Annotated in this window: 38 protein-coding genes, 1 tRNA gene and 1 CRISPR repeat array; of the genes, 24 read left to right on the forward strand and 15 right to left on the reverse strand. The window is 42.0% G+C overall.

Annotation, left to right across the window (positions count from 1 at the left end):
- Positions 1-165: 165 nt before the first annotated feature.
- From rplM to MSI_RS08265, 10 genes are all read left to right on the forward strand, one after another.
- Positions 166-594 (forward strand): 50S ribosomal protein L13, encoded by a 429-nt coding sequence (gene rplM, locus MSI_RS08220; RefSeq protein WP_009105730.1) that lies wholly within the window; start codon positions 166-168, stop codon positions 592-594.
- A 15-nt stretch (positions 595-609) separates the two neighbouring features.
- A complete protein-coding gene (rpsI, locus tag MSI_RS08225; RefSeq protein WP_009105733.1) occupies positions 610-1,002 on the forward strand; it encodes a 30S ribosomal protein S9 in 393 nt (130 codons plus the stop codon).
- Between the two features lie 93 nt (positions 1,003-1,095).
- A complete protein-coding gene (locus MSI_RS08230; RefSeq protein ID WP_009105736.1) occupies positions 1,096-2,535 on the forward strand; it encodes a flagellar motor switch protein FliG in 1,440 nt (479 codons plus the stop codon).
- A 19-nt stretch (positions 2,536-2,554) separates the two neighbouring features.
- The gene (locus MSI_RS08235; RefSeq protein WP_009105738.1) at positions 2,555-5,569 is read left to right on the forward strand and encodes an insulinase family protein; all 3,015 of its coding nucleotides are present in this window, start codon (positions 2,555-2,557) and stop codon (positions 5,567-5,569) included.
- 51 nt (positions 5,570-5,620) lie between these two features.
- Positions 5,621-5,839: a hypothetical protein gene (locus tag MSI_RS08240; RefSeq protein WP_009105739.1), complete on the forward strand. Its 219-nt coding sequence runs from the start codon at positions 5,621-5,623 to the stop codon at positions 5,837-5,839.
- A 101-nt stretch (positions 5,840-5,940) separates the two neighbouring features.
- Complete coding sequence (locus tag MSI_RS08245; protein ID WP_009105741.1) at positions 5,941-7,113, forward strand: hypothetical protein; 1,173 nt, start codon at positions 5,941-5,943, stop codon at positions 7,111-7,113.
- Between the two features lie 85 nt (positions 7,114-7,198).
- Positions 7,199-9,787 carry an ATP-dependent chaperone ClpB gene (gene clpB / locus MSI_RS08250; protein WP_009105742.1) on the forward strand — a complete coding sequence of 863 codons (2,589 nt, stop codon included), beginning with the start codon at positions 7,199-7,201 and terminating at the stop codon, positions 9,785-9,787.
- A 51-nt stretch (positions 9,788-9,838) separates the two neighbouring features.
- Complete coding sequence (gene murI / locus MSI_RS08255) at positions 9,839-10,696, forward strand: glutamate racemase (RefSeq protein WP_081481373.1); 858 nt, start codon at positions 9,839-9,841, stop codon at positions 10,694-10,696.
- A gap of 18 nt (positions 10,697-10,714) precedes the next feature.
- The gene (locus MSI_RS08260; protein WP_009105744.1) at positions 10,715-11,560 is read left to right on the forward strand and encodes a phosphoribosylaminoimidazolesuccinocarboxamide synthase; all 846 of its coding nucleotides are present in this window, start codon (positions 10,715-10,717) and stop codon (positions 11,558-11,560) included.
- 128 nt (positions 11,561-11,688) lie between these two features.
- Complete coding sequence (locus MSI_RS08265; RefSeq protein ID WP_009105745.1) at positions 11,689-12,399, forward strand: 1-acyl-sn-glycerol-3-phosphate acyltransferase; 711 nt, start codon at positions 11,689-11,691, stop codon at positions 12,397-12,399.
- A gap of 160 nt (positions 12,400-12,559) precedes the next feature.
- On the opposite strand, the gene MSI_RS08270 is transcribed toward MSI_RS08265, so the two are convergent.
- From MSI_RS08270 to hisH, 4 genes are all read right to left on the reverse strand, one after another.
- A complete protein-coding gene (locus MSI_RS08270) occupies positions 12,560-13,768 on the reverse strand; it encodes an NADP-dependent isocitrate dehydrogenase (protein ID WP_009105746.1) in 1,209 nt (402 codons plus the stop codon).
- A 67-nt stretch (positions 13,769-13,835) separates the two neighbouring features.
- Entirely contained in the window at positions 13,836-14,807 is a 972-nt protein-coding gene (locus tag MSI_RS08275; RefSeq protein ID WP_009105747.1) for a YabN family protein, read from the reverse strand.
- 2 nt (positions 14,808-14,809) lie between these two features.
- Positions 14,810-15,574, reverse strand: coding sequence for an imidazole glycerol phosphate synthase subunit HisF (hisF, locus tag MSI_RS08280; protein WP_009105748.1), 765 nt, complete (start codon positions 15,572-15,574; stop codon positions 14,810-14,812).
- 99 nt (positions 15,575-15,673) lie between these two features.
- Positions 15,674-16,357, reverse strand: coding sequence for an imidazole glycerol phosphate synthase subunit HisH (gene hisH, locus MSI_RS08285; RefSeq protein WP_009105749.1), 684 nt, complete (start codon positions 16,355-16,357; stop codon positions 15,674-15,676).
- A gap of 132 nt (positions 16,358-16,489) precedes the next feature.
- Here hisH and MSI_RS08290 point away from each other — a divergent pair, with 132 nt between their 5' ends.
- A complete protein-coding gene (locus tag MSI_RS08290) occupies positions 16,490-17,755 on the forward strand; it encodes an argininosuccinate synthase (protein ID WP_009105750.1) in 1,266 nt (421 codons plus the stop codon).
- 172 nt (positions 17,756-17,927) lie between these two features.
- Positions 17,928-18,713 (forward strand): ZIP family metal transporter, encoded by a 786-nt coding sequence (locus tag MSI_RS08295; RefSeq protein ID WP_009105751.1) that lies wholly within the window; start codon positions 17,928-17,930, stop codon positions 18,711-18,713.
- A 7-nt stretch (positions 18,714-18,720) separates the two neighbouring features.
- Here the strand turns inward: MSI_RS08295 and MSI_RS08300 are convergent, their stop codons facing one another.
- Both MSI_RS08300 and MSI_RS08305 read right to left on the reverse strand, forming a co-directional pair.
- Complete coding sequence (locus MSI_RS08300; RefSeq protein ID WP_009105752.1) at positions 18,721-19,905, reverse strand: iron-containing alcohol dehydrogenase; 1,185 nt, start codon at positions 19,903-19,905, stop codon at positions 18,721-18,723.
- A 58-nt stretch (positions 19,906-19,963) separates the two neighbouring features.
- Positions 19,964-20,869: a LysR family transcriptional regulator gene (locus MSI_RS08305; protein ID WP_039924603.1), complete on the reverse strand. Its 906-nt coding sequence runs from the start codon at positions 20,867-20,869 to the stop codon at positions 19,964-19,966.
- Between the two features lie 123 nt (positions 20,870-20,992).
- Between MSI_RS08305 and metE the strand changes: the two genes are divergently transcribed.
- Complete coding sequence (gene metE, locus MSI_RS08310) at positions 20,993-23,281, forward strand: 5-methyltetrahydropteroyltriglutamate--homocysteine S-methyltransferase (protein WP_009105754.1); 2,289 nt, start codon at positions 20,993-20,995, stop codon at positions 23,279-23,281.
- A 12-nt stretch (positions 23,282-23,293) separates the two neighbouring features.
- On the opposite strand, the gene MSI_RS08315 is transcribed toward metE, so the two are convergent.
- From MSI_RS08315 to hflK, 6 genes are all read right to left on the reverse strand, one after another.
- Complete coding sequence (locus MSI_RS08315; RefSeq protein WP_009105755.1) at positions 23,294-24,175, reverse strand: DMT family transporter; 882 nt, start codon at positions 24,173-24,175, stop codon at positions 23,294-23,296.
- Positions 24,176-24,375: 200 nt separating this feature from the next.
- Complete coding sequence (locus MSI_RS08320; RefSeq protein ID WP_009105756.1) at positions 24,376-25,866, reverse strand: acyl-CoA carboxylase subunit beta; 1,491 nt, start codon at positions 25,864-25,866, stop codon at positions 24,376-24,378.
- 313 nt (positions 25,867-26,179) lie between these two features.
- The gene (locus tag MSI_RS14015) at positions 26,180-27,619 is read right to left on the reverse strand and encodes a GGDEF domain-containing protein (protein WP_009105757.1); all 1,440 of its coding nucleotides are present in this window, start codon (positions 27,617-27,619) and stop codon (positions 26,180-26,182) included.
- Positions 27,620-27,671: 52 nt separating this feature from the next.
- Positions 27,672-29,345 carry a hypothetical protein gene (locus MSI_RS08330; RefSeq protein ID WP_009105758.1) on the reverse strand — a complete coding sequence of 558 codons (1,674 nt, stop codon included), beginning with the start codon at positions 29,343-29,345 and terminating at the stop codon, positions 27,672-27,674.
- Between the two features lie 11 nt (positions 29,346-29,356).
- Positions 29,357-30,346, reverse strand: coding sequence for a protease modulator HflC (gene hflC, locus MSI_RS08335; protein ID WP_009105759.1), 990 nt, complete (start codon positions 30,344-30,346; stop codon positions 29,357-29,359).
- A gap of 22 nt (positions 30,347-30,368) precedes the next feature.
- Positions 30,369-31,337, reverse strand: coding sequence for an FtsH protease activity modulator HflK (gene hflK / locus MSI_RS08340; RefSeq protein WP_009105760.1), 969 nt, complete (start codon positions 31,335-31,337; stop codon positions 30,369-30,371).
- 103 nt (positions 31,338-31,440) lie between these two features.
- Here hflK and MSI_RS08345 point away from each other — a divergent pair, with 103 nt between their 5' ends.
- The 3 genes from MSI_RS08345 to MSI_RS08355 all read left to right on the forward strand — a co-directional run bounded on the left by MSI_RS08345 (position 31,441) and on the right by MSI_RS08355 (position 35,786).
- On the forward strand, positions 31,441-32,130 hold the full coding sequence (locus MSI_RS08345; protein ID WP_009105761.1) for a DUF4230 domain-containing protein: 690 nt from the start codon (positions 31,441-31,443) through the stop codon (positions 32,128-32,130).
- Between the two features lie 19 nt (positions 32,131-32,149).
- Positions 32,150-33,883, forward strand: coding sequence for an ABC transporter ATP-binding protein (locus MSI_RS08350; protein ID WP_039924607.1), 1,734 nt, complete (start codon positions 32,150-32,152; stop codon positions 33,881-33,883).
- Between the two features lie 151 nt (positions 33,884-34,034).
- Entirely contained in the window at positions 34,035-35,786 is a 1,752-nt protein-coding gene (locus MSI_RS08355) for an ABC transporter ATP-binding protein (protein ID WP_009105763.1), read from the forward strand.
- Positions 35,787-35,789: 3 nt separating this feature from the next.
- Here the strand turns inward: MSI_RS08355 and MSI_RS08360 are convergent, their stop codons facing one another.
- From MSI_RS08360 to MSI_RS08370, 3 genes are all read right to left on the reverse strand, one after another.
- Positions 35,790-36,929, reverse strand: coding sequence for a hypothetical protein (locus tag MSI_RS08360; RefSeq protein ID WP_009105764.1), 1,140 nt, complete (start codon positions 36,927-36,929; stop codon positions 35,790-35,792).
- Between the two features lie 68 nt (positions 36,930-36,997).
- On the reverse strand, positions 36,998-38,593 hold the full coding sequence (locus tag MSI_RS08365) for a motility associated factor glycosyltransferase family protein (RefSeq protein ID WP_009105765.1): 1,596 nt from the start codon (positions 38,591-38,593) through the stop codon (positions 36,998-37,000).
- On the reverse strand, positions 38,574-40,451 hold the full coding sequence (locus MSI_RS08370) for a penicillin-binding protein (RefSeq protein WP_009105766.1): 1,878 nt from the start codon (positions 40,449-40,451) through the stop codon (positions 38,574-38,576). Before MSI_RS08370 ends, MSI_RS08365 begins: the two co-directional genes overlap by 20 nt.
- A 96-nt stretch (positions 40,452-40,547) precedes the next feature.
- Here MSI_RS08370 and MSI_RS14020 point away from each other — a divergent pair, with 96 nt between their 5' ends.
- The 8 genes from MSI_RS14020 (at position 40,548) to MSI_RS08405 (ending at position 49,451) form a co-directional block, all read left to right on the forward strand.
- Complete coding sequence (locus MSI_RS14020; protein WP_009105767.1) at positions 40,548-41,798, forward strand: peptidoglycan DD-metalloendopeptidase family protein; 1,251 nt, start codon at positions 40,548-40,550, stop codon at positions 41,796-41,798.
- Between the two features lie 18 nt (positions 41,799-41,816).
- A complete protein-coding gene (locus MSI_RS08380) occupies positions 41,817-42,059 on the forward strand; it encodes a hypothetical protein (protein WP_009105768.1) in 243 nt (80 codons plus the stop codon).
- The gene (locus MSI_RS08385; RefSeq protein ID WP_009105769.1) at positions 42,056-44,263 is read left to right on the forward strand and encodes a polysaccharide deacetylase family protein; all 2,208 of its coding nucleotides are present in this window, start codon (positions 42,056-42,058) and stop codon (positions 44,261-44,263) included. The genes MSI_RS08380 and MSI_RS08385 overlap by 4 nt, the downstream gene beginning before the upstream one ends.
- Before the next feature lie 68 nt (positions 44,264-44,331).
- Positions 44,332-46,380, forward strand: coding sequence for an elongation factor G (fusA, locus tag MSI_RS08390; RefSeq protein ID WP_009105770.1), 2,049 nt, complete (start codon positions 44,332-44,334; stop codon positions 46,378-46,380).
- A 189-nt stretch (positions 46,381-46,569) separates the two neighbouring features.
- A tRNA-Leu gene (locus MSI_RS08395) sits at positions 46,570-46,651 on the forward strand.
- Positions 46,652-46,704: 53 nt separating this feature from the next.
- Complete coding sequence (locus tag MSI_RS08400) at positions 46,705-47,658, forward strand: DNA/RNA non-specific endonuclease (protein ID WP_009105771.1); 954 nt, start codon at positions 46,705-46,707, stop codon at positions 47,656-47,658.
- Positions 47,659-47,943: 285 nt separating this feature from the next.
- On the forward strand, positions 47,944-48,087 hold the full coding sequence (locus tag MSI_RS14520) for a hypothetical protein (RefSeq protein ID WP_009105773.1): 144 nt from the start codon (positions 47,944-47,946) through the stop codon (positions 48,085-48,087).
- Positions 48,088-49,181: 1,094 nt separating this feature from the next.
- A complete protein-coding gene (locus MSI_RS08405) occupies positions 49,182-49,451 on the forward strand; it encodes a hypothetical protein (RefSeq protein WP_009105775.1) in 270 nt (89 codons plus the stop codon).
- 52 nt (positions 49,452-49,503) lie between these two features.
- Positions 49,504-49,804: direct repeats of the CRISPR family, unit length 36 nt; unit sequence GTTGCAGGTTGACCGGAAGAATTAATCAGTTATAAT.
- The last annotated feature ends 5 nt before the right edge of the window (positions 49,805-49,809 follow it).

Below are 49,809 nucleotides of genomic sequence, written 5' to 3' on the forward strand. Positions count from 1 at the left end.
GTAGGGAAAGGCTTTTCCCTCCTATTGATTAAAAATCTTAAATTTGTTATATTATCTTACCCCGTATGAAAATCGGAACTGCTCATTCTGGTTTTCGCAGGTTTAGAACACGATGCAAAGGTTCTGAAACTGCAAGATAAACTTTATTATTTTCAAGGTATTATCATGAATACAATTTTCGTTAAGGAAAGTGAACAGGCTCGCAAATGGTATGTTATTGATGCAGCCGGAAAACCACTTGGTCGCGTTGCTGCAAAAGCTGCTGCAATTGCTCGTGGAAAGAACAAAGTAACATTTACAAAGAACCAGAATATGGGAGATTACGTAGTAATCATCAATGCTGACAAAGTTGCTGTAACTGGCGGTAAAGAACAGAAAAAGATTTACTACCACCACACAGGTTTTGTTGGCGGACTTCGCGCTCATACATTTGAAAAATTGATGGAAAAACATCCTACAGACCCAATCGCTTTGGCAGTTGCTGGTATGCTTCCACATAATCGTCTTGGCCGTAAACTTATGGACAATGTAAAAATCTACGCTGGTGCAGAGCATCCACATGCAGCTCAGAAACCAGAAGCAATCGAACTTTAAGGCTAGGAGATAATCATGGTTAAGAATATTGCAATCGGTACAGGAAGAAGAAAGACAGCTGTTGCACGCGTATTTGTTCGTGACGGTTCTGGAAAAATTGTAGTAAACGGTAAAGACGTTAAAGAATATTTTGATTCATTGGAACAGCTTCAGGTTGTTCGCCAGCCATTGCTGGTAACTTCAAATGACGGTAAATACGACATCCTTATCAACGTACAGGGTGGCGGTATGAACGGTCAGGCAGCAGCTTGCTTGCACGGAATCTCTCGCGCATTGGTTCAGATTGATCCAGATGCTCGTACAGCTCTTAAAGCTAACGGATACCTTACTCGCGATTCTCGTATGGTTGAACGCAAGAAGTACGGTCAGAAGGGAGCTCGTCGCAGATTCCAGTTCTCAAAACGTTAGTCTATACTTTCGTTTGGATTTGGTGCCCTTTATCGGGCACTTACAAAACGCGGTCGCCTTGCGGTCGCGTTTTTTTTATTGTAAAATGATTTTATGAACATGAATGATTTACGGGCTATGGCTTACGGAAAAAAAGAAAATCTTGGAAAAGTTGAAAACGATGCAAAAAACGTTCAGCCTTTTATTCCAAAAACTTTTATTAAATCGGAAGCTGAAAAGTCTGAAAGTCAGCCTAAGAATGTAAAATCATTTGTGCCTCCTAAAATTAAAAGCGCAAAAGATGATGAGCCTGTAAGGACTCCAAACGTAAAAGCTTTTACGCCGGCTTCTTTTGTAAAAACTCCTGCAGGAATTTCACCCGCTAAAGAAAGGACTCCTGCATCTGAAACTGTAATTTCCCCTCAGTCTGCACCTGTCTTTGAAAGCAGACCTCTTACCGGGAAAAAACTTTCTGCTTCTGAAAATTCTAAAATACTTGATGATGCAGCTGCCTATCTTAAAAAGGGCGGACTTATAAAGGTTCCCGGCGAGCCAAAGGACGGCCAGAAAGATTCTGTTTACCGCCGGGTTGCAAAGTTTCTTCTTTTAATTGGGGAAGATGAAGCTGCAAAAATCCTTCCTCATCTTAATGAAAAGCAGATTGAGCGGATTATTCCGGAAATTGCTTCTATCCGCACTGTAAACAAGGATGAGGCTTCTGTAATTCTTGCGGAATTCAATGAGCTTCTGACTCAGGCAAAATCAAGTGGTGGAATTGAAACTGCCCGTGAAATGCTGGAACGTGCTTACGGTAAGGAAAAAGCAGATCAGATGCTGCAGAATGCCGTTCAGTTTGACGGAGAAAAACCTTTTGAATATCTGAATGATTTTGATGAGCAGCGTCTTTACCTTTTGATTAAGGATGAAAACGTCGGCGTTCAGTCTATGGTGCTTTCTTTCCTGGCTCCTGAAAAATCTGCAAAGGTTATTAATCAGATGACGGCGGAGGAAAAGCGCGAAGTTGTTATGCGGCTTGCAAAAATGCAGGCAGTTAGTCCTGATATTATCCGCCGGGTAAGTCAGGCTCTTCACGAAAAGGCAGAAAATCAGGTTGTAGAGCGGGCTGAAACAATCGACGGACGTGCAGCCCTTGCCCAGATTCTCAAAAAGATGGATTTACAGACCGAAAGCGAGATTTTGGGAGAACTTTCTGAAAATGATCCGGATCTTGGAGAGGACTTGAAGCAGAGACTTTTCACCTACGAAGACGTTATAAATGCCGACGACAAGTTTGTTCAGCAGGAGCTTAGAAATCTTACTGAAGTTGACATTGCCTATCTTATTGCGGGCAAAGATAATGATTTTTGTGAAAAAATCCTTTCCAATATTTCTGCCGGCCGCCGAAATGAGGTTCGTGCCCAGAGTGAAATTTTAAAACCTATGCGTAAGAGTGATGTTGACCGCATTACAAATCTCTTTGTTGCCCGCCTGCGTAATGAATTTGAAACAGGAAACTTAATCATAAAAGACCGTAACGAAGATAAATTTATTTAATTGATGGAAATTACTTACTATGAAATTCTACGAAAAATACAAGGTCGGAGCCGAGTATAAAAATTTTACTGTTGTAAGCATTGATGATTTACATGATTTTAAGGCTGTGGGACTTTACCTGCGCCACAAAACTACAGGACTGGAAGTTTACCATATCATAAATGATGATGAAGAAAATCTTTTTTCTTTTAATTTCCGTACCCTTGCAAAAAATTCTTATGGCGCCGCCCACATTATGGAACATTCTGTTCTCTGCGGTTCAGAAAAGTTTCCGCTGAAAGAGCCTTTTACAACTCTTGAAAATCAGAGCGTCAAATCCTTTTTGAATGCAATGACCTATCCTGATAAAACAAGCTATCCGGCTGCTTCTTTAATTCAGTCTGATTATTTTAATCTTATGGATGTTTATGCTGATGCCGTTTTCTTTCCAAAATTAAGCCGTCAGACTTTTGAGCAGGAAGGCTGGCGTGTGGAAATGGATGAAAATGACAGGCTTTCGGTTCAGGGCATTGTTTATAATGAAATGAAGGCCCGTTTTTCTGATTTTAATCAGGTATGCATTGACCGCATGATAGATACAATGTATCCCGATTCAATTTACTGCTACGAAAGCGGCGGTGATCCTCTGGAAATCCCAAATCTTACTTATGAAAACTGGCTGGAATTCCACAAAAAGTTTTATTCTCCTTCTAACTGCCTTTTGTTTTTATACGGAAATATTCCAACAGAAGTTCAACTGGATTTTATTGCAGAAAAATATATCCCGCGCCTTGAAGCCTCATATCCCCCTGCAAATATCCCGGACCTTCGCGCAGCAAGGCCTTTTATAAATGACGAAATCCGAGCCATTCAGAAAACCCCGCCGCTTACAGAATCTGTCTGCAAAACTTATACGGCCCCGGACAATGGTGCTACCGGCTCAATGGTCTGTACTGCCTGGTATACCGGCGAGTCTGACATAGAAAAAACATATCTTGCCGAAGTGCTTTCCGGAAACGACAGTTCTCCGCTTTCTAAAATCCTGCAGGAATCTGATCTTGGTGATGATCTGGCTCCCGTCTGCGGAAATTTCGGCTATGTTCACCAGAATAATTTTATGGCATACGGCCTTAGCGGAGTTAAAAAGGGAAATGAAAATAAGGTCTTTGATCTCATAAAATCTGCCCTTGAGACAATTTACGAAAATGGAGTTTCAGAGGCTGATGTTAATTCTGCCATTATGGGAATTGATTTTAATCTTCGTGAAGTTGGCCGCCACTTTGGCCCTTATTCCATCGTGCTTATGAGTAAGGCCCTTTCCGGCTGGACAAACGGATTTGAGCCAAAGCTTCATCTTTCGCCTATAAGCGATTTTGAAAAAATCAAAAAGCAGATTGCCTCAGACCCTTCTTACACAAAGAATCTGATAAAAAAATATTTTATAGATAATTCCCTTCATGCGGATGTGATTGTTGAACCTTCTAAAGAATATTTTGAAGAGCGTAATGGACGGGAAGCCCAGCTTCTTGAAAAATTTGAAAAGACACTTGATAAGGCTTCCTTAAAGACTGAGCTTGAAAAACTTCATGCCTATCAGTCTCGGGTTGAAAGTCCTGAAGAACTTTCCTGCATTCCTCACTTAAAGGTTTCTGAACTTAAGGCGGATTTGAATCACATTCAGACACGAGTTTCAGAAGTGGAGGGGCTGGACGGCTCTATTCCTGTAGTTTTCAGTGATGAAAATACAAACGGAATTGTCTATGTGGATGTGGCTTTTCCTATTGATAATATTGCCCCTTCTGATTTTAAAGACCTTCCTCTTATGATTGATTCCCTTACCGACCTTGGCTGGAACGGTAAAAAGTGGGACGAGTGTACGGCCCAGATGGCCTGCATTATGGGAGACGTTGGAACCCGTACGATTATCGGGGAACTGCCTGATTCTGAGGACAGCCGTAAAAATGCAGCAAGCTACAAGAATAAAAATATCGCCGGCCGCAGCTGGATCAGTATTTCTGCCAAGTTTTTGTCTCATAAAACAAAGGAAAGTCTTGAGCTTTTGAGCGAGATTGTTTCAAAAATGTCTTTTGATGACGCAAAACGCCTTAAGACAATTCTCAGTGAAAATCAGCTTGATAAAAAATCTAACTTTGTTCATCACGCAAATCACTATCTTTCTTTGCGGGGAAGAAGTTTCTTTAATAAAGCTTCTGCCATGAACGAGCTTTTTTACGGTGTGAGCCAGTATTTCCATATAAATTCCTACACCAAAAAACAGGTTCCTGACCTTTTGAAAAAATACAAGGCGCTATATGAATCAATTTTGGATCAGGGCAGCGTACTTCACGTTACTGCTGATACAGAATCTCTTTCTGAAGTTGAAAAACTGCTGCCTGCCTTTGCAAAAAATACAGGGCTGAAAAAACTTAAGCCTAGTGCCGGCTATGAACTTAAGGATTATTTTCCATATATTTATCAGTGCCAGCCGGAAGAAAAAACTGAAGTAATTAAGGTAAAAACTCAGTCAGGATTTTCTGCAATGTATTTTCCATGTACAATCTGGCTTACAAAAGAAGCCGCTGCTGAAGATATTCTTTCAACCTGGCTTAACGGACATCTTCTCTGGGAAAAAATCCGCATGACAGGCGGTGCCTACGGAGGTTCCTGTGCGCCGGATGCTTCTGATAAGATTTTTGCCATGATGAGCTGGCGGGATCCTACTCCTTTTAAATCTCTGGAGCTCTTTATTGAATCGCTTGAAGAGGCTTGTAAAAAAGAATTTTCAGAAGAAGAAGTTGAATGCTGTATAATTTCAAGTTACAGTGATGAAATTGTTCCGGACAGTCCGAGTCAGAGGGGAGTGAGGGGCTTTAACCGCTTCTTGTTTGGAACTACAGCGGATATGATTCAAAAACGCCTGGAGCAGACTCTTTCAGTTACCCCTGAAGACGTTCATAAGGCTGCAGAAAGGCTTTTGGAATACAGTAAAAACTGCCGAAAGTTTGTAATTTGCGATAAATCAAAAGATTTTTGTGGAAAAGTAATTCAAATATAGGTATAATGTTTTAGGTAAAAGTGATAACGATTTTTTATTGTGAGGCAATATATGGATAAAAAGGTTTTGGAATGTGTAAAAATGCTCAGAGGTTTGGTTTCTGATGTGCAGGGTGCTCCTTTCCCTGGAGAAGATATAAAGACAGAACTTTATCAGATCTGGTATGAGCATGCTCAGAAGGCTGCTGTTCAGTGCTTTGAATATTTGAATGATAACTTCCCTAAAGAGCAGGAAGAATTGAACAAGGCTATCGGAAGAATGATTCCGTAAGTTTTCTAACTGATTTTTATACAATTTCTTTTTTTTACTTTATAAAAATCCTTATTTTACCGAAAATTAATTGAGTAAGTAGAATAAGGATTGTTTTTTAAATGGCCAATAACGTTAAAACAATAAATTACATCAAAAGGGGTTTTAAGAATCCTAAAAAAAGAACAGGCATAAACTGGTGGCGCTTTATTTTTACAGCCATAGAAGAACATTCAGGTGTGGAGAAATCTTTTTTTATCGAATTCGAAGCTGTAAATCCTGCTTTGTCGCCTTCTAATCCTCTTCTGGGCTTTAAGCCTCGTGTAAAAATTTCTGAAGATGATTTACAGTATGTACTTGCCGGGACCGCTTCTGCCCATAATCTTGAAACTGAAGCAATTGTCCGGCCGTCATATTGTTCTGTCCGGGTCGGAATGGTTGGAAAAGAGTCAAAACAGCTTTGCCACTATCATTCCCAGCATGACTGCATTGTAAAAAGTAACCCCTTTCAGCTTCGTGTGGGAAAATGCTTTTTTGATGAAGGTCATATTTCCGGGGAAGTAGAGCTGACTGAAAGTGAAGTAAAAGAGCATCCTGAATATTTGTGTGCGGCAGGTTATTCTAAGTGGAATATTGAATATCAGTTGAAGACAAGCTTTATTGAAGGCTATAAAGGAAATAAATCTTTATGGTTTCCCTGCGGCTGTCTTGCAAAGTTTTCCGGCTCAATGATTTTTGACGGAATTACCTATATTATTGATGAAAAACATTCCTATGGTTATACAGACCGCTACATTGGAAAGAATTTTCCTGCCAGATGGTTCCATATTTCTTCCAGCAATCTTACCAGCAATATTTCCGGAAAACTTTTGTTTGATTCAAGTTTTTCGGTTCAGGGGGAATTTAATAACCGCGTAAGCTTTTTGGGAACTTTTGAAGGTAATGAAATCTGTCTGACTGCCGATTCGGGAAAAAATAAATATTCCTGCGTTTGGGACTGTATTCAGAGTCCTGAAGGCAGCGAGGATGAAGATAAACTTCACTGGTCTGTGAGCGTTCATAATAAAACTTACGTAATTGATGTTGATATTTATTGTGATGTAAAGGATTTGTATAACAGGCTTCTGGAACTTCCTGAAGGGGAACGAAAAGTTATGAATCTTATAGAAGGTTTTTCTGGCACCGGTGAAATAAAACTTTACAAAAAGAATAAAAAAACACTTGAACAGATTGAGTTTGCAAAGATTGCAAAAGCAGTATGTGAATTCGGTCAGAGTGAAGATGGCGAAATCTAATTAAGCAAGAAAAAACTTGCCGAAAATAAGCCTCCGTTATTATTTTAATTGTGATAATTAAAAATGATAACGGAGGTTTTTGTTTATGGATTACGAAAAATTTACAATAAAATCTCAGGAGGCTTTGCAGGAAGCTTCCAGCATCGCTTTAAAAAACGACAGTTCAGAAATCACAGGTCTTCATGTTCTGCTTGCCCTTATTGAACAGAAGGACGGACTTGTTGCTCCGATAATTGACAGAATCGGTATTCCTTCTTACGAGCTTGCAAAGAAACTTAAAGATACAATTTCCTCTGCTCCAAAGGTGAGCGGAGCTGCCCAGGTTTATCTTTCTAATGAAATGCAGAAAATACTTGCCAAGGCAGAAGGAGAGATGTCTGCCCTGAAAGATCAGTACCTTTCTACAGAGCATATTCTTCTTGCCATGAGCCAGAGTGATGGAGAGGCAGGTCTATTCCTTAAAAATAGTGGAATTACCCATAAGGCAATTATTGAAAGCCTTAAATCTGTCCGCGGAAATCAGACTGTTGATTCGCAGGATCCTGAAAGTAAAACCCGGTCTCTTGAAAAATACTGCCGCGACCTTACAGCTCTTGCCCGCCAGGATAAGATTGACCCGGTAATCGGTCGTGATGAAGAAATCCGTCGTGTAATGCAGGTGCTTTGCCGCCGAACAAAAAATAATCCGGTAATCATTGGTGAGCCTGGTGTCGGTAAAACTGCCATTGTAGAAGGCCTTGCCCGCCGAATTGCCAGCGAAGATGTGCCGGAATCCTTGAAAAACAAGCGTCTTCTTGCCCTTGATTTGGGAAGCCTTGTTGCAGGTGCAAAATTCCGCGGTGAGTTTGAAGAGCGACTTAAGGCTTTGATTACTGAAGTTCAGAAATCAGAAGGTCAGATAATTCTCTTTATTGATGAACTTCATACTCTGGTAGGAGCGGGTGCAAGCGAAGGAAGTATGGATGCATCTAACCTTTTGAAGCCGGCCCTTGCACGTGGTGAACTTCGTGCCATTGGTGCGACTACACTTGACGAATACCGCAAGTACATAGAAAAAGATGCCGCTCTGGAACGCCGTTTCCAGCAGGTTTACTGCGCCGAGCCAACAGTGGAAGATACAATCGCCATTTTGCGAGGTCTGCGCGACAAGTACGAAATTCATCACGGTGTCCGCATTGAAGATGAGGCTCTTGTTGCCGCTGCAACTCTTTCTAACCGCTATATCACATCCCGCTTTTTGCCTGATAAGGCAATTGACCTTGTTGATGAAGCTGCCAGCCGTCTTAAGATGGAAATTGAAAGCCAGCCGGTTGAGCTTGACCGCCTGGAGAGAAAGATTCTGCAGCTTCAGATTGAAAAACAGTCTCTAAGCAAGGAAGATGATGCCGCTTCTAAAGAGCGTCTTTCTAAACTGGAAAAAGAGCTTTCTGAAATCACTTCTGAACGCGATGCAATGAAGCTGCAGTGGCAGAATGAAAAAACTTCTATTAATAAGTCCCGCGACCTTAAAGAGCAGATTGAACAGGCAAAATTCAGTGAAGAAAAGTTTACCCGCGAAGGTAATCTTGAAAAGGCCGCTGAATACAAATACAGCATTATTCCGTCTCTGGAAAAACAGCTGGACGAAGCTTTGCAGGCTGAGGCAGCTCGAAAAGACAGCGGAAGTGACAGCCTGCTGCGCCAGAGCGTAACAGAAGAAGACATTGCAAAGGTTGTAAGCAGCTGGAGCGGAATCCCTGTTGCAAAGATGATGACAGGGGAAAAGCAGAAGTATCTGGAGCTTGAAAACGTACTTCACAAGCGCGTAATCGGTCAGAACGAGGCAGTGCAGGTGGTAAGTGACGCAATCCGCCGTAACCGCAGCGGTCTTAATGATCCTAACCGTCCTCTTGGAAGCTTTATGTTTATAGGACCAACAGGTGTTGGTAAAACTGAGCTTGCAAAAACTCTTGCTGACTTCCTCTTTAATGATGAAAAGGCTTTGACCCGAATTGATATGAGCGAGTACATGGAAAAATTCAGTGTGACCCGTCTTATTGGAGCGCCTCCGGGATACGTCGGCTATGATGAAGGTGGTCAGCTTACAGAGGCTGTCCGCCGCCGTCCTTACAGCGTAATCCTCTTTGATGAGGTAGAAAAGGCTCATCCAGATGTTTTCAACGTGCTTTTGCAGGTGCTTGATGATGGCCGTTTGACAGACGGACAGGGAAGAGTAGTAGACTTTAAAAACACTATCATCATCATGACAAGTAACTTGGGAAGTGATCTGATTCTTGAAGCAGACAGTCAGGAAAAGCTGAATGCTCTGAGACCTTCCATTGATATACTTTTGAAGAAAACTTTCCGACCAGAGTTTTTGAACCGAATTGATGAAATTGTAATGTTTGGTCAGCTTGGAAAAGAGCATATTACTGGTATTGTCCGCAATCAGCTGGAACGGGTTGCTGCCCGCCTTGCAGACCGCAGGATTACTTTAAGTTTTGATGACAGCGCTGTAAACTTCCTGGCAGAAAAAGGCTACGATCCAAGTATGGGTGCCCGTCCTGTAAAGCGTGCCATTCAGACTTACGTTGAAAACCAGCTTGCAAAGGAACTGCTTGCCGGAAAGTTCAGCGAAGACTCTGCTATAAAGGTAAGTGCGGCTTCTGACGGAAATGGCCTGCAGTTTGCGTAAATCTCTGATTTTCGCTATTATACTAATATAATAGCGAAAAGTTCGGAGGTTATGATGTCTGTTGATTTTGCCTTTCTTGATTCAGGCACTGGCGGAATTCCTTATATGAATTTTTTGCGTGAAAAATGTCCGTCAGCGACCTGTATCTATGTTGCCGACACAAAGAATTTTCCATACGGACAGAAATCTTCTGAAGAGATTATCTCAAGTGTCCTTTCTATCTGCCAAAAAATAATTTCCAAATTTAATCCCAATACAATCGTTATTGCCTGTAACACTATGAGCGTTAATGCCCTTGATGCGGTAAGAAAGGCTTTTCCCGGCGTTAATTTTGTGGGCACTGTTCCTGCCATTAAGCTTGCGGCAAGCTTTTCTAAAAAACGCCGTATCGGGCTTCTGGCAACTAATTCAACTGTAAATCATCCATATAACCAGAAACTGAAGGCGGATTTTGCATCTGACTGCACTCTTATTTGCCGGGGCGATGCAGATTTGATTTCCTTTATTGAACACGAAAGCTTTACTGCCGGCAAAGGGCAGATTCTGGCTGCGGTCGCTCCAGCGGTTGATTTTTTCCGAAAGGAAGACTGTGACGTTATTATTTTAGGCTGTACTCATTTTTTAAATATTGCTTCTGAGATTCAGGAGGTTTGCGGCCCTTCCATTAAGGTTGTGGACTCAAAGGAAGGAGTTGTGAATCATGCGCTGGAGCTTTCCGGGGTTTTAGGGGCGGAGCCCCTAGGCGAAGGGGTAGCGGACAAGACCGCAGCGCAGCGAGGACTTGGGAGCGAGGGGAAGGCTTTCCCCACCCCTGAATTATTCATCACCGGTTTTACTGAAAAAAAAGATGAAAATGAGTATGATGTAATTTGTAAACGTTTTGGACTTGTGTTCAAAAATATTATATAACGAAAAAAGGAAGAAATTATGAAAAAAATTATTTCTGGTAAAGTTCGCGAAGTTTATGATCTGGAAGACGGACGCATGGTTATTGTTACTACTGACCGTCTTAGTGCATTTGATGTAATTCTGCCTACTTTGATTAAGGACAAGGGCAAGGTTTTGAATGCGCTTTCTAACTTCTGGTTTGAGTACACTGGTGACATTGTAAAAAATCACATGATTTCTTCTGATTTGAAGGATATGCCTGCTGAATTCCAGAAGCCTGAATATGAAGGACGCACTATTCTTGTAAAGAAGCTCAAGATGATTCCTTATGAAGTTATCGTTCGCGGTTATATGTTTGGTTCTATGTACGAGGCTTACAAGAAGGGCGAGCCTTTCCTTGGTCACAAGTTTGATAAAGAATATAAAGAGGCTGAAAAGCTTGCTGAACCTATCTGTACTCCTTCTACTAAGGCTAAGGAAGGTCACGATATTAACGTTACCTGCCAGTACATGAAGGACGACCTTGGCGAAGATCTTGGTTCTAAAATTGAAAAGACTGCAATTGCTGTTTACAAAAAATGCTACGAGCACGCTTACAAGAACGGAATCATCATTGCTGATACTAAGTTTGAGTTTGGTCTTGATGAAAATGGCGAGCTTGTTCTTGCTGACGAAGTTCTTACTCCTGACAGCAGCCGCTTCTGGGATTTGAGCAAATATGAAGTTGGTGGAAGCCCTGCAAGCTACGACAAGCAGTTTGTACGCGACTGGCTCAAGGCTAACAACCTGGCAGGCGACCCAAATATTAAGGAAATCCCTGCTGATGTGGCTGAAAAGACTAGCGCTATTTATAAGGAATGTGAAAAGAAAATCTGTCATAAGTAAAAATCAATTCGTGGGACGCAGGCGGAAATTAAGTGGGGACCGCGGACGGGGTGATACCTTGATTTTCGCCGTCGCTGGGACCCGCGAATTGATTTTTACATAAGTTGATTATATTTGGGAGTTTAATCTTGCTTCGACTGTGGTTCATCGTAATTGTTTCATTACCTTCAATTTTCAGTTTTATTTTCACCAGCTGGGTTATCCGCATTTTCCGCAGGGTTTTATCAGAAAAATTCTGCTATAAAATTGCCAAGAAGACTCTATTGAAGATTATGAAAAGGGGAAGAATTTCTACCGAGGTAATAGGGCGGGAAAATCTTCCCACTGAGGGTGGATACGTCATGTATTCTAACCATCAGGGCAAATACGATGCTGTGGGAATTATTTACGGGCATGAAGCTCCCTGCACAATTTTAATGGATAAAAAACGCTCAAAACTTCCGATTATGAAGGAATTTTTAAGCATTATCCGGGGAATTGGCATTGATCGTTCCAGCATTAAGACTCAAATTGCGGCTATTAACCGCGTTTCTGAGGAGGTTAAGGCCGGCCGCAAGTATATTGTTTTTCCTGAGGGCGGCTATAACCACAATCATAATACAATTTCTGAGTTTAAGCCGGGTGCTTTTAAGTGTGCAACAAAACCAAAGGCTCCGATTGTTCCAGTTGTTGTAATTGATTCTTATAAGCCTTTTGAAATTAATTCCCTGAGGCCGGTAAAAACTAAGGTTGTTTTCTTAAAGCCTTTTTACTATGAAGATTATAAGGGAATGACTTCCATTCAGCTTGCGCAGGTTGTGCAGGAACGTGTTATAGAAGGAATGGAAAGATATCGTTAAAAATAGCCACAGATGGGACGCAGATGAACACAGATGTTTTTTTATCTGTGTCCTATACGCATTTGTCAAGGCACGCTTTGCTTAAAGCCTTGACAAACGCGTTTGACGAGATGCTAAGAAATTATCCTCTCGTCATCTGTGTTTATCTGTGGCTATTCAATTAAAGAAGTTTTTCTAGTCGCTCACGTATAGCGGCTATATACTCCCAAGAGTTTAATACTTTCTTAGCAGCTGGCTCTGCGATGCGGGCGATGTCGCCTGTCATGTAGCCTTCTTCGATTGTTCCGAGTGTTGCTTTTTCAAGTTTCTTTGCAAAATCAACAAGCTCTGGAGTTCCGTCCATTTCGCCGCGTTTTGCAAGGGCTCCTGTCCAGGCAAAAATTGTCGCTACAGGGTTTGTAGAAGTTTTTTCTCCCTTAAGGTAGCGGTAGTAGTGCTTCTGAACAGTTCCGTGGCTTGCTTCGTATTCAAAGTTTCCGTCCGGGCTGACAAGAACTGATGTCATCATGGCAAGGGAACCGCAGGCAGAAGCAATCATGTCGGACATAACGTCGCCGTCGTAGTTCTTCGTTGCCCACATAAAGCCACCTTCGCTTCTCATAACACGGGCTACAGCGTCGTCAATCAATGTGTAGAAATATTCGATTCCGGCAGCTTCGAACTTAGCTTTGAATTCTTCTTCATAAACGCGGTTGAAGATTGCCTTGAAGTTTCCGTCGTAAGTTTTAGAGATTGTGTCTTTTGCTCCAAACCATACGCTGATTTTGCGGTCAAGGGCGTATGTAAGACAGCAGCGGGCAAAGCTTTCGATAGAGTCATCAAGGTTGTGGATTCCCTGAATGATTCCAGGGCCTGGCATATCTTTAATCAGCTTGCGGATTTCTTTTCCGTCTGCACCTGTAAATACAAGTTCAGCTTTTCCGGCGCATGGAGTTTTGATTTCTGTGTTTTTGTAAACGTCGCCGTATGCGTGGCGGCCAAGAACGATAGGCTTTTTCCAGCAGCTTACAGTTCCGTGAACGTTATTGACAAAAATCGGCTCGCGGAAAACAGTTCCGTCAAGTTCAGCGCGGATAATTCCGTTTGGAGACGGTGTGAGCTGTTTAAGATGATATTCTTCTACGCGTGCCTGATTAGAGGTGATTGTGGCACATTTTACGCCAACGTGAAGGCGTTTGATTGCGGCGGCAGCTTCGTAAGTAATTTTGTCGTCCGAATCATCGCGGCTTTTTAAGCCCAGGTCGTAGTATTCTGTCTTTAAGTCTACAAAGGGAGTAAGAAGTTCATCCTTAATCACTTTCCATAAAACACGAGTCATTTCGTCGCCATCGAGCTCTGCGATGGCATTTTTCATCTGAATTTTTGCCATGACGGCATTATACAAAAAAACAAAATTCTTTACAACTTAAGTAATACTGAAAATACTTAAGTTGTACTTAATTTTCTTTAGACTTGGCTTCGTTCCAGAATTCGTCTGCTTCTTTAAGATGCGCGTGATCCATAGGAATATTGTTTTCTGCCATCTTTTTTTCTACGTAGGTAAAACGGCGGTAGAACTTCTGATTTGTGCGGGTCAGGGCAGTTTCTGGATCTACGCCAAGTTTTCTTGCATAATTGATTACGGCAAAGAGTAAATCACCAATTTCTTCTTCAAGATGAAGTTGTGCTTTGTTCAGGCTTTCTGGAGCGCGCACTGTAAAGGCTTCAGGACTTTTCTGTGCAGAAGAAGATGAGCCTGCTGGATTTCCCTTTGCACCTGCGGCAGCCTGCTCTTTACGAAGGATTTCTTTTGCTTCTTTTACTTCGCCGTATTCTTCTTCAATCTTTTCTTCAACCAGTTCCGGAGTGTCCCAGTCAAAACCCTTTTTTGCAGCTTTTTTCTGAAGCTTGTAAGCACGCAAAATTGGAGGGAAGCCTTCTGGCACTTCGTCAAGGATTGAATCTCCCTTGCGGCCTTCAACATTCTGCTTGATTCTGTCCCACTGGTTCAAAACTTCATCAGATGATTTTACAGCTCCCTTTGCTTCACTTTTACCTTCACTCTGAGGAAAAACGTGAGGATGACGGCGGATAAGCTTGTCTGCAAGCTCTGTAAGAACTTCTGCAACCTTAAAGCTTCCTTCCTGCTCGTACATGTAGGAAATCATAGAAGCATTTAAGAATACGTCGCCAAGTTCTTCTTTTGCGTGTTCAGCGTCATTCTGGCTGATTGCGTCTACAGCCTCAAAGGTTTCTTCTATTAAATCACGACGCATAGAAAGGGGAGTCTGTTCCCTGTCCCAGGGGCAGCCGCCAGCCGCACGCAAAGTCTGAATTGTCTTAAAAAAATATGTGAATGCATCGGTAGTTGCCTTTGTGCTTTCGCAATCTACTCCAGCATTCAAAGCTGCATTTAATTTATCGTTCATAATTACTTTCTCACCGGAACGCCAAGTTTATCAAGTTCTTCCTTAATTCCGCTTACTGTGTAAGCGCCTGAATGAACCATAGTTGCAATAAGGGCAGCATCAGCCTTTCCTTCTTTTAGAACGTCTGCCATGTGCTGAGGTGTTCCGCCGCCACCGCTTGCGATAACCGGAACGGCAACGTTTTCTGCAATCAATCTTGTTAATTCAATATCGTAGCCGTTTTTTGTACCGTCCGCATCCATCGAGTTCAAAACGATTTCTCCGGCGCCAAGTTCAACACCTCTTTTTGCCCATTCAAGAGCATCAAGTCCTGTATCTACACGGCCGCCGTTTATGGTTGTCCCGAATCCGCTTGGTTTTGTAGGGTCGCGTCTAACATCCATTCCCAGTACAATGCACTGGTTTCCAAAAATGCGGGCACCCTCTGTAATCAGTTCAGGATGTTTTACCGCCTGCGAGTTCAAGCTTACTTTTTCTGCCCCTGCAAGAATTGTCGAACGGATATCTTCTATTGTACCAATGCCGCCGCCAACGCAGAAAGGAATAAAAACTTCCGAAGCAACGCGGGAAATCAAATCAAGAATCGGCCCTCGTCCCCGCGCAGAAGCAATAATGTCATAAAAAACAAGCTCGTCTACACCCTGACGGTAGTATTCTGCCGCCATTTCTACCGGGTCACCAATATCAATATTATTCTGAAACTTAACGCCCTTAGTTGTGCGTCCGTCCTTTACATCAAGACATACAATTATTCTTTTTTTTAACATTTCAATCTCCCAGGAGGGGGAAGTCTCCCCCTCGCTTCAGCCTGCTTCGCAGTCTTACGCTACCCCTTCAAGCGGGGGAAGCCCCCGCAACGCCCCCGTTTACATCGTACAGAAGTTTTTAAGTATCTTTAAACCTTCCTCTCCCGATTTTTCCGGGTGGAACTGACAGGCATAAATGTTTCCGCTCTGAATTACAGCCGGAACTTCTATTCCGTAGTCTGCACTTGCCTTGATTACATTTTCGTCTTCCGGACAGATTACGTATGAATGGACAAAATAAAAATCTGCGCCTTCTTTTACATCTTTTAGAATTGCAGAACCGCCGTGCTTTACAGAAAGATTGTTCCAGCCAATCTGCGGAATCTTAAAGCCTTGGTGCGAAAGCCCAGCCTTAATCGATTCAAAATATTTGATTTTTCCTTTGATAAGGCCAAGACAGTTGGTATCGCCCTCTTCGCTCCAGTCAAAAATAATCTGAGAGCCAAGGCAGATTCCCAGAAGAGGAATCCCGTCTTTACACTTTCGCTTCAAAAATTCATCAAAGCCGGTTTCTTTGAGCTGAGTCATGGCATAAGCCGCGTCACCAACTCCCGGGAAAATCAGCTTGTCGCAGTTTTCCAGCTCTTCAGGCTTTTTTGAAAGCACAAAATCAATTCCAAGACTTTTTAGCGCGCGTTCAACACTTGTAATGTTTCCAGCGTTGTAATCAACAATTCCAATCATGGTTGTAAGGGTACTTAAAAGAACCTCCAGTTGCAATATATAGTAAGCAATTTTTTGCATATTTTTAGGAAAAATATTGCAATTTTATGCAAAAAGTTCTATTCTTTTTGTATATTTATGCAGAAATAGTGCCGAAAGGTAAAGCAAAAATCACCGGCCACTCTGACCGGCGGGCCTACACAGGAGGATCGTATGGCAAAAGATAAAGTAGTTTTGGCTTATTCGGGCGGACTTGATACAACTGTTATCATCCCTTGGCTTAAAGAAAATTATGATTATGATGTAATCGCCGTTTGTATTGACGTTGGTCAGGGCGATGACTGGGCTGCAATCAAGGCTCGCGCACTTAAAACTGGTGCTTCTGCCTGCTACGTTGTTGATGCCCGCCAGGAATACATCGAAGAATATATCTGGCCTGCTGTAAAGGCTAATGCAGTTTACGAAGATGAATATCTTTTGGGAACTTCTACTGCACGTCCTCTTATCGGAAAAATCCTTGTTGAATATGCACGTCAGGAAAAAGCTGTTGCAATCTGTCACGGTGCTACAGGTAAGGGAAACGACCAGGTTCGTTTTGAACTTGCAATTAAGGCTTTTGCTCCTGATTTGAAAGTAATCGCTGCATGGCGTGATGACAAATGGAACATGGACAGCCGCGAAGCAGAAATCAAATATCTTGAAGACCGCGGACTTGAAGTTCCAATGAAAAAAGACCAGTCATACTCTCGTGATGAGAATATCTGGCACCTTTCTCACGAAGGTCTTGAACTTGAAAAGACAGAAAACGAGCCAAACTACAAGCACATGCTCAAAAATACAGTTGTGCCAGAAGAAGCTCCAGCTGACGGTGAATACGTAACAATCGAATTCGAAAAAGGAATCCCAGTTGCACTCAACGGCAAAAAGATGAATGCACTTGACCTTTTGAACGAACTTAACGTAATCGGCGGACGCAACGGTGTTGGCCTTGTTGATATCTGTGAAAACCGCTGTGTTGGTATGAAGAGCCGCGGCGTTTACGAAACACCGGGTGGAGCAATCCTTTACTTTGCTCACCGCATGATGGATCATATCTGTCTTGACCGCGATACTTACCATTACAAGCAGCAGATTGCAATCAAAATCGGCGAACTCATCTACGACGGAAAATGGTTCACAACTTTGTTCGACAGCCTTATGGCATTCGTAGACAAGACAGAAGAAACTGTTACCGGCTGGGCAAAAGTTAAGCTGATTAAGGGTGCTATCCGCGGTGCAGGCTCTGGTTCAAAATACAGCCTCTACAACGAATCAATTGCATCTTTCACAACTGGTGAACTTTACAATCACAAAGACGCAGAAGGCTTTATCACTTTGTTCGGACTTCCATTAAAAGTTCGCGCTATGATGGAGCAACAAGTTGGCGAGGGCCAGGCTATTATTGAAAGCAAGAACTTGAAAAAGCGTCCTACTGAATAAGCTTAAAATAGAAGAACCGTTAAAAACAGGGCTGCGACAGCGGGCCTGTTTAGGTTCATCGAAAGAATAGCTCAAGCGCCGAGACTAGCGAGGCGCAATTAAAAACACCCGGTTCATCACGAGCCGGGATTTTTTTATTGACTCCAGCATATAAATCATTTATTTTAAAAATATGAATATAACCTTCTGGGGACTTTTAATTCCTTTTTTAGGAACAACGCTTGGTTCGGGCTGTGTTTTCTTTATGAAGCACGGCATGAATGATACTGTTCAGCGCATTCTGCTCGGTTTTGCAGCGGGAGTTATGATTGCAGCCGGCGTCTGGTCACTTTTAATTCCTGCAATGGATATGAGTGAGCCAATGGGGCGTCTTGCATTTTTGCCGGCTCTGACAGGTTTTATTCTTGGTATTGCCTTTCTCTTTTTACTTGATAAAATTACACCTCATTTACATGCAATGGCAGAAAGTCCTGAAGGGCCTAAATCAACAGTAAATAAAATCAGCCGTACAATGATGCTTGTATTTGCCGTAACCCTCCATAATATTCCAGAAGGAATGGCTGTCGGTGTTGTTTTTGCAAGCTTTTTGAACGGAAGCGGTCTTTCCGGCGCGGATGCACTTGCTCTTGCCATTGGTATTGCAATTCAAAATTTCCCGGAAGGCGCAATTATTTCTATGCCCCTCCGAACCGAAGGAAACGGAAAATTCAAATCCTTTTTATATGGAACTCTTTCCGGCGCTGTAGAACCTGTCGCAGCAATAATCACAATCCTTTTGACTTCTCTTGTTCTGCCGTTTCTGCCATATCTGCTTTCTTTTGCGGCTGGTGCCATGGTTTACGTTGTAGTAGAAGAATTAATTCCAGAGGCAACCCGAGATGAAAAAACTGATGTCTGTACAATCGGATTTGCCTTTGGATTCGCACTTATGATGGTTCTTGATGTAGCACTGGGATAGGATTTAATTATAGCTTTGCCTTTGCTGCAATCTTGTAAATTTCCGCAATGTCAGAAGAGGTCAGGTGTACAAAGCCGCCTGTTGAGCCGCCTTCCGGTAAGCCAAATTTCTTTACAAGGGTAGGAATGTCTTCTTCCTTTGCGCCAAGTTCAGCAAAATTAATCGGCATGCCGATTTTGTGGAGGAACTCGCGGAAGCGTTTAATTCCTTCGCGGGCGGTGTTTTCTGGATTTTCATAATCCATTTTGCAGCCCCAGACACGTTCTGCCCACTGACAGAAGCGCATCAGATCATGCTTGTAAACAAACTCCATCCAGGCCGGCATAATTACTGCAAGTCCTGCACCGTGAGCGCAGTCATAAAGACCTGAAAGTTCATGTTCAATACCGTGGCTGTTCCAGTCCTGTTCGCGACCAACCCCAACAATATTGTTATGAGCAACCATTCCAGCCCACATGATATTTGCACGTGCCTCGTAATCATCAGGATTTGCAATTACCTTTGGAGTTTCGTGAATCATAGCCATAAGAACGGCTTCGCAGAGTCTGTCTGTGGTTTCTACATTTTTTGTATTTGTAAAATAACGTTCACATACATGAGCCATAATATCTGTCGCACCGCAGGCTGTCTGATAAGCAGGTAAAGTCTGGGTAAGGGCAGGATTCAAAATTGAAAAGCGAGGACGTATACATTCCCCACCGGTTGCTCTTTTCTGCATTCCATCCCTTTTTGTTATAACGGAATCTCCAGAGCCTTCACTTCCTGCCGCCGCAATTGTCAAAACGGTTCCAACAGGAAGAGCTTTTTTAGGTTCAGCCTTTCCGCTGTAAAAATCCCAGAAATCGCCGTCATAGCATACGCCAATCGCAATTGCCTTTGCACTGTCAATTACTGAACCGCCGCCAACTGCAAGAATAAAATCAAGACCATTTTTCTTGCACAAATCAATTCCTTCATAAACAAGATCATCAAGAGGATTTGGATGTACTCCGCCAAGTTCAACAAAATCAATTTTTGCTTCTTTTAATGAATTTCTGATTCTTCCCAAAAGTCCGGATTTTTCTGCTGACTTTCCGCCAAAATGAAGCAGTACCTTACTTCCGCCAAATTCTTTTACAAGCGCACCTGCCAGCACTTCCATCTCTTTTCCAAACACAAATTTGGTCGGACTGTAGAACGTAAAATTATCCATATTTACCTCGCTATAATGAGTATAATATGGCAAAAACTCAAAGGCAAAAAAAACTTTGTTATAAGCAGTGTTTTTTAATAGCTTCTATATAACTCTGCGCATAGCGTGAAAGAAATACGTTTTTACGGCTTACAATTCCAACCGTCATTTTGTCATCAAGTTCAAGGGGGCGGGCAATTATATTTTCTCCGTTCAGTTCGTGGCTGATAATTCCCGAACAGATTGTGTAGCCGTTTAAACCGATAAGCAGATTGAAAAGGGTAGCGCGGTCGCGGACCTTGATGTTTTTAGGACAGTCAAAATCAATTGCAGAAAGCGGTTCTTCGGCAAAATAAAATGAATTATAGTTTCCCTGCTCATAGGTCAGGTAGGGGAAGGGCTTTAAATCTTCCAGCTTAAGGCTTTCTTTTTCTGCCAGAGGATTCTCAGATGAAATAAAAACGTGAAGTCCTGCCGTAAAAAGAGGCTCAAAGTGAAGGTTATTTTTTTTAAGAAGCTTTGAAATTATGTCTTCGTTTTTACGGCTCTGATATAAAACTCCAAGCTCGCTTTTTAAATGGGCAACATCTTCTATGATTTCATGAGTCTGGGTTTCTCTAAGGGTAAAATCGTAAGAAGCAGCGCCGAACTCTCTTATTACATCTACAAAGGCATTTACTGCAAAAGAATAGTGCTGGCAGCTTACAGAAAAAATAGGATTTGCTTCTCCCTTTCCTTTGTAACGGTCTTCAAGAAGTCCTGCCTGTTCAACCACCTGACGTGCATAGGAAAGAAATTCGTCTCCTTCATTTGTAAGGGTAACACCCTTGTTGGTACGGCTGAAAATCTTAATCCCCATTTCGTCTTCCAGCTCGTGGATAGAGGCGGTAAGGCTTGGCTGAGAAATAAAAACTTTTTTTGAAGCCTCTGTGATGTTTTTTGTGTCGGCAACGGCAACTGCATATTTTAACTGCTGTAAAGTCATATCATCATAAATATTACCATAGATAAAACCTATTGCCAACTGTATAGAAATAGTATTTTTATAAATCATTGTGATTTCATATACTGATTCAAAACAACATATTAAAAGGGTAGGTAAAAGCGTATGATAAAAACAGCAGTTACAGGTTTTCCAAGAATCGGAAAAGAAAGACAGTTAAAATTTGCAGCAGAAAAATTCTTTAGGGGCGAAATAGGCCAGTCAGAACTTGAAGAAGTTGCAAAAGAACTTCGTGCCTATGGCTGGAAAAAGCAGGAGAAAGCGGGAATTACTTTTATTCCTTCAAACGATTTTTCTTTTTATGATAATCTTCTTGATACGGCTTTTTTGCTGGGTGCTATTCCTTCCCGCTATGTAAAACTTGGACTTAGTCCTCTGGAAACTTATTTTGCAACCGCTCACGGTTACCAGGGAAATGCCGGCGACGTAAAAGCCCTTCCTATGAAAAAATGGTTCAACACAAATTATCATTATCTTGTTCCGGAGCTTAGCGATGACACAAAAATCAAACTGGCAGAAAATTCAAAACCTCTTTGTGAGTTTTCAGAGGCGCTTTCGCTTGGAATAAAGACAGTACCTGCCCTGACAGGTCTTTACACCTTCTTTCATCTTGCTTCTTATACAGGCGGAAAAAAAGCGGAAGCTTTTATTGATGATGCTGTAGCAGCTTATTCGGAACTTGCCTGCCAGTTAGAAGCTCTTGGCGCTGAATGGATAAGTTTTTCCGAGCCAGCCCTCGTGCTTGATGTTAATGAAGAAGAAAAAACTCTCTTTGTGACCATTTACAAAAAGCTTCTTAAACAAATCCGCAGTCAGACAAAAGTTAAAATCCTTCTTCAGACCTTCTTTGGCGATATCCGTGATGTCTATGAGGAGGTGATTTCGCTTGGCTTTGACGGAATCGGGCTGGATTTTATAGAAGGAAAAGAGACTCTTTCTTTAATAGAAAAATCTTTCCCAAAAAATACCCTTTTATTTGCAGGCCTTATAAACGGAAAAAATATCTGGCGAAGTAATTACGAAGATAAAATCCATATTCTTTCTGAAATTAAAAAATGTCTGCCTCAAGAAAACCTTGTAATTTCTCCTTCCTGTTCACTGCTTCACGTTCCTTATTCAACAGAACTGGAAGATAAGCTTAGCGATGAGGTGAAGGCTCATTTTGCCTTTGCGGAAGAAAAACTCTGCGAACTTAAAGAACTTGCCTCTGAGGATAAGGCTGTCCTGGAAGAAAACAAAAAACTTTTTGCCTGTCAGAGGGTCAATAAAAATCCTAAGGTGCAGGCAGCACTTTCTGCTCTCACCGCTGATGATTTTATCCGAAAACCTGACTTTGAAGTTCGCGAAGAAATTCAGAAGAAGGAATTCAACCTTCCGCTTTTTCCTACAACAACAATCGGTTCTTTCCCTCAGACAAAAGAGGTTCGCGCAAAGCGTGCAGCCTGGAAAAAAGGACAGCTTTCCGATCAGGAATATGTAACTTTCAATCAGGAAAAAATCGCTGAATGTATTGCCCTGCAGGAAAAACTCGACCTTGATGTCCTTGTTCACGGTGAGTTTGAACGAAACGACATGGTTGAATATTTTGGCTCTCAGATGGATGGTTACCTTTTTACCTCCAACGGCTGGGTTCAGTCTTACGGCACAAGATGCGTAAAGCCTCCTGTTGTCTGGGGTGATGTTTCCCGCCGCGCTCCAATGACTGTAGAATGGTCTGTCTATGCCCAGAGCCGCACTAAAAAGCCTGTAAAGGGGATGCTCACAGGGCCTGTTACAATTTTGAACTGGTCTTTCCCCCGCGAAGATATCAGCTTAAAAGAGCAGGCTGATCAGATTGGGCTTGCAATTCGCGATGAAGTTTTAGACCTTGAAGCAAATGGAATCCGCATTATTCAGATTGATGAGGCAGCCCTGAGGGAAAAACTTCCTCTAAGAAAGAGAGACTGGCATTCAGAATATCTGGACTGGGCAATTCCTGCCTTCCGTCTTGTTCATGCAAAGGTTCGGCCTCAAACTCAGATTCATACTCATATGTGTTACAGCGAGTTTAATGATATTATCCGCGAAATTGATGATATGGATGCTGATGTAATTACCTTTGAAGCAAGCCGTTCAGATTTGAAAATCCTTGATGCCCTTAAAGAGGCAGACTTTAAAACGGAAGTTGGTCCTGGAGTTTATGATATTCATTCCCCGCGCGTTCCGTCGGTTTCAGAAATTACAGCCGCCTTGAACAAAATGCGCGAAAAGGTTCCTCTTGAAAAACTCTGGGTAAATCCGGATTGTGGTCTTAAAACCCGTAGGGAAGAAGAAACGGTAAGAAGCCTTAGCAATCTTGTTGAAGCTGCAAAAATCCTTCGTGCCGAGTCAATCTTCTTTGACAAGGCCGTTTAGACGGGAGATTATTTACTGCTGGGTGTGCTCTCTTTTATTGTAGCAGAAATTGAGCACAGCCATGCTGATAATCACAGCGTAACCAGTTAGGCTCATCCAGTCTGGAATCATACCGAAAACAAAGAAACCGAAGCTTGCGGAAAAAATAATCTGAGAATAATCGTAAATACTTATTTCGCGGGCAGGGGCGTGGAAGTAAGCTGCTGTAATTGCAAATTGCCCGCATGCAGCCCAGATTCCCGCAAGAATCAGGAAAGTCAGCTGGAGGCCTGTCATCGGCTCCCAGTGCAAAATCATGTGAGGGACAGAAAGCAGGCAGGAATAAACAGAGAAAAATAAAACTATAACCTTACCGTTACATTTAAGCGAACTGAGCTTTCGCACGCAGGCATAGGCAAGTCCCGCTCCCACACCGCCAATAAAACCCGCAAGGGTAGGAAGGGTAGCAGAAAAATCAAAGCTTGGTTTTACAACAAGCATGGCGCCTAAAAAAGCCCCTGTAATCGCCAGCATAGGAACAAGGCGAACTTTTTCCTTCATCAAAAAAATGCTGAAAAATACGGCAAAAAATGGTGACATCTTGTTCAGAATTGCTGCATCCGAAAGCACAAGCCGGTCTATTGCATAGAAGTTCCCGAAAATCCCGATAGAGCCCGCCGTAGCGCGGATAAAAAGAAAAATGAGCGCCCCCTTAGGAATAGCAACCGACTCCCAGCCCTTTTCCCGCCCTTCCCGAATCAAAAATCCCAGCGCAATAATAAAAGAAACAGAATTACGGAAAAAAGCCTTCTGAATAAAATTAATTCCCCCCGCCAGCCGCACAAAAAGCGCCATAGCCGCAAAAGAGAAAGCCGAGATGATTAGGAAAATAATGCCTTTGCTTGTATTTGTCATAATGCCTTCTACAAAAAAAATCGGACTGCGGGTCCCAGCGACGGCGAAAATCAGGGTACCACCCCCTCACGGGTTCCCCCCTAATTTTCGCCTGCGTCCCACAGTCCAATTTTTTTGTATAATGTCTCCTGCCTTGCGCAAACCCATGACTTTTTTGAACCGCGCAGCGGAAGCCATGTTTTCCAACGCGGTGTTCTATATTAAAGAGGAATATTTCCGTGTTTTTTCAACGGTTTATCCATATTTGCTTTATCCAGCAAGAAGTCAAAACTCTTAACAATATACTTGCGGGTATCTTCCGGATTAATAACTTCAGAAATATATCCGCGTTTAGCAGCAATTTTTGGAGTCATAATCTCGTTCTTGTATTCTTCAGACTTCTGAGCAACTTCCTGAGCCTTGTTTGGATCAGCAAGTTCCTTAGCATACAGAATACCAATAGCACCTTCAGCACCCATAACGGCAATTTCAGATGCAGGCCAAGCGTAAACAAAGTCAGCACCAAGATGCTTAGAACACATAGCAATGTAAGCTCCACCGTAAGCCTTGCGGGTAATAACAGTTACCTTAGGCACAGTAGATTCAGAGTAAGCGTAAATTACCTTAGCACCGTGGCGGATAATACCCTTCTGCTCTTCCTGAGGACCAGGAATAAAGCCTGGAACATCAACAAAAGTAAGAAGAGGAATATTGTAAGCATCGCAGTAGCGAACGTGGCGAGCAATCTTATCAGAAGCATCACAGTCAAGAACACCACCCATTCCAGAAGGATTGTTAGCAACAATACCAACCGAGCGGCCGTCAACCTTAGCAAAACCAGTTACACAGTTCTTGGCGAACTCAGCAGAAGTTTCAAAGAATGAATCATCATCAGTTACGCAGTCAATAACCTGGCGGATATCATAGCCCTGACGTGGATTTTCCGGCAAAATCTCGTTAATGCGTTTTGCCTTTTTCTTTTCATCAAACTTAATTTTAGCAGCCTGAACAATCTCATCACCATAGTAGTGAGGAATGTAGTCCAGAAGCTTGCGAACCTGCTCGTAACAGTTCTGTTCAGTATCACAGCGGAACTGAGCAACGCCAGATTTCTGAGAGTGAATAGAAGCGCCACCCAAATCCTCAGCAGTAATGTCAAGGAACATTACAGATTTTACAACCTTAGGACCAGTAATAAAAAGCTGAGAAATCTTATCAACAGCAAAAATAAAGTCAGTAATTCCAGGGCTGTAAACCGCACCACCGGCACAAGGACCAGCGATAATAGAAATCTGAGGAACCGAACCAGAAGCGCGAACATTCTGATAGAACAAATCACCGTAACCGCAGAGTGCGTCAACACCTTCCTGAATACGTGCTCCACCCGAATCGTTAATTCCGATTACAGGGCAGCGGCTCTGAATAGCCTTGTCGATAAGTTCAGCAATTTTTTCGCCGTGCATAAGACCAAGCGAACCACCCTGAACAGTAAAATCCTGAGCATATACGGCAACCTTGCGGCCATTAATCTTTCCAAAACCAGTAATTACGCCATCATAAGGAATGTCCTTCTTTTCCATTCCAAAGCTAGTACAGTTGTGGCGCACGCCGGAATAAATCTCAACAAAAGTATCTTTATCACAAAGCGCATTAATGCGTTCAATAGCATGAAGTTTACCCTTCTGATGCTGTTTTTCAATATTGTATTCCATTTATTACCTCGTGCTCTTATAATATTACACATCCCGAATAAGTGTCAATATGACAAAAAATAAAGAAATGTCAAAGAAAAGCCTGTCTTAGAAAATAAAAAGGGTGGGGGGAAGTCTCCCCCTCGCTCCCAAGTCCTCACTCGCAAAGCTCGCTCCGGTCTTGTCCGCTACCCCCCTCTGCGGGGCTCAAACTCCGCCCCTGTTTAATATCGAAGAGCCGTTAAAAAAATTGCATTGCAATTTTTAGGCTCATCAAGAAACTCAACTCGAAACAATTAATTGTTTCGCAACGCCCGGCTGTTATTGAAGATAATTAAACTTCCCTTACGGCTTTCATCTGTTTTTTGCAGGCGTACATTTTCTGGTCGGCACGTTTGAAGACGCTGTCAACGCTCTTGTCAATCATCGGGTCGTAGAGGGCATAGCCAAGGGCGGCTGAAACTTTTTCCCAAGGTTCAAGCGTATCGTCAGCGGCATATTCTGCTAAAGCCTGATTAAACTCATTTGTAAGAGTAATGATATTCTGATAATCGTGGTCTTTTAGAATTACAACAAATTCATCGCCGCCGATTCTGAAAACAGGGGAGCGGTCAAAAACGTTGCAGACAAGATTACAGAGTTTTTGAATGGTAATATTTCCGTGCTCATGTCCGTAGGTGTCGTTTATTTTTTTCAGGAAATTCAAATCAATCATTGCAATTCCGAATGGCTCTGAACGCGAAGTTTCCATCATAAACTGCAGTTTCATCATTTCCTTATCGTAGGCAGTTTTGTTTCTGACTCCTGTCAGGGAATCTTTGTTTGCAAGCTCTGTCATCTGGCTTGCCTGCTTTTTCAAAAGTTCAGAATCAAGCTCTGCAGAAACTAAGTCTACAACATAATCCTGCATATCTTTTGTCATCTGTTCGATTGCCGTACAAAGATAGTAAACTTCATTTTTCTTTTTAATTTCAGGGGCATCAAACTGCAGCTGATTTATATTTCGCTGGCCGTGACTTTTCTGAGTAAAGGAAACGGCACTCTTTGCAAGTAATTTAATTGGTCTGGTAATATTTTTTCGTGACCATAAAAGAAAGGCAGCCATAAAGATAAGACCCAGAACAATAATTATAGCGGCTGTAACAAGAGCCTGAGTATTAAGCAGGGTTTTAAGCATTGTGATATCAATATCTACGCAAAGAAGGGCATATGGTCTGTTTTTTGCATCGCAAAGGGTAATTGCTCCTGTGTAATCTGTGCCCCATTCAGTTTTTTCTTCAAAAAACACAGGTTCCCTTTTTTCCATAATGGAAAAGTATACCTTTACAGTTTCCTGATCAAATTCATCATCACTAATCCAGCCTAAATAAAGATTTCCTTCTGTGTCGATATAGCGGTCGTAATAATTTTCTGCAGAAACAACGCTCATTACATTAGCGGTAGGATTTGTATTTAATGGCTTGATGATGTAAAGATAGTGGATGGAAAAATCTTCCTTAATTCCGTCCATGAATTTTTCAAGGGTATCATATTTAGGACTTCGTTCCCCGGTTTCAATGCATTTTTTTAAATCTTCTGCATCAATTGCTGTATCAACGTAATGCAATATATCTTTGATATAGGATTTGTAACCTTCATAAAGAGAGTATTGATAATTTAAGTGGCTGCCAACGCCAAGTACAACACAGAGAGTAATAATAAAAATAATACAGCCAATGGCGATGCTTCTTCCCAGTGGCTTGATTGTTCTCGTGACCTTCTTTTCAGTACCCATCACCCTTTATTATAACACTGATTTATAAAAGGTGTGAATTTTTTTCTTCAGACTAAAAAATTGAACGAAGGCGTTTTTCCTCATTTTCCATAACAGTATGGGAAGGAACCCACTGATAGCGGAAGCGAAGGCGGTCAACAGCCTTTACGACATCATCCTCTTCTGCTGCAAGTGCTTCGTAATATTCAGCCTTAAACTCAGCGGTATCAAAAGGAAGCAGCTGACTTCCTACATCAATTCCAGTAAGTACCCAGCGGTTTTTAAGCCAGGTAAGAATTACTTCTCCTGCGGCATATTCAACATCAATTGCACCAGTTTCTGTATTTGTTTGTACTATATAATAGGAAAGATTCAGCATAATTGTTGAATTATTTGTAATGCCTTCCTGATTTTTGTAAGGAAGAGGGCGGGCTTTTTTAGTTGTCGGGACTGCATCCAGAATAGATTTATAACCTTCGATTTCCAGGTTGGTTATTCCCCAGACGCTGGTGTTGGAATCTGAGATTTTGTCTTTAGCATAAAAAAACCATTTTTCCGGCTTCTGGTTCTGGCTTGTAAAAGTGTAGGCCTGACTTGCGGCGTCCGCAACGTGCATGTTGGTAATTGCCGTCAGATAACTTTTGAAAGGGCTGCCCTTTGATGCGGCCATCATCAGCTGAACGTCTTTTTCGTTGATAGACTGGAAAAAGCATTCTGTTACCTGCACCGGACTAAGCCCGATTGTTGTCGGCTGCTCAAAGTTTGATTTTATAATGCTTGCGGCAACAAGCCAGATGATTAAAAGCCCTGCTGCTACTGCAATTATTTTTGTAGAATTGCGGCGGATTCTTCTTTTTCTTTCGATTTTTGATTTTTGTGATTTTTTATATTCCTGGGCGCGGCTTAAAAATTCTTCTTCCGAAAGTTTTGTTCCATTACGGTTTTCACTTGCATTACTGTCTAAGGCTGTGGAAATCTCATCTATTAAATTACTATTAATAGTGCCCATATTCTCTTTTCGGATTGTTAAAGCTTTATTGATGGCTGCCGCCGCTTTGGGCTCAATTCCGTTTACAGCGTATTCTACCGGCAGAAAGTTCTGGTCAACTATATCTGCAGTTCTTTCTTCCTTATTAACGGCAGGGAAAGGGAACTGGCCGGTAAGAGCCTTGTAGACAAGAACTGCCTGCATATAGGTCTGGGCTGCAAGACTTTTGCTTTCTAAAAGAGGATTCTGATAAAAGCCCAGATAGAGGGCTGAAGTTTCCTGACTGAAGGCAGAAACTGAGTTTAAAAAGATTTCTTCGGGTAAAAATATCAGGCAGGCTTTAGTCTCGCTGATACTTAAAAGGATTCCGCCCCCGTTTTGCGGCAAGTGGACTCCCTTTTTTGCAGCGTATGAAAAGGCAGCGCAAAGCAGTTTTGCGGCTTTTACGTTACTGACAGCCTTATCCTGGGAGAGGGCAGCCAGCGGAGCTGCGGAAGGCTCATTATCTTCCATAAAATCAAAAATTCCTTCATAAAAGACAATGCTTTTTCCGCTTGCGTCCTTTTCGCTTATTATGCTGTCGAAATTCCAGTCTGAAAAAGTAAAGTCTGAGGCTGGCTTTCCATCCTCTGCTAAATGGCACTGGGCAATAATTCCTTTGGTGGAAATAAGGCTTGCGTATCTGGTTTTAGCAAAGCTTTCTTCTGTCATCCCTGAGCAAAGTTTAATTTTTTTTCCTGTAATTTCAATCAGCTGCATAATCTGTCCTGTTAGCGGCGTCCCTCAGCGTTGTACAAATACTTAAAGTAATCCATGTTTGTGCTGTAGGTTGCCTTGTAATCTTTGAGGTTATTTTTATAAGATTCCATGCTCTTCCAGAAGTTGTAGAATTCCGGATCCTTGTTGTAAGCAGAGGCGTAAATTGAAGCGGCCTGAGCGTCGGCATTACCCTTGATTTCCTCAGATTTTTTGTAAGCTTCAGAAGAAATTGAACGTTTGTCACTTTCAAGTTTACCAAGCCATTCAGCTTTTTTACCTTCACCGCGGGAACGGTAAGCCTGAGCAACCTGGTTTCTGTCCTTAATCATTCGGTTGAAAACTGAGTCTGTAAGCTCGTCAGAATATTTAATCTGGCGTGGAAGAATATCAATCAGTTCAATTCCGTATTCTGGAACAAGTTTGTTTGCTTCGGCAAGCATTTCCTTACACAAAACGCTGCGGCCTTTTGCAATCAGTTCGTTTTCTACGTTTGTGTTTACCAGAGCTTCAATTTCTTTTGACTCTTCATCATCGCCCTGAACTTCCTTCTGTTTTTCTTCATTAATTCCGTTTGATGAGCGTACGATTTCCGAAAGTCTGTTCTGGGTGATTACAGTGCGGGTAGAAGAGTCGATGATGTCTGAAAGGCGGTTGTAGGCGTTGTCTATGTTTGTAAAGCTCTGATAGAACTTTGCAGGATCTGAAATACGCCAGCGTGATGTAGTATCTACTATAATAAACTGATTTTCCTTTGTAGGAATGCGCTGCTCGTCGCCGTCAAGAGAAAGTACCAGTTTTGAATAGGTTGTTACCTGGTCAAGAAGGGGAACCTTAAAGTAAAGGCCGGCCTCTGTGTGAGTATCTACAATTGAACCAAAGCGGGTTACTACAACCTGATTTCCTTCATTTACAATGTAAAGAGGTCCCATAAAAAGAAGAATTACTGCCAGAATGAGAATTGTAAAAAATCCTGTGAAAAATTTTGTAGTTGATTTTGCCATAATTATACCTCCTGCCGTCGCCTTAGTTTTTCTTATCCTGGAATGTCTTAACCGGCACAAGATTCTGAAGTTTTCCGTCAATAAGTTCAGGCTTTATGTCTGCGCCAAAAATCTCGTCCATTGTTTCAAGGTAGATTCGCTCGCGGGTTACCTTTGGTGATTTTCTGTATTCGTCGTAAACGGCGTTGAAGCGGGCAACATCACCCTTTGCCATGTTTACGCGTTCTGCGGCATAACCTTCTGCAACCTGAATCATACGGTCTGCTTCACCCTGAGCCTTAGGAATTTCTGCGTTGTAAGATTCCTTACCTTCGTTTACAAGACGGTTCATATCCTGAATGGCCTTGTTTACGTCTTCAAAGGCGTCCTGAACTCCGCTAGGAGGCACGATATTCTGAAGCTTTACTGCAATTACGCTGATTCCAAGTCCCAGTGATTCAAAATTTTCGTTCATCATGTTCTGGGCAAGATTTTCGATGTTGGAACGTTCGCTACCCATTACAGAAAGGATGGCGCGGTCACCAACCAGAGTGTTGATTGCGCTGCGGGAAATATCGCGGATTGTCTGGCGTTTTTCGCTTACACCGAAGAGCCACTGCTTAGGATCAACAATTCGGTACTGAATAATCCATTCTACGTCAACGATGTTAAGGTCTCCTGTGAGCATTGTGCTTTCTGTTGAAATATTGTTTTTGTATTCGTTATTGCGGCCGGCTTTTACGGTTTTGAAGCCAAACTGTTCTGTCTGAACAACCTTTACCGGCACGTTGTAGTTTCTTTCAATTCCAAATGGAAGTTTTGTGTGAAGACCAGAGCCTGTGGTGTAGGCATAGCGGCCAAGACGGGTTACAACTGCCTGCTCGGTTTCATCTACCACATAAAAACTTGTAAGCCCTGCAAGAGCAAGAATTCCCAGGAATATCAGGGTTCCCAGAAAACTCTTTCCAAAAGATTTGTGCTTTTTTACCTTGATGATTTTTTCTTCAGCCATCAAAATCCTCCACAATTTAAAATAAAATGCTTTTTAATAAAAATATAAAATATATAGAAAATAAACAATTAAAAAATGATTAAAATGTGTTATATTTATCACTATGGAAAAGAAAAAGACAGAAGAAAAATCACTTTTGAAAAAGGCTGAAAAATTACGTAATAATGCGCCTGTAAAAAATACTGCGACAAATCCTCATCCAATTCTTGCAAAGGTTGCCCTGAGAATTGCTACAATAATAACCCTTACTCTGGTTGCCGCCTTTGTTTTAATGATAATTCTGCCAAATCTAAAGAAGACTTTTTTTACTCCTAAAAAGGAACTTCACGAGGCAATGGTAACTCAGCAGCTTTTGAGTGTTCAGGAGCTGATTACCCAGAAGTATCGTTACAGCGATATTATCACACTCAAAAAATCCATTATGTTTTCAAAAAGCTACAGTATCGTAAAGTTTACTGGAATAATCCGGGCTGGAATAAGCGATGTTTCTAAAATAAAATTTAAGATAATTGATTCCTACAACGGAACTAAATCTATAAGGCTTAAGCTTCCTAGATCTGAAATTCTTGGAAACGATATTGTTGAACAGGCTGTTTTTGATGAAAAGCGCAGTCTTTTTGTTCCAATTACAACTCAGGAAATTTTTGATGAAATTGACCTTGTAAGAAATAATATTGCAGAAGAAATTGTAGGTGAGGGCTTTTTAAATGATGCCGACTCTTCTGCCAAAAAAACAATTACACAGATGATGTACGCCCTGGGCTTTGAAGCTGTGGAGGTTAGCCTTGAGTAAAGTAAATCTTCTTAAGGGCATGCAAAAGCGCTATGTCCTGACAACTTTACTTTCTCCTCTTTCTATGATTGGCGAAGTCTGTATGGAAGTTTCAATTCCCTTTATCATGGCAAAAATAATTGATATAGGGATTGCGGGGCGTGATATTCCTTACGTTACCAAAACCGGTCTTTTTATGGTTGGACTTGCCGTTATTTCTCTTTTGTTCGGCTGCGCGGGTTCCTTTCTTGCGGCTTACTCTTCCCAGGGCTTTGCAAAAAATCTTCGCCAGCGTATTTACTGTAAAATTCAGGGCTTTTCATTTTCCAATCTTGATAAGTTCAGTACGGCTTCCCTTGTAACCCGTCTTACAACTGACATTACAATGTGCACTAACGTTTACCAGATGCTTATAAGAATCTGCATCCGCTCTCCTTTTATGATGATTGCAGGCTGTCTTATGGCCTTTAAGATTAATACAGAGCTTGCCTTGATTTTTCTGATTGCCGTTCCTTTTCTTGCGGTGGCAATTCTTCTTCTTTCAACTTTTGCTCATCCCCGTTTTTTGAAGATGATGAAAACCTATGACGGACTTAATGCATCGGTTCAGGAAAATCTTGTGGGAATCAGAATTGTAAAGGCTTATGTCCGCGATGAATTTGAATTTAAGAAGTTTGAAAAGGCCGCGGAAGAATTATGCAATGCCCAGTACAGGGCAGAAAAAATCATAATCTGGATGATTCCCCTTATGCAGCTGGTAATGTACCTTACTATGTCTGCGGTTGTATGGTTTGGCGGTCACAAGGTTGTTTTTGGCTCTATGACTGCGGGCCAGCTTATCAGCTTTTTTGCCTATGTAACTCAGATTCTGATGTCGCTGATGATGCTGGGAATGATTTTTGTATCGCTGGTAATGGTTCGTGCTTCTGCCGGACGAATTAAAGAAGTTCTTGCAGAAGAAAGCGATATAAAATCACCGGAATCTGCTGCTGTAACAAGCGTAAAAGACGGCAGCATAGAATTCCGCGATGTAAGTTTTGGCTATAATAACCGTTATGATAATCTGGTGTTGGAAAACATCACTTTGAAAATTGAAAGCGGTCAGGTAGTTGGAATTATCGGCGGAACCGGTTCTTCTAAAACGACCCTTATTTCCCTGATTCCCCGCCTTTACGATGCCCTTAGCGGTATGATTTTTGTGGGCGGAGAAGATGTCCGAAATTATGATTTAAAAGCCTTGCGTGACGGAGTTGCTCTTGTGCTTCAGAAAAACGTGCTTTTTTCGGGAAGTATTAAGGAAAACCTGCGCTGGGGAAATGAAAAGGCGAGTGACCAGGAAGTTGAGCTTGCCTGTCAGGCTGCCGATGCAGATTCTTTTATAAAATCCTTCCCGGACGGATATGATACTGTACTTGGTCAGGGCGGAGTAAATGTATCCGGTGGTCAGAAGCAGAGACTTTGCATTGCCCGGGCTCTTTTAAAGAAGCCGAAAATCCTTATCCTTGATGACAGCACAAGTGCGGTTGATACTGCAACTGAAGGAAGAATCAGAGCTTCACTTAAAAGTATTGCTCCGGGAACTACAAAAATCATCATTGCCCAGAGAATTTCTTCTGTAAAAGATGCAGATATAATTTTTGTTCTTGATGAAGGAAAATTAAACGGAATGGGAAGTCACGAAGAACTTTTGAGGAATAATAAAATCTATCGTGAAGTTTATGAAAGTCAGCAGCAGGGAAGCGGCGACGCAGACATGCTTCCTGAAAAAATGTAAGGAGCCGCACCGTGCCGCCAAGTAAACATAAGGGCTTTGCAAAGCCAAAAAATACAAAAAAGGTTCTCTTTCGCATCCTTTCTTACATGGGAAAATTTAAAGCCCTCTGGCTTTTGGTTTTCTTTTTGTAAGTGTCAGTTCTTTTGCGGGAGTGGCGGGAACCTATATCTTAAAGCCTGCCATTAATGATTATATTATTCCTCTGATTGGTCAGAAGTCTCCTGATTTTTCCTCTTTTAAGGAACTTCTTGTAAAGGTTCTGATCATTTTTGCCTGCGGAGTTTCTGCCAGCTGGGCAAATCAGCGGGTTATGATTTTTATAGGGACAAGGCTTTTATTAAATATCCGCGAAGATTTATTTTACAAGCTGCAGAAGCTTCCCCTTCGTTTTTACGATTCTCATACTCACGGTGAACTGATGTCCCGTTTTACAAACGATACAGATGCCCTCCGCGAAATGATGAGCCATACGGTTCCCCAGCTTTTATCTTCTGTAATTTCTGTTACCGCGGTTTTTGTAATGATGCTGGTGCTTTCTCCTCTTTTAACTCTTGTCATGATTGTAACCATGGTTTTGATGACTCTTCTTGCAGGCTGGACTGGAAAAAAATCTGCAGCCTCTTTCAGAAAAAATCAAAAGGCAATCGGCGAGCTTAACGGTTTTATAGAAGAAATGATTGAAGGCCAGAAGGTTATCAAGGTTTTTAATTATGAAGATAAGGCTATAGAGCGTTTTGAAAAACTGAATGAAGAGCTTTGTAAGGCAGGAACTTCTGCCAATACTTTCGGCGGTATTCTTGGCCCTCTGATGAATAATCTGAGTCATGCCCAGTATGCAATTGTCGCTGTCTTTGCAGCCTTCCGCGTTATTGCGGGGCATATGGACTTGGGAACAGTTGCAGCCTTTTTGCAGTATACAAGAAGTTTCAGTCAGCCTGTCTCAATGATGAGCCAGCAGGCAACAAGCCTTTTGAATGCCCTTGCCGGTGCGGAACGCATTTTTGCAATAATTGATGAAGAAGCCGAAATCGATGAAGGAAAGATAAGCCTTGTAAATGCCTATGATGCAAAAACTTCTGACGGAAAATTACATCTTGTTCAGTCTTTTGCAAAAACCGGCGAATGGGCCTGGAGAAATCCTGCGGATGGAAGTCTTACCCGTCTTAGGGGTGAAGTTATTTTTGACCACGTAACCTTTGGTTATAAAGCTGAAAAAACAATTCTTCACGATTTGTGCATTCACGCAAAACCGGGACATAAAATTGCCTTTGTTGGTTCTACTGGTTCGGGAAAGACAACTACAATTAATCTTCTTACCCGCTTTTATGATATTCCTCAAGGTCAGGGGCGCATTCTGCTGGATGGGTTCCCTATTAATCAGATAAGTAAGGCAAGCCTTCGCCAGTCTTTTGGAATGGTTCAGCAGAATACTCATTTGTTTACGGGAACTATCCGCGAAAATATCCGCTACGGAAATCTTGAAGCAAGCGATTTACAGGTTTACGAGGCAGCCCGTCTTTCTAATGCCGACTCCTTTATCCGCCATCTGGAAAATGGTTATGACACTGTAATTACCGGTGACGGCGCTTCTTTGAGTCAGGGACAGCGTCAGCTTTTGGCAATTGCCCGTGCTGCGGTTGCAAATCCGCCTGTTTTAATTCTGGACGAAGCAACTTCTTCTATTGATACCCGAACCGAAGCATTGATTGAAAAGGGAATGGACAGCCTGATGAAGGGGCGGACAACCTTTGTAATTGCCCATCGCCTTTCTACCGTCCGCAATGCCGATGAAATTATCGTTCTTGAACAGGGAAAAATAATTGAGCGCGGTACTCACGAAGAGCTGATTGCCCAGAAGGGCCGCTATCACTTTTTGTATAGCGGCAATCTGATGGATGAGTAAAAGTTAGAACTTCCAGGTTGCATAAAGGGGAACTTCGTAGCCCCAGTACCAGTCAGAAAGACTCTTGTCTTTTTTATCTGTGCCACACTGCATGCAGGTAATTATGCTTCCTGCAGATACTGTGCATTTTCCAAAGGTCAGCCAGAGACGGGGATAAAGGGCAAAGGTCTGACGGCTTAAGCCGCTGTCTTTTTCATTGATGGCTGCGTAGTAGTAAAAACGCGGCTTAAAGGCTAGGTGCTCTATAATAGGAATAAGAGCCTGGGTTCCGGAATAAAGGGGAATATAGTCTCCTTCCTTTGAATGACCGGCCTCTGCTTCTTCTGTAATTTCTACCTTTCCAAGATTAAAGCTTACATTAATAGAAGCAAGATGACATTTCTGGAGTTCAGTCTGATTATAATTGCTTACATTTTTGAAAGTGCTGTTTGCAACGTAAGGGGCTGCATTATAAGAATAAGCGGCAAAGAATTTAGCTTTAGATACAAAGCCTGTCCAGTTCGGGCTGTAGAGGGCAGAAGCCGCAAAAGAAAAATCCTCTTTTATAAAATCTTGAAAGGCTGAAAAACCAAGTTCTAAAGGAAGATTTTCTGAAAGAGTTTTGAAGTTGTAACTTAGGGCTGCTGCAAGGGAGAAGGAAGTCTTAAAGGAGGTGTAAGTTTCCGTTACAGGAAGGGCAAGCCCTCCACCAAAACCCTTGTAATCAAACTTTGTGCCCACTCCGCTTTTTCCCCAGCGGCTGTTTCCTGTATAGATTTCTGCAAGGGCAAAATAGCCGCCCGGAAGATAATATGAATAAAGTTTTCCGGCTGCAATTTCAAAAATATCGTTACCTGCAGGACGGACTTTTATGTAGGCTCTTTTTATGTCAATTTTCTGCTGCTCTTCTTCATCTTTTGCAACTGAATTAAGGCGGTAATAAATTTTTCCGGCTGCGGTGACGTAATTATTTCCCTGAATGATATCGCCCCAAAGGTAGGCCCCGCCAAACTGATTGTCTGTATCCTGATGAAGGCCGTTTTTATCAATGGTGACTGGATTTTCAATCGGATCCAGACCAATGCCGACAAGAGTTTTATTTGCTGGTTTTGCAAAAAGAAGGGAACTTGAAGCTGCAAAAATAAGTACAAACGTTTTTTTCATAAAAGAACTCCGCAAAAAGGTTTGGAGAATAATATAAAAAGAATTATAGAGCGTCAATCTGGTATGACTTAAAAGTAGTCGCGGAGGAAGGAAGCGTTTTCAAAAAACTCGCTGTTGGGGAAGGTGTCTTTTATAGCTTTCAGGCTGTGCTCAGAGGCTGGCTCTGGCATTTTTGCGGCAAGAAAGGCTTCTTTTTGCCCTGTGATTTCTGGCAGGGCAAGGGCATCCTGCAATTTGCAGACTTCAATTCCCGGAATTTTCATGCTCTGAGGGCAGAGGGTAAAGGTTTTTGTATCCGGGCAGTTGGCAAGACGGGCTTCGAACCACCAGGCGAACATCTTCATGCGGCTGTCGGTTGTAACGCGCTCTCCAAGATAGTTTTCTGCGGGACTGGCGTTAGCACTAAAGAGAGTAGCAGCGGTAAAGTTTTCTACGGTGCGTGTACGTCGTGCAAGGGTATGGAAGGTCTGTTCGGCACTGCTGCCCTTTATATGAGTCTGTTTTGAAGGAAAACTCAAATCAAGGCCTGCTGTGAAGATTTTTTTTGCACCGCAAAAATATGCAAAGTTCCAGGCTGCCGAGGCAACAGAACCGCCGGTTCCTAAATCGCCCAGATCTAGAGAAAGTTTTTTTTCAAAATACTGGCCCACCGGAAACTGGCTTTTACAGAGCATTATTTTTTTACATGGGAAGCGGAAAACTGCGGGGTAGGCGCTTACTTCTGTAATTAAAACTGATTCCGGGGCAGAAAGCCCTGCAATATGGCGGAAGGCCCAGAATTGAGGATCCATCAGCATAATAAAATCCGGCTGAATGCCATTTTTTAAGAGAGTGTGCAGGGCTGTCTCTACGCAGATAATTACCATGCGTTTTTTAAGTTCTGCAAGATGAGGAAGTATGCCTTCTAAACTTGGCCCGGCTCCTACAATCAAAAATGGAACTTCTTTGCCTGCATTCTTAAAGCCTGCAAGTCCCTGACAGCGGGTCAGCTGGTCGATATTTTTTCTGCTGTTACGTACCCAGAGTTTTCCAAACTTTTTGAGGGTGGCTGCATTAATTTCGTTTTTGCGCTGGTTTCGCTTTATGATTGTGCGTACATCATTAAAGTATTCTGCCGCATGGTTTGTAAAGGCGGGGAGGTCAAAAAAGAAGGTATCGTTTACCCCTGTGTTGCCCACGTTTACGCGGGAAGAATCTTCTATTAAAGAGAGCACGCTTTCCTGCGGGCAGCCTACAGCTAAGATAAGTTTTTCGTGGGCAAAAACTTCGCTCCAGTCTAAAAGTAAAAATGCTCCCAGCAGGTGGAGTAAATCCGGCTCTAAAAGCACTAATTTTTTATCCGGATATTTTTTGCAGAACTCGATTACCTGCCAGCCAAGCCCAAAACCGTAAAAAAGCGCGCTGGACTTTTCTGCCACTGCGGTCTGAGCTACTGCGTTTGAGGCTTCGCGTGAAGGATTGTAGAGGGAGTGCAGGGCAGTGCCGCCTTCCCTTGCAGATATATCCCCGTTTTTTGCCGTTAAAACTTCCCACTTAAGAGAACTAATTAATGCGGCGCTGCCCTCTTCATCCTTTATTGCGCTTATTTCTTTTTTGCACATTTCAAAAAGGGCAGGAAAGCGGCTGCGGAAGGCTTCCAGATTTTTATTCCAGATTGAGTTCAATTACCATGTCCTCCGAAACTGGAGTTCCCGGTGCAGGATTCTGGCTTGTAACCCATCCGCTTCCGTTGATTATAAAATGAACGTCTTTACGGGTAATAAGTGGGAGCAGGTCTTTTTTAGACTTTCCGATAAGATTTGGAACGTAAGAGCCCATTGTTACGGCCTGATTCTGGCGGATGTTGATGACGCCCGAATGTTCAAAAGAAGCTGCCTTTTCGCGGCTCATACCAAGGTGGTCAATAATTACGTCAGCGGCCTCTGCAATTACAGGGGCAACAATACGGCCGGCGTAAGTTTCGCCCTTTGCCTTTGTAACAACGATATAAAGTACAATTTGCGGATTTTCAATCGGGAAGATCGAAATACAGTTTGAAAGGAAGTCTGTTGTAGAGTAACCGCCGTGAACCTTATCTGCCATCTGGGCTGTACCGGTTTTTACACCAATGCTTACGTCGTGAAGGTTTGCGCGGGCACCTGTACCGGTTGTTGCCGTAGTTTCCATACAGCTGAGAACGTAATCGGCAGTTGCCTTAGAAAAATTGCGGCTTTTGTATTCCGGAGTGTGCTCGTAGAATACGGTTCCGTCTTTGTTTGTAATTTTATGAATAAAAGTAAGCTGAACAGGAACACCGCCGTTTGCAATTGCAGAGGCTGCCTGCACCATCTGCAGGGCGCTTACTGTAATTTCCTGTCCGATTGCAATAGTAGGTTTAGAACGTGCCGACCAGCTCTTGCTGTCTGTGTCTTTTACAACGCCGCTTGTTTCGCCAGGGAGTTCTACGCCTGTCTTTGTGCCAAAGCCCAGCTGGCGGATGCGGGCAATAAAGTCATCGTCGTAAACGCGGTCTGCAATCTGGCCAAGAGCGTCGTTGCAGGAGAAGCGCAGGGCATCGCGCGGAGTACACCAGCCGTGGTGTTCCAGACATTTGATTCGGATTCGCTCGCCGCTGGAAAGCTTTTTTTCGTAAACGCCGTCGCAGAGGAAGCTGTCGTTAGGGCTGATTCCGTGCTGGTCGTAGGCAATTCCAACTGTAAAAATCTTAAATACAGAACCAGGCTCATAAGAGTACATTGCAGGGCGGTCCATGCGGCTTTCTTCTGTAGATTCGCCGTATTCGTTCAAATCAACAGAAGGCAGGCTGATATAAGAAAGAATTTCGCCTGTGGTACAGTCTGCCGCTACAAGCATCATGCTTTCTGCCTGAGTATTTGCCATTGTTTTATAGGCAATCTGTTCAAGCTTGTACTGAAGGTTTGCGTCAATTGTAAGGTAAATGTTTCTTCCTTGTTCCTGCTGGGCTGGATCTTCAGAAATATCCGGCTGCAAAATCTTTTGCTGGCTGAATTCAATTCCTGCAAGACCTTTTCCGTCGTTTCCCATATAGCCGATCAGCTGGGATGCGAGGGCGTGGTTAGGGTAGTTGCGGCCGGGAATCTTTTCGTAACTTACAAAATTGTAGTTTTTATCCTCGGTGATTTTTTTCAGGGCTTCGTATTCTGTCTGAACAATTTTTTTCTTAAGGTAGACAAAGCTTTTTTTTGTATCCAGAAGTTCATTGAGCTGGCTTTCGCTCATGTTGAGAAGGGGAGCTACATCACTTGTAAAAGCCTCCCTTACTTTTTTATTGTCGCGGATATTTCTAAGCGTTACGCCTACATGGTAAAAATTTGTCTGAACTGCAAGGGGAAAACCCGAACGGTCTACAATTGATCCTCTTTCTACGATTTCTCTTGCCGGACTGGAAGCGCTTACAGGCAGCATTGCAAGCTTTGCATAACGGATTAAAATTGCACCAATACAGAGTCCGCAGCAGATAAAAAAGAAAACAGTCTGTTTTTTCTTGAAGAAATCATTCATAAAAGGATTATTCCCGCCCACTTTCTACTATATAACGAATTACTGAAAATTTCTATTTATTCTAAACAAATTCTGTAATTTTCCGATATTGGATTTATGGAAATAATAAGTTTTGTACAGGATAAACCTGCTGTCAGAAAATTTAATCTTCCTTTGTTTTCAAAAAGTGGACGAGAAAGAAGTGAAAGCTCATATTTTCGCATGGGAGCCTTTTCTCCTGCCGGCAGAAATATGCGCAGACGGGAAATCTATCCGACAGAACTTAAAACTTTTGCAGTAAAAGCTGTTTCAGGCCCTTTTAATTTACGCATTTTCTTAATGGAAACAGGTCGAGCGGTTTCTGAATTTATTCAGCTGCTTTTTGAAAATTCCTTCAGCATTTTTAAGGTTCTGCTTGCAGTCCTTCTTCTTGTAATGATGATAATTGGCGGGCAGCGTGCCTATAATTATTTCAATAATTTTACAGGACCTCTTTCTATTCAGAAGACAGATGAAATCAGTATAGAAAAACTCAATCAGCTTATGTCTGATTTTGCCCTTGAAGTTCAGCAGGAAATTGATGAAAGCGGAAAAATTGCCGAAGCTGCAATTCCTCTCCGTTCAAATTATACCTCTCCTGTAACTTATCAGACTTACAAGGTTCAGAGCGGTGATACAATCGGTGGTATTGCCAGAAAATTCAAGCTTTCAAATGTTTCTACCCTTATTTCGGTAAATGATATCAGTAATGTCCGTCAGCTTTGTGCAGGTCAGAAACTCAAAATCCCAAGCATTGACGGAATTATTTACACTGTAAAAGGCGGAGATTCAATCAACAGCATTGTAGAAAAGAATAAAATCAGCCTTAAGCAGCTTCTGGATGTAAACGACCTTTCAAGCGAAGTCCTGCATGCCGGTCAGCAGCTCTTTTTACCGGGTGCTTCACTTGACCAGAAAACCCTTAAAACTGCAATGGGCGACCGCTTTATCATGCCTATTTCTGCCCGTTTCCGCTGGTCTTCTCCTTACGGCTGGCGTGAAGACCCGATTGCTCATGTAAAATCCTTCCACACGGGAACAGATATGGCTTGTCCTACAGGAACTCCAATCCTTGCTTCAATGAGTGGAAAGGTTATTACAACAGGAATCAACCGTGTTTACGGAAACTACGTAATTATAGATCACGGAAACGGATATCAGACCCTCTATGCCCATATGTCAAAAATCATTGCTTCAAAAGGTCAGTGGGTAAGTCAGGGAACTAGAATTGGTCTTGTAGGTTCGACCGGCTATTCAACCGGACCACACCTGCATTTTACGGTTTATAAAAATGGAAAAATGGTGAACCCTATGTCGGTTCTCAAATAGGGAAAAGGGAGGCTGAAAATGAAAAAGGAAATTTGCAAAGACTGCGGAAAACTTATTGATTCCACTTTCTTGTACTGCCCATGGTGCGGACATTCCAGAATCAGAAGAAATGAAAAAACTTCTGCCAACCTGCGCTATCTTGAATTTTTACGTCAGCAGGAAGAAAACCGCAAACGTCAGCTCAGACAGATGGAAAACCAGCTGAACGATCTGGAAAAGGAACTTTCTGTTTTAGTTTTAAGTGCGGAGATGCATAGATGATGAAGAAAAAAAACGTAAGTCTTCTTGCCGGCATTTTACTGTCGGCTTTTTCGGTTTTACCCCTGCCAGGTCTTTTTGCAACAATTTCCTTTGAAAAAAGCGATATAAATCAGAATGATGAACTCTTGTTTACTGCCAGCCAGAATGCCCTTGGTTCAGCAAATTATACCTCTCTATTTTATTCAAAAATCAAAAACGGCGAAGTGCCTCTTCAGCCCGAGCTTATAACTTATTATCCGGAGCAGATGGAACTGCTGGAAGGCGGCAATATCCTTCAGCTTCGTAACCGTTTTGGTACCGCCCGCTATGACCGTAAAAATGAAAGCCTTAAGTGGGTAAAAAAGATTTCGGGCTTACCTGAAAATATCATGCCGACTGCTCCTTATCAGGCCAGCCCTGACGGGAAATGGTTCTGCAAAATAGAAAAAACAGAAATCTGCTCAGGCCGTCTTGTCGTAGAACGCTCTTCTGATGCAAAAAGAATTGTCCTTGCAGAGAAAATCCTTAATTCTTATGAATCGCTTCCTGTAAAGTGGTCGCCTGACAGCAGCATTCTTTTGTATGAAAAAAACGGCGCCGTATATTTTTGTAATCCCGAGGCGCTTTCCCGCGGTGTCGAAATTGAAGAACGCTTCAGAAAAATCGGGCGTGGTACAATCAATTGCGTAAGCTGGGGCTCAGAAAAATTTCTTGCCTATGTTGATGATTACCTTCTTTATAGAATCAGTACAAAGGAAATGTATACAATCGGTCTTTATGCCGGAATCATAGGGCAGGGAAAGGCAATAGGACGCCTTCCTTTCCGTTTTAATCCTCTTTCTGATAAGGTTTTTGCCAACAAGGATGTAACTTCTATTGTAACAGTTCAGAATAACAGACTCTTTTCTTACCTGACTATTCAGAGCCTTTCCTGTGATTATATGGACGTAATTTATTCCCGTCCTTACACAGATTCCTCTGCCTCTCTTAAAGAAGCCTTTGTTTTCTGGGATAAAGATGAAAATCCTATTCTGTGGCAGGAAAAACTTCCTTATCTTGGCAGCCTTGAAAAGGGAAGTGTTTACCGACTTGGTGCCCAGCCAAAACTGGTGCTTGAAATTTCTGATTCAGGCCGCCCATGCCTTTCTCCAGACGGAAGCCGGGTTGCAGTTTTTTCTGAAAACGACATTTATATTTATGATATAAATTCCTGGCAGTGTATTGCAGAGCTTGAAGGGGAGAGGGTAACAAGTGCCCTCTGGCTTGACCGCAATCAGCTTTATGTCGGAGGAACCCAGCGCCTTCGTTTGTGGAACCTTCTTTCCAACAATGCTGAAACAATCTGCCTTTCAAGTGCAAACGACTGCTACTGGTATGGCGATGACAATAAAATTTATGCCAGTGTAAGCGGCGGTTCCTATTACCGCTTTAATTCCGCAAAAGGAACCTGGGCTCCTGTAGCTGCACCTGCACGAATCAATGCCCTTTCCCAGAACGGACGTTACCGTGTTTTTGTAGGAAGTACCCAGAATCCCCGCTATGAAAATGCGCTTTATATCAGATCTTTGAGTGCAGAAACCGTAACAAAGCCTGTTTATCCTTTGAGTGTTGAAAAACAACCTGCAAAAAAGAAGGTTGCCCTTATTTTTGATGCCAGTGATAATTCAGACGGACTTCCTCAGATTCTTTCTGCCCTTAAGAAGTACAATGTAAAGGGAACTTTCTTTATCAACGGAGAATTTATCCGCCGTTATCCTCTTGAAACAAAGCAGATTGTTCAGAACGGTCAGAAATGTGCTTCAATGTTCTTTACAACCTCAGATTTGACTTCTCCGGGCTTTGCAATGACAGAAGATTTTATCCGCCGTGGCCTTGCCCGTAACGAAGATGAGTTCTATCAGGCAACCGGAACTGAACTGAACCTTTACTGGCATGCTCCGGATTACAAGGTTACCGATGCAATAAAAGAATACGGAAAACTCGCCGGTTATTCTTATGTAAATAATAATTTCAAATATTCAGATACTGATATTCAGACCATTAAGCCTGAAATCCTGATAAACGAGTACAATTCAATTTTGAAATTTGCAAATTATGGAATTATTCCGGTTTCTGTCGGCTATTCAACCGGCATTCACGAAGACCCTCTTTATGCTCACATGGATTTGCTTATCAGTTCGCTTCTGGATGCAGGTTATGAGATTGTAGAATTAGAGAAATTGTAGGCTATATTTATTAATTTGATAAAATCCGCTATATTTATTCCTACACTTTTTAAATTTGGAGACCTATCATGTCTTTAGACAAAATGCGCAACATCGGTATTATGGCGCATATCGATGCAGGAAAAACAACAACAACAGAACGCATCCTTTTTTACACAGGAAAAATTCATAAAATCGGCGAAATTGATGACGGTCAGGCAACAATGGACTGGATGGCTCAGGAACAGGAACGTGGTATTACAATCTGTTCAGCAGCCACAACAACTTACTGGAAAAATTATCAGATAAACATTATCGACACTCCGGGCCACGTAGACTTTACTGCAGAAGTTGAACGCTCTCTCCGCGTATTGGACGGTGCTGTTGCAGTAATCTGTGCGGTTGATGGTGTTCAGCCTCAGACAGAAACTGTATGGAAGCAGGCTGATGAGTTTGCCGTTCCACGTCTCTGCTTTATGAATAAAATGGACCGAATTGGTGCAGACTTCTTCGGCTCTATGGAAGACGTACATAACAAGTTTGGAGTAGAAACTCTTGCCTTGCAGATTCCTATCGGAGAAGGCGCAGATTTTGAAGGCGTTATTGACCTTCTTAAAATGAAAGAGCTTCGTTTTGAAGGTGATGAAGGCGAAAAGGTAGTAGAAAGTGATATTGATTCTTCCCGCCTTGCTCAGGCTCAGGAATGGCGCGAAAAGCTGGTAGAAACTGTTGCCGGCAGCGATGATGAACTTATGGAAATCTATCTTGAAGGCGGCGACATTTCTCTTGAACAGCTTAAAAAGGCAATCCGCAAGGGTACAATCAGCCGTGCCTTTGTTCCATTTGTAATGGGAAGCGCCCGCCACAATCAGGGTGTTCAGCCTTTGATTGACGCTGTAATCGACTTCCTTCCTTGTCCTACAGATGTTCCTCCTGCAAAAGGACTTCGTGTTAAAAAAGATACTCAGGAAGATGTAGAAGTTCCTTGCGATCCTTCAAAAATGGCACTTGGTCTTGTATTTAAGATTCAGTATGACCGTGAAATGGGCCCACTTTGTTATGTGCGCATGTACTCAGGAAAAATCCAGAATGGTATTCAGATTTACAACATCAATAAAAAGAAGCGTGAGCGCGTAAACCGCATTCTTCGTATGCATGCCGATAAATCAGAGCCTTGCGATTCAATCAGCGCAGGTGATATTGCTGTATTTATCGGACTTAAGCTTGCTCAGACAGGTGATACAATCGGTTCAGAGGCTTTCCCAGTATTGCTGGAACAGCCTAAGTTCCCTCAGCCGGTAATTTCTGTTGCCCTTGAGCCTGAAAGCATGAGCGAGCGCGATAAAATGAACGAAACTCTTGAAATCCTCAGCCGCGAAGACCCAACCTTTACAAGCCATGAAGATGCAGAAACAGGTCAGCTTATTATCAGCGGTATGGGTGAGCTTCACCTTGACGTTCTTGTTACCCGTATGCGCGATGATTTTGGCGTAAAATGTAATGTAGGTGCTCCTCAGGTAACTTACCGCGAATCTGTAAGCGGTTCTGCTACTGCTTCAGAAGAGTTCAGCCGTGTTCTTGCAGGAAAAGAAAATACTGCCGGCCTTACAATCACTGTTGAACAGCGCGAGCAGGGCAGCGGTAACCTCTTTGTTAATGAAGTTAAACAGGGCAATATTCCTGATGAAATTTTTGATTCAATTAAGAATGGCTTTGAAAGTGCCCTTAATTCAGGTATTAAATACGGTTATCCTTGTACAGACGTTGCTGTAAAAGTTACTAAGATTGATTACAACGAGCTTACATCTTCTACCTTTGCCTTTGAAGCATGTGCAGCCCAGGTTTTTGATAAGGCTTGTACTGCCGCAAATCCAATTATCCTTGAACCTGTAATGAACGTTGATATTTCTTGTCCAAAAGAGTTTGTAGGACCTGCTTCAAGCCAGCTTTCTCAGCGTGGCGGAAACATTATGGGACAGGATTCAAAATCAACCGGCGATATTATTCACGCTCAGGCTCCTATGGCTAAAATGTTCGGATTCTCTACAAATCTTCGTTCTGCAACTCAGGGACGTGCAAGCTTCTCTATGGAGTTCAGCCACTTCCAGGAGAAGGTTGGAGGGCTGGAAAGTTACTAAACTGGTCTATTAATAACCAGGAAAATAAAATCGTGGGACGCAGGTGAAAATTAAGGGGGGACCCGTGAGGGGAGATACCTTGATTTTCGCCGTCGCTGGGACCCGCGATTTTTTTTATTTTTTTTCAAATTTTACTGTTTAATGTATTGACACTTTTAGTAATTTTCTATATATTTAATATCACATTCCGCGGGGGTGGTGGAATTGGTAGACACGCAAGCTTGAGGTGCTTGTGGCGTAAGTCGTGGCCGTTCAAGTCGGCTCCTCCGCAAAAGGCTGTCAGTTTTGACAGCCTTTTTTCTTTTTAAATCAAATGGACTGAAAATGGCTAAGAGAAAAAATCATAAATCTTCCGGACTTAAAGTTTTTTTATTCTTCCTTCTTGTTCTTATAGTTACTACATACTTTTATAAAAGGGAATATTTTTCAGAGGTAAAAAATTACGTAAAATCGTATGCTGAAAATCTTATCGAAGAGGCTGCTTCTTTTTCTTCTGATGAAAAAATTGCTTCAGACTCTGGAAAGAAATATATCCTTCTTCCCAAAGGACTTGAACTTCCTCTTTGTCCTGCAAAAGAGCACGCAGAGGATCACGAAATCCGCAATTTCACCAATTATTCCATCTGTTACCGTGAAACTTATGAACAGGCTGAGTGGTCTGCCTACAGCCTTTCTTATCAGCAGCTGGAAAAGAAGGCTACCCGTTCCAATGATTTTCGCCCTGATCCTGCTATTTCTACAGGCTCTGCAAGTCTTTCTGATTATAAAGCTTCTGGTTATGACCGCGGGCATCTTACCCCCGCCGCTGATATGTCCTTCAGTGAACTTGCCATGAGTGAAAGTTTTTATATGAGCAATATGAGTCCCCAGGCTCCCCAGTTTAATCGTGGAATCTGGAAAGACCTTGAAACTCAGGTTCGTCTCTGGGCAGAAAAGTTCGGAAAGCTTTATGTTGTTTCAGGCCCTGTATTAGACAAAACTGCCAGCGACTATAAAACAATCGGCGAAAATAAGGTTGCCGTTCCGGAAGCCTATTATAAGGTAATTCTTGTCCCTCTTTATGAAGATGAGGCTGATAAGTCCACTTCCGATGATGCTGCCTCTATTACCGCCATCGGCTTTATAATTCCAAATCAAAAGTGCGAAGATGATTTCTGGTCTTATGCCGTCAGCGTAGATAAAGTTGAGTCCGTAACCGGCTTAGATTTTTACTCCCTTCTTCCTGATTCTGTAGAAAATGAGGTTGAAGGGCTGTTTGAGCTGGAAATGTGGAAATAATGAAAAAAGATTTTTTTGTTGGTAAAAACTATTTGCAGATAATTTCATTCTTTTTTGTTTATTATTTAAATAGGGTGTAATATATCCGTAAGGAGGTTTTATATGATTGAAGCATTTGTTTCTGTTTTTGGAGTAATTATTTGTTTGATTATTGCAATAAAAGCCTCAAAAGATGATGCTTCTACAACATATGATTCCGTTCCTGATCCAGATGATGATTGAAAAATCAATGTCAGAGCGTCTAGTTTGCCTTTTATAAAAATCTTACTTCAAAGGAGGTGAAAAATGATTTTTCTTATCAGTATTTTAGTAACCTTTCTTCTTTGGAAATTTATAATCCTACCCTGGGCAAAACATGATAGCGAAATAAACGCTAAAGAAAACGAAGAACTTTTTAAATGGTTATATCCCGATGCTCAGGAAAGCTGAAAAGATGATGAACATGGCGAAAACGAACATGAAATAGTTTATGACAGTAATTGAAGAGGGAGGCCATGACAGAGATTTTAATAATAATTACACTTATTCTTATTTTTCGCTATGCTTGGAAACATCCTGAACAAGAAGAAAATTCTTCAGATGATGACGTTATTATCGACTGATTACTAGATGATTAACTAAATTTTCATTTTAAAATAGAGAGCTGAATCAACTGAAAAGTTCTTATTGAGGCACTGTTGGCGTTATGAATTCTTTTTATAAGTTTTTCTAGTCTATACAGTTCCAACACAGTAATGGCAAGTTCAGAATACCATAATGAGTTTCTTTTTTAGTTTTGTGTCCAGCCCTGTCTGAATGGACGGGTATTTTTATATTCTTACTACCTGCTGGTCTACTTATTATAGCCATCCTATACGTTCAGCAAAAATCAGTATTAAAGCAATAATAATTCCCCTTACAATAGATTCCAAAGTAATTTTAAGGAATGCTTTTAATTTTGTTGACATAATCGCCCCCTAGGGGTAAACTTTGAAAGAAAGGTGAGGCGGTCTGCAAACCAACCCCACCTGCTCCCGTTAGATGTTCTTACTGATAATCAGTAAGATAACACCTATTAGGATTTCGACAACGGCTCTGTAAAGCTCTCGTACAGCTTTTTTCAGAGCCTTTTTTGTTGTCTCTTTCACTGTTTACCCCCTTTATTAAGATTCTTTCCGGTGCAACGCACCTTATATTTATAAGATATCCTATTATTATAAATATGTATAGAACTTTTTATAATAATAGGATATCTTCTGCTGCATCATTTCCCTAAGCTTCTGAAATCGAAATGTGATACAACATTTGCTAGAATCATAATTTGACTGAATGAAGTAACCAGTTATAATATGATATAGACAAGAGAAACCTCATGGAAGGTTAATGGTTTGTCGGAGTAATTAATCAGTTATAATAATTCAAGTGGGCAACAGAAGCACAATTTAGTTGCAGGTTGACCGGAGAAATTAATCAGTTATAATGCATGGGCGCGGATAAGGATTTTGAGTCTTTTATCATCGGGCTTTTAATGAGGTTGTAAAATTATGTTTACGATTAAGGGAATAATAGACGGCGAAGAATTACGACTCACCTATAATGACGGCGAAATATCGGGCGACTCTAAAGCAATAGCAAGGACGCTTACAGAAAATCGCAAAGACTACGGATATTTAGGACTATTCCCGGACGCGACAGACCGTAATTATTTAAACGAGGAAGTACCGGCTTATTATTTAATTTATAATCATGTATTCGAGAAAGTGACCGAGCACCGTAAAGACTGGCCGCCCGAAGATATAAACGCAGTTTATTAAATCTACAAACAACCCCACCAACGCCAAAACAACGCGCGAGTTTGGCTTTTTTGTTGCAGGTTGACCGGAAGAATTAATCAGTTATAATAATATTCATCGGGACGAATAACCATAACAGGTTGCAGGTTGACCGGAAGAATTAATCAGTTATAATATTTCATATTAAAAATGTCAGATTAGAAAAGTTGCAGGTTGACCGGAAGAATTAATCAGTTATAATCCATCGTTGTCATGTAGTTTTAATTCATTTGTTGCAGGTTGACCGGAAGAATTAATCAGTTATAATGGAAGTCAAGATCTTTTATATCAGCAAGCTAGTTGCAGGTTGACCGGAAGAATTAATCAGTTATAATCTTTT

Origin of the sequence: Treponema sp. JC4 (assembly GCF_000260795.1) — a bacterium.
Taxonomy (GTDB): Bacteria; Spirochaetota; Spirochaetia; order Treponematales; family Treponemataceae; genus Treponema_D.

What these genes read in the sequence shown, in the direction of transcription:
- rplM (WP_009105730.1), top strand. Translation starts at nt 166, where the DNA reads ATGAATACAATTTTCGTTAAGGAAAGTGAACAGGCTCGCAAATGGTAT.
- rpsI (WP_009105733.1), top strand. Translation starts at nt 610, where the DNA reads ATGGTTAAGAATATTGCAATCGGTACAGGAAGAAGAAAGACAGCTGTT.
- MSI_RS08230 (WP_009105736.1), top strand. Translation starts at nt 1,096, where the DNA reads ATGAACATGAATGATTTACGGGCTATGGCTTACGGAAAAAAAGAAAAT.
- MSI_RS08235 (WP_009105738.1), top strand. Translation starts at nt 2,555, where the DNA reads ATGAAATTCTACGAAAAATACAAGGTCGGAGCCGAGTATAAAAATTTT.
- MSI_RS08240 (WP_009105739.1), top strand. Translation starts at nt 5,621, where the DNA reads ATGGATAAAAAGGTTTTGGAATGTGTAAAAATGCTCAGAGGTTTGGTT.
- MSI_RS08245 (WP_009105741.1), top strand. Translation starts at nt 5,941, where the DNA reads ATGGCCAATAACGTTAAAACAATAAATTACATCAAAAGGGGTTTTAAG.
- clpB (WP_009105742.1), top strand. Translation starts at nt 7,199, where the DNA reads ATGGATTACGAAAAATTTACAATAAAATCTCAGGAGGCTTTGCAGGAA.
- murI (WP_081481373.1), top strand. Translation starts at nt 9,839, where the DNA reads ATGATGTCTGTTGATTTTGCCTTTCTTGATTCAGGCACTGGCGGAATT.
- MSI_RS08260 (WP_009105744.1), top strand. Translation starts at nt 10,715, where the DNA reads ATGAAAAAAATTATTTCTGGTAAAGTTCGCGAAGTTTATGATCTGGAA.
- MSI_RS08270 (WP_009105746.1), bottom strand. Translation starts at nt 13,768, where the DNA reads ATGGCAAAAATTCAGATGAAAAATGCCATCGCAGAGCTCGATGGCGAC.
- MSI_RS08275 (WP_009105747.1), bottom strand. Translation starts at nt 14,807, where the DNA reads ATGAACGATAAATTAAATGCAGCTTTGAATGCTGGAGTAGATTGCGAA.
- hisF (WP_009105748.1), bottom strand. Translation starts at nt 15,574, where the DNA reads ATGTTAAAAAAAAGAATAATTGTATGTCTTGATGTAAAGGACGGACGC.
- hisH (WP_009105749.1), bottom strand. Translation starts at nt 16,357, where the DNA reads ATGCAAAAAATTGCTTACTATATATTGCAACTGGAGGTTCTTTTAAGT.
- MSI_RS08290 (WP_009105750.1), top strand. Translation starts at nt 16,490, where the DNA reads ATGGCAAAAGATAAAGTAGTTTTGGCTTATTCGGGCGGACTTGATACA.
- MSI_RS08295 (WP_009105751.1), top strand. Translation starts at nt 17,928, where the DNA reads ATGAATATAACCTTCTGGGGACTTTTAATTCCTTTTTTAGGAACAACG.
- MSI_RS08300 (WP_009105752.1), bottom strand. Translation starts at nt 19,905, where the DNA reads ATGGATAATTTTACGTTCTACAGTCCGACCAAATTTGTGTTTGGAAAA.
- MSI_RS08305 (WP_039924603.1), bottom strand. Translation starts at nt 20,869, where the DNA reads ATGACTTTACAGCAGTTAAAATATGCAGTTGCCGTTGCCGACACAAAA.
- metE (WP_009105754.1), top strand. Translation starts at nt 20,993, where the DNA reads ATGATAAAAACAGCAGTTACAGGTTTTCCAAGAATCGGAAAAGAAAGA.
- MSI_RS08315 (WP_009105755.1), bottom strand. Translation starts at nt 24,175, where the DNA reads ATGACAAATACAAGCAAAGGCATTATTTTCCTAATCATCTCGGCTTTC.
- MSI_RS08320 (WP_009105756.1), bottom strand. Translation starts at nt 25,866, where the DNA reads ATGGAATACAATATTGAAAAACAGCATCAGAAGGGTAAACTTCATGCT.
- MSI_RS14015 (WP_009105757.1), bottom strand. Translation starts at nt 27,619, where the DNA reads ATGGGTACTGAAAAGAAGGTCACGAGAACAATCAAGCCACTGGGAAGA.
- MSI_RS08330 (WP_009105758.1), bottom strand. Translation starts at nt 29,345, where the DNA reads ATGCAGCTGATTGAAATTACAGGAAAAAAAATTAAACTTTGCTCAGGG.
- hflC (WP_009105759.1), bottom strand. Translation starts at nt 30,346, where the DNA reads ATGGCAAAATCAACTACAAAATTTTTCACAGGATTTTTTACAATTCTC.
- hflK (WP_009105760.1), bottom strand. Translation starts at nt 31,337, where the DNA reads ATGGCTGAAGAAAAAATCATCAAGGTAAAAAAGCACAAATCTTTTGGA.
- MSI_RS08345 (WP_009105761.1), top strand. Translation starts at nt 31,441, where the DNA reads ATGGAAAAGAAAAAGACAGAAGAAAAATCACTTTTGAAAAAGGCTGAA.
- MSI_RS08350 (WP_039924607.1), top strand. Translation starts at nt 32,150, where the DNA reads ATGCAAAAGCGCTATGTCCTGACAACTTTACTTTCTCCTCTTTCTATG.
- MSI_RS08360 (WP_009105764.1), bottom strand. Translation starts at nt 36,929, where the DNA reads ATGAAAAAAACGTTTGTACTTATTTTTGCAGCTTCAAGTTCCCTTCTT.
- MSI_RS08370 (WP_009105766.1), bottom strand. Translation starts at nt 40,451, where the DNA reads ATGAATGATTTCTTCAAGAAAAAACAGACTGTTTTCTTTTTTATCTGC.
- MSI_RS14020 (WP_009105767.1), top strand. Translation starts at nt 40,548, where the DNA reads ATGGAAATAATAAGTTTTGTACAGGATAAACCTGCTGTCAGAAAATTT.
- MSI_RS08380 (WP_009105768.1), top strand. Translation starts at nt 41,817, where the DNA reads ATGAAAAAGGAAATTTGCAAAGACTGCGGAAAACTTATTGATTCCACT.
- MSI_RS08385 (WP_009105769.1), top strand. Translation starts at nt 42,056, where the DNA reads ATGATGAAGAAAAAAAACGTAAGTCTTCTTGCCGGCATTTTACTGTCG.
- fusA (WP_009105770.1), top strand. Translation starts at nt 44,332, where the DNA reads ATGTCTTTAGACAAAATGCGCAACATCGGTATTATGGCGCATATCGAT.
- MSI_RS08400 (WP_009105771.1), top strand. Translation starts at nt 46,705, where the DNA reads ATGGCTAAGAGAAAAAATCATAAATCTTCCGGACTTAAAGTTTTTTTA.
- MSI_RS14520 (WP_009105773.1), top strand. Translation starts at nt 47,944, where the DNA reads ATGATTTTTCTTATCAGTATTTTAGTAACCTTTCTTCTTTGGAAATTT.
- MSI_RS08405 (WP_009105775.1), top strand. Translation starts at nt 49,182, where the DNA reads ATGTTTACGATTAAGGGAATAATAGACGGCGAAGAATTACGACTCACC.